General features: G+C 58.9%; 54 protein-coding genes and 4 pseudogenes (1 of these 58 running past the window's edge). 32 read left to right on the plus strand and 26 right to left on the minus strand.

Going from position 1 to position 56145, the window contains the following annotated elements:
• Positions 1–756: 756 nt before the first annotated feature.
• Positions 757–2007 carry a saccharopine dehydrogenase NADP-binding domain-containing protein gene (locus tag Hrr1229_RS17635; RefSeq protein ID WP_123115000.1) on the minus strand — a complete coding sequence of 417 codons (1251 nt, stop codon included), beginning with the start codon at positions 2005–2007 and terminating at the stop codon, positions 757–759.
• Positions 2008–2156: 149 nt separating this feature from the next.
• Here Hrr1229_RS17635 and Hrr1229_RS17640 point away from each other — a divergent pair, with 149 nt between their 5' ends.
• Positions 2157–2585 carry a universal stress protein gene (locus tag Hrr1229_RS17640; RefSeq protein WP_123115001.1) on the plus strand — a complete coding sequence of 143 codons (429 nt, stop codon included), beginning with the start codon at positions 2157–2159 and terminating at the stop codon, positions 2583–2585.
• Positions 2586–2729: 144 nt separating this feature from the next.
• Here Hrr1229_RS17640 and Hrr1229_RS17645 read toward each other — a convergent pair whose 3' ends face one another.
• Genes Hrr1229_RS17645 through Hrr1229_RS17655 form a run of 3 tightly spaced genes read right to left on the minus strand, consistent with a single transcriptional unit; the run spans position 2730 to position 5952 of the window.
• Entirely contained in the window at positions 2730–4373 is a 1644-nt protein-coding gene (locus Hrr1229_RS17645) for a BCCT family transporter (protein WP_123115002.1), read from the minus strand.
• Complete coding sequence (locus Hrr1229_RS17650; protein ID WP_123115003.1) at positions 4370–4834, minus strand: Rieske (2Fe-2S) protein; 465 nt, start codon at positions 4832–4834, stop codon at positions 4370–4372. Before Hrr1229_RS17650 ends, Hrr1229_RS17645 begins: the two co-directional genes overlap by 4 nt.
• A gap of 5 nt (positions 4835–4839) precedes the next feature.
• The gene (locus Hrr1229_RS17655; RefSeq protein ID WP_123115004.1) at positions 4840–5952 is read right to left on the minus strand and encodes an amidohydrolase family protein; all 1113 of its coding nucleotides are present in this window, start codon (positions 5950–5952) and stop codon (positions 4840–4842) included.
• A 278-nt stretch (positions 5953–6230) separates the two neighbouring features.
• Here Hrr1229_RS17655 and Hrr1229_RS17660 point away from each other — a divergent pair, with 278 nt between their 5' ends.
• From Hrr1229_RS17660 to mobB, 7 genes and pseudogenes are all read left to right on the plus strand, one after another.
• Complete coding sequence (locus Hrr1229_RS17660) at positions 6231–7016, plus strand: IclR family transcriptional regulator (protein ID WP_158606094.1); 786 nt, start codon at positions 6231–6233, stop codon at positions 7014–7016.
• A 546-nt stretch (positions 7017–7562) separates the two neighbouring features.
• On the plus strand, positions 7563–8324 hold the full coding sequence (locus tag Hrr1229_RS17665; protein ID WP_123115006.1) for an IclR family transcriptional regulator: 762 nt from the start codon (positions 7563–7565) through the stop codon (positions 8322–8324).
• 607 nt (positions 8325–8931) lie between these two features.
• Positions 8932–10380: an aldehyde dehydrogenase family protein gene (locus Hrr1229_RS17670; RefSeq protein ID WP_123115007.1), complete on the plus strand. Its 1449-nt coding sequence runs from the start codon at positions 8932–8934 to the stop codon at positions 10378–10380.
• Between the two features lie 1076 nt (positions 10381–11456).
• A pseudogene (locus Hrr1229_RS17675) lies at positions 11457–11561 on the plus strand (NTP transferase domain-containing protein); the annotation flags it as partial.
• A 146-nt stretch (positions 11562–11707) separates the two neighbouring features.
• Complete coding sequence (locus Hrr1229_RS17680; RefSeq protein ID WP_123115209.1) at positions 11708–12982, plus strand: RNA-guided endonuclease TnpB family protein; 1275 nt, start codon at positions 11708–11710, stop codon at positions 12980–12982.
• A 25-nt stretch (positions 12983–13007) separates the two neighbouring features.
• Positions 13008–13583: a molybdenum cofactor guanylyltransferase gene (locus tag Hrr1229_RS17685; protein ID WP_158606095.1), complete on the plus strand. Its 576-nt coding sequence runs from the start codon at positions 13008–13010 to the stop codon at positions 13581–13583.
• 239 nt (positions 13584–13822) lie between these two features.
• Positions 13823–14554: a molybdopterin-guanine dinucleotide biosynthesis protein B gene (mobB, locus tag Hrr1229_RS17690; RefSeq protein WP_123115010.1), complete on the plus strand. Its 732-nt coding sequence runs from the start codon at positions 13823–13825 to the stop codon at positions 14552–14554.
• A gap of 175 nt (positions 14555–14729) precedes the next feature.
• On the opposite strand, the gene Hrr1229_RS17695 is transcribed toward mobB, so the two are convergent.
• The 8 genes from Hrr1229_RS17695 to Hrr1229_RS17730 form a co-directional block, all read right to left on the minus strand.
• Positions 14730–15314, minus strand: a complete 585-nt coding sequence (locus Hrr1229_RS17695; RefSeq protein ID WP_176329451.1) for a molecular chaperone TorD family protein — start codon at positions 15312–15314, stop codon at positions 14730–14732.
• On the minus strand, positions 15311–16615 hold the full coding sequence (gene nrfD / locus Hrr1229_RS17700) for an NrfD/PsrC family molybdoenzyme membrane anchor subunit (protein WP_123115011.1): 1305 nt from the start codon (positions 16613–16615) through the stop codon (positions 15311–15313). The genes Hrr1229_RS17695 and nrfD overlap by 4 nt, the downstream gene beginning before the upstream one ends.
• Positions 16615–17445 carry a sulfate reduction electron transfer complex DsrMKJOP subunit DsrO gene (gene dsrO, locus Hrr1229_RS17705; RefSeq protein WP_123115012.1) on the minus strand — a complete coding sequence of 277 codons (831 nt, stop codon included), beginning with the start codon at positions 17443–17445 and terminating at the stop codon, positions 16615–16617. The genes nrfD and dsrO overlap by 1 nt, the downstream gene beginning before the upstream one ends.
• Positions 17446–17447: 2 nt before the next feature.
• Positions 17448–19931, minus strand: a complete 2484-nt coding sequence (locus Hrr1229_RS17710) for a molybdopterin-dependent oxidoreductase (protein ID WP_176329452.1) — start codon at positions 19929–19931, stop codon at positions 17448–17450.
• Positions 19924–20166 (minus strand): 4Fe-4S ferredoxin N-terminal domain-containing protein, encoded by a 243-nt coding sequence (locus Hrr1229_RS17715; RefSeq protein WP_123115014.1) that lies wholly within the window; start codon positions 20164–20166, stop codon positions 19924–19926. The genes Hrr1229_RS17710 and Hrr1229_RS17715 overlap by 8 nt, the downstream gene beginning before the upstream one ends.
• A 179-nt stretch (positions 20167–20345) precedes the next feature.
• On the minus strand, positions 20346–20996 hold the full coding sequence (locus Hrr1229_RS17720) for a helix-turn-helix domain-containing protein (RefSeq protein WP_255212608.1): 651 nt from the start codon (positions 20994–20996) through the stop codon (positions 20346–20348).
• Positions 20997–21093: 97 nt separating this feature from the next.
• The gene (locus tag Hrr1229_RS17725; RefSeq protein WP_123115016.1) at positions 21094–21429 is read right to left on the minus strand and encodes a carboxymuconolactone decarboxylase family protein; all 336 of its coding nucleotides are present in this window, start codon (positions 21427–21429) and stop codon (positions 21094–21096) included.
• Positions 21430–21521: 92 nt separating this feature from the next.
• On the minus strand, positions 21522–21920 hold the full coding sequence (locus Hrr1229_RS17730) for a helix-turn-helix domain-containing protein (RefSeq protein ID WP_123115017.1): 399 nt from the start codon (positions 21918–21920) through the stop codon (positions 21522–21524).
• 252 nt (positions 21921–22172) lie between these two features.
• On the opposite strand from Hrr1229_RS17730, the gene Hrr1229_RS17735 reads away from it, so the two are divergent.
• The 8 genes from Hrr1229_RS17735 to Hrr1229_RS17770 all read left to right on the plus strand — a co-directional run bounded on the left by Hrr1229_RS17735 (position 22173) and on the right by Hrr1229_RS17770 (position 28968).
• Positions 22173–22340: a hypothetical protein gene (locus tag Hrr1229_RS17735; protein ID WP_158606096.1), complete on the plus strand. Its 168-nt coding sequence runs from the start codon at positions 22173–22175 to the stop codon at positions 22338–22340.
• A gap of 2 nt (positions 22341–22342) precedes the next feature.
• Positions 22343–23401, plus strand: a complete 1059-nt coding sequence (locus Hrr1229_RS17740) for an Mrp/NBP35 family ATP-binding protein (RefSeq protein WP_176329453.1) — start codon at positions 22343–22345, stop codon at positions 23399–23401.
• A 175-nt stretch (positions 23402–23576) separates the two neighbouring features.
• Complete coding sequence (locus tag Hrr1229_RS17745; RefSeq protein WP_123115018.1) at positions 23577–24497, plus strand: extracellular solute-binding protein; 921 nt, start codon at positions 23577–23579, stop codon at positions 24495–24497.
• Complete coding sequence (locus Hrr1229_RS17750) at positions 24494–25315, plus strand: ABC transporter permease (protein WP_123115019.1); 822 nt, start codon at positions 24494–24496, stop codon at positions 25313–25315. The genes Hrr1229_RS17745 and Hrr1229_RS17750 overlap by 4 nt, the downstream gene beginning before the upstream one ends.
• On the plus strand, positions 25312–26463 hold the full coding sequence (locus Hrr1229_RS17755) for an ABC transporter ATP-binding protein (RefSeq protein WP_123115020.1): 1152 nt from the start codon (positions 25312–25314) through the stop codon (positions 26461–26463). The genes Hrr1229_RS17750 and Hrr1229_RS17755 overlap by 4 nt, the downstream gene beginning before the upstream one ends.
• Positions 26464–26996: 533 nt before the next feature.
• A complete protein-coding gene (locus Hrr1229_RS17760) occupies positions 26997–27278 on the plus strand; it encodes a helix-turn-helix transcriptional regulator (protein WP_123115021.1) in 282 nt (93 codons plus the stop codon).
• Positions 27279–27763: 485 nt separating this feature from the next.
• Complete coding sequence (locus tag Hrr1229_RS17765) at positions 27764–28582, plus strand: ParA family protein (protein ID WP_123115022.1); 819 nt, start codon at positions 27764–27766, stop codon at positions 28580–28582.
• Complete coding sequence (locus Hrr1229_RS17770; protein WP_123115023.1) at positions 28579–28968, plus strand: hypothetical protein; 390 nt, start codon at positions 28579–28581, stop codon at positions 28966–28968. The genes Hrr1229_RS17765 and Hrr1229_RS17770 overlap by 4 nt, the downstream gene beginning before the upstream one ends.
• Positions 28969–29040: 72 nt before the next feature.
• On the opposite strand, the gene Hrr1229_RS17775 is transcribed toward Hrr1229_RS17770, so the two are convergent.
• Positions 29041–30441 (minus strand): FAD-dependent oxidoreductase, encoded by a 1401-nt coding sequence (locus tag Hrr1229_RS17775; RefSeq protein WP_176329454.1) that lies wholly within the window; start codon positions 30439–30441, stop codon positions 29041–29043.
• Positions 30442–30949: 508 nt separating this feature from the next.
• Here Hrr1229_RS17775 and Hrr1229_RS17780 point away from each other — a divergent pair.
• The 3 genes and pseudogenes from Hrr1229_RS17780 to Hrr1229_RS17790 form a co-directional block, all read left to right on the plus strand.
• Complete coding sequence (locus Hrr1229_RS17780) at positions 30950–31321, plus strand: helix-turn-helix domain-containing protein (RefSeq protein WP_123115024.1); 372 nt, start codon at positions 30950–30952, stop codon at positions 31319–31321.
• Positions 31318–31668 (plus strand): type II toxin-antitoxin system PemK/MazF family toxin, encoded by a 351-nt coding sequence (locus tag Hrr1229_RS17785; protein WP_123115025.1) that lies wholly within the window; start codon positions 31318–31320, stop codon positions 31666–31668. The genes Hrr1229_RS17780 and Hrr1229_RS17785 overlap by 4 nt, the downstream gene beginning before the upstream one ends.
• A gap of 18 nt (positions 31669–31686) precedes the next feature.
• A pseudogene (locus Hrr1229_RS17790) lies at positions 31687–31968 on the plus strand (transposase); the annotation flags it as partial.
• Positions 31969–32347: 379 nt separating this feature from the next.
• Here Hrr1229_RS17790 and Hrr1229_RS17795 read toward each other — a convergent pair.
• On the minus strand, positions 32348–33973 hold the full coding sequence (locus Hrr1229_RS17795; protein WP_255212609.1) for a transposase: 1626 nt from the start codon (positions 33971–33973) through the stop codon (positions 32348–32350).
• A gap of 315 nt (positions 33974–34288) precedes the next feature.
• Between Hrr1229_RS17795 and Hrr1229_RS17800 the strand changes: the two genes are divergently transcribed.
• The 3 genes from Hrr1229_RS17800 (at position 34289) to Hrr1229_RS18405 (ending at position 36165) form a co-directional block, all read left to right on the plus strand.
• Complete coding sequence (locus Hrr1229_RS17800) at positions 34289–34513, plus strand: DUF411 domain-containing protein (RefSeq protein WP_123115027.1); 225 nt, start codon at positions 34289–34291, stop codon at positions 34511–34513.
• A 61-nt stretch (positions 34514–34574) separates the two neighbouring features.
• Positions 34575–34946, plus strand: coding sequence for a hypothetical protein (locus Hrr1229_RS17805; RefSeq protein WP_123115028.1), 372 nt, complete (start codon positions 34575–34577; stop codon positions 34944–34946).
• 7 nt (positions 34947–34953) lie between these two features.
• A complete protein-coding gene (locus Hrr1229_RS18405) occupies positions 34954–36165 on the plus strand; it encodes a methyltransferase domain-containing protein (RefSeq protein ID WP_321169507.1) in 1212 nt (403 codons plus the stop codon).
• Here the strand turns inward: Hrr1229_RS18405 and Hrr1229_RS18410 are convergent.
• The 4 genes and pseudogenes from Hrr1229_RS18410 to Hrr1229_RS17830 form a co-directional block, all read right to left on the minus strand.
• Positions 36124–36501 (minus strand): annotated as a pseudogene (locus tag Hrr1229_RS18410) (class I SAM-dependent methyltransferase); the annotation flags it as partial. The gene Hrr1229_RS18405 and the pseudogene Hrr1229_RS18410 sit on opposite strands and share 42 nt — an antisense overlap.
• Entirely contained in the window at positions 36498–37640 is a 1143-nt protein-coding gene (locus Hrr1229_RS17820) for a succinylglutamate desuccinylase/aspartoacylase family protein (RefSeq protein ID WP_123115029.1), read from the minus strand. The pseudogene Hrr1229_RS18410 and the gene Hrr1229_RS17820, both read right to left, overlap by 4 nt.
• Positions 37637–38254 (minus strand): isoprenylcysteine carboxylmethyltransferase family protein, encoded by a 618-nt coding sequence (locus tag Hrr1229_RS17825; protein WP_123115030.1) that lies wholly within the window; start codon positions 38252–38254, stop codon positions 37637–37639. The genes Hrr1229_RS17820 and Hrr1229_RS17825 overlap by 4 nt, the downstream gene beginning before the upstream one ends.
• Positions 38255–38269: 15 nt before the next feature.
• Complete coding sequence (locus Hrr1229_RS17830) at positions 38270–40225, minus strand: copper-translocating P-type ATPase (protein ID WP_176329440.1); 1956 nt, start codon at positions 40223–40225, stop codon at positions 38270–38272.
• A gap of 33 nt (positions 40226–40258) precedes the next feature.
• Here Hrr1229_RS17830 and Hrr1229_RS17835 point away from each other — a divergent pair, with 33 nt between their 5' ends.
• Entirely contained in the window at positions 40259–40468 is a 210-nt protein-coding gene (locus Hrr1229_RS17835; RefSeq protein ID WP_176329441.1) for a hypothetical protein, read from the plus strand.
• Between the two features lie 276 nt (positions 40469–40744).
• On the opposite strand, the gene Hrr1229_RS17840 is transcribed toward Hrr1229_RS17835, so the two are convergent.
• Complete coding sequence (locus Hrr1229_RS17840) at positions 40745–40942, minus strand: cation transporter (RefSeq protein WP_123115032.1); 198 nt, start codon at positions 40940–40942, stop codon at positions 40745–40747.
• 134 nt (positions 40943–41076) lie between these two features.
• Between Hrr1229_RS17840 and Hrr1229_RS17845 the strand changes: the two are divergent.
• The 5 genes and pseudogenes from Hrr1229_RS17845 (at position 41077) to Hrr1229_RS17865 (ending at position 47032) form a co-directional block, all read left to right on the plus strand.
• Positions 41077–41665: pseudogene (locus Hrr1229_RS17845) on the plus strand (AsnC family transcriptional regulator).
• A gap of 93 nt (positions 41666–41758) precedes the next feature.
• The gene (locus Hrr1229_RS17850) at positions 41759–44407 is read left to right on the plus strand and encodes a copper-translocating P-type ATPase (protein ID WP_123115034.1); all 2649 of its coding nucleotides are present in this window, start codon (positions 41759–41761) and stop codon (positions 44405–44407) included.
• A gap of 22 nt (positions 44408–44429) precedes the next feature.
• Positions 44430–44654: a hypothetical protein gene (locus Hrr1229_RS17855; RefSeq protein WP_123115035.1), complete on the plus strand. Its 225-nt coding sequence runs from the start codon at positions 44430–44432 to the stop codon at positions 44652–44654.
• A complete protein-coding gene (locus Hrr1229_RS17860; RefSeq protein WP_123115036.1) occupies positions 44651–45652 on the plus strand; it encodes a DUF63 family protein in 1002 nt (333 codons plus the stop codon). The genes Hrr1229_RS17855 and Hrr1229_RS17860 overlap by 4 nt, the downstream gene beginning before the upstream one ends.
• 165 nt (positions 45653–45817) lie before the next feature.
• A complete protein-coding gene (locus Hrr1229_RS17865; protein ID WP_176329442.1) occupies positions 45818–47032 on the plus strand; it encodes an NAD(P)/FAD-dependent oxidoreductase in 1215 nt (404 codons plus the stop codon).
• Positions 47033–47122: 90 nt separating this feature from the next.
• Here Hrr1229_RS17865 and Hrr1229_RS17870 read toward each other — a convergent pair whose 3' ends face one another.
• From Hrr1229_RS17870 to Hrr1229_RS17890, 5 genes are all read right to left on the minus strand, one after another.
• Complete coding sequence (locus tag Hrr1229_RS17870; RefSeq protein WP_123115038.1) at positions 47123–47413, minus strand: hypothetical protein; 291 nt, start codon at positions 47411–47413, stop codon at positions 47123–47125.
• 390 nt (positions 47414–47803) lie between these two features.
• The gene (locus Hrr1229_RS17875; protein WP_255212610.1) at positions 47804–48502 is read right to left on the minus strand and encodes an isoprenylcysteine carboxylmethyltransferase family protein; all 699 of its coding nucleotides are present in this window, start codon (positions 48500–48502) and stop codon (positions 47804–47806) included.
• A 33-nt stretch (positions 48503–48535) separates the two neighbouring features.
• Positions 48536–49090 carry a DoxX family protein gene (locus tag Hrr1229_RS17880; protein ID WP_123115039.1) on the minus strand — a complete coding sequence of 185 codons (555 nt, stop codon included), beginning with the start codon at positions 49088–49090 and terminating at the stop codon, positions 48536–48538.
• Positions 49091–49250: 160 nt separating this feature from the next.
• The gene (gene acnA / locus Hrr1229_RS17885) at positions 49251–52028 is read right to left on the minus strand and encodes an aconitate hydratase AcnA (RefSeq protein WP_123115040.1); all 2778 of its coding nucleotides are present in this window, start codon (positions 52026–52028) and stop codon (positions 49251–49253) included.
• Between the two features lie 101 nt (positions 52029–52129).
• Complete coding sequence (locus Hrr1229_RS17890; protein ID WP_123115041.1) at positions 52130–52864, minus strand: hypothetical protein; 735 nt, start codon at positions 52862–52864, stop codon at positions 52130–52132.
• 120 nt (positions 52865–52984) lie between these two features.
• Between Hrr1229_RS17890 and Hrr1229_RS17895 the strand changes: the two genes are divergently transcribed.
• Positions 52985–53542 carry a hypothetical protein gene (locus Hrr1229_RS17895; RefSeq protein ID WP_255212611.1) on the plus strand — a complete coding sequence of 186 codons (558 nt, stop codon included), beginning with the start codon at positions 52985–52987 and terminating at the stop codon, positions 53540–53542.
• Positions 53543–53576: 34 nt separating this feature from the next.
• Here the strand turns inward: Hrr1229_RS17895 and Hrr1229_RS17900 are convergent, their stop codons facing one another.
• Complete coding sequence (locus Hrr1229_RS17900; protein ID WP_123115212.1) at positions 53577–54227, minus strand: plastocyanin/azurin family copper-binding protein; 651 nt, start codon at positions 54225–54227, stop codon at positions 53577–53579.
• Between the two features lie 116 nt (positions 54228–54343).
• Between Hrr1229_RS17900 and Hrr1229_RS17905 the strand changes: the two genes are divergently transcribed.
• The 3 genes from Hrr1229_RS17905 to Hrr1229_RS17915 are packed head-to-tail and all read left to right on the plus strand — an operon-like array spanning position 54344 to position 55262.
• Positions 54344–54694 (plus strand): helix-turn-helix domain-containing protein, encoded by a 351-nt coding sequence (locus tag Hrr1229_RS17905; protein ID WP_123115043.1) that lies wholly within the window; start codon positions 54344–54346, stop codon positions 54692–54694.
• Positions 54695–54696: 2 nt separating this feature from the next.
• On the plus strand, positions 54697–54984 hold the full coding sequence (locus Hrr1229_RS17910) for a hypothetical protein (RefSeq protein ID WP_123115044.1): 288 nt from the start codon (positions 54697–54699) through the stop codon (positions 54982–54984).
• Positions 54985–54986: 2 nt separating this feature from the next.
• The gene (locus Hrr1229_RS17915) at positions 54987–55262 is read left to right on the plus strand and encodes a hypothetical protein (protein ID WP_123115045.1); all 276 of its coding nucleotides are present in this window, start codon (positions 54987–54989) and stop codon (positions 55260–55262) included.
• A 104-nt stretch (positions 55263–55366) separates the two neighbouring features.
• Here Hrr1229_RS17915 and Hrr1229_RS17920 read toward each other — a convergent pair whose 3' ends face one another.
• Positions 55367–56145, minus strand: the 3' portion of a protein-coding gene (locus tag Hrr1229_RS17920; protein ID WP_123115046.1) for a universal stress protein. The gene runs 127 nt beyond the window's last position; only the last 779 of its 906 coding nucleotides appear in the window; its start codon lies off the right edge, out of view; the stop codon is at positions 55367–55369.

Below are 56145 nucleotides of genomic sequence, written 5' to 3' on the forward strand. Positions count from 1 at the left end.
TAAATATATCGGCCAACGATCCGTCGTGTTACGTTAAGCAGGAGGCGGGACGAAAAAGCATCTGCTACTACAGCAGAATAACCATTTACGCATACAGTTATATTTCTTGATTAATTGGGAGTAAATCGGATCCGTGCGGCTGTTCATAACTGGTTACAGAAAACGGATTTACAGGTCGTTAGCGGTGGGATCTCGGAACGCGTTGCGGTCGATCAGAAACCCGAACCAACGGTGGGCCGTACTCGCTGTACGCTGCTGTCGATCCAGAAACCAAAACGGCCATCCATTAACGGCTGTTTTCAACGTATATAATCGATCATACGAGCGTTTCTTTCTAGATTAGCAGAGAACCACGGACGACGCGCTGTTTCTCGTCGATGGTGCCGACGATCTGATCGGTGGACTCCGCTAGGAGAACTACAGCTACCGCGTTGAACAACCGGATTCAGAAATGCTGCCAAACATATAACCAGAAAAATAGAATAGCAAAAGTATTTGTTTGCAAACTAATTATTCCGTCGACTCACCGACCACGGAAACGTGGTTATAAGCCCGCTCCGTCTGGTAATGTCGTAGCCAAGCTGACAAGACGTGAACAGGTTCGTCACGAAACTACGCGGCTACTTGCGACTCCGCTCAGAAGATGTGATGGTTGAGAAGGGTCTCAGAGCGCGAGCGGGTAGCGACGCGCGTCAGGCCGTTCTCGGTGCGACTACCGTTTGGAATCTCCACTTATCGGGTTCGAACTTCTATCAATTATCGGCTCTGTGCTGCAATCGACTTGCTGGGCGTTTCTTCAGTTACGAAGTCGAAGCCGCGCTCCTCCATCTCCTCGAGGTACCGTTCCGCGTCGAGACCACTGGTCTCGGTAATGAAGATGCCGTCCTCATCGATGGCACCGTCAGCCATGAGTTGGAGCGTGACGGACAGCGGGACGCCGACGTAGCAGCCGTACTCGCGCATCACGGTGATCTCGTCGACGTCGAAGAACGGAGACGGTTGCTCTAAGTGGAAGACGGCACGGTCGTCCTGGCCGTCTACGGTTCCGGTTACCTCCGCCGAAAGGATGGTCTGAGGCGTCCACTCCGTCTCGGGTGACAGGTCTTCGGGCGGCTTCCACTGCGTTTCGAGCTCCAGTCCCTGGTTCTTCACCTGCTGTTGCATGACCTCGATGGGGTCGACCTCCGCTCCGTCGACCTCGAGGCTGTCCGTCTCGAACGCGTTCGACGCGTGGAGGGTCCGCTCGTAGCGTTTCCATTCCTCGTGCCACGCACCGCGCGTAATGATACTGTCGACGTTCTTCGCTTGAGCGACCGGGGCCTTCGGGAAGGTGACCGGTTCGGGGTGGGAGATGACGTACGTATCCTCTTCGCCGATCGGGTCCGGGAACTCGAACGTCCGCTGTTCGCTGAACGCCGGGAGATCGTTGATAACCTCGCCGTCTTCCCACTTCGCTCGCTCGTCGACGTCGGGGTCGTGTTCGTAGGTGACCGTGTCCGTGAGTCCCGGCGTCGTCTGGGTGAGGAGGCGCCACATCCCCCAGTAGAAGTTGACGTCCTCGACGTCGTCGAACCGTTCACAGGCAGCCATTCCGAGCGCGATAGTGCTTACGAGGCCTCCGTTAGCGAACCAGAGGGAGTTCCCCGCCTCGGCGAACTCTTCGGACCGGTCGAGTACCTCCTCGAAGTCGAACGCGTTCAGATCGACGCCCGTGAGGTTGCCCACCTCTTGCATCGCATCGAGGACGTTCTCCTCGAACGGGTACGGCAAGCCGTTGACGACGTAGTCGGCGCCCTCGAGAACACGCACGATATCGTCCGTGTCGGTCGCGTCGACCGATTCGAACCGAAATCGATCGTCGTCGATGACCTCGAGGAGGCGACGCGCGTTTTCTTCGTCAGCGTCGGCCACGACGATTTCGTCGAAGTCGCTCGTCTGATGGAGGTCGTAGACGCAGCCCGCTGCCATCGCTCCTGAACCGCCTAGTACGACAGTTTTGCTACTCATATAGCAGTTTAGCATTTTGGCCGAACCGGCTTAAAACTAGGGGAAAATGCGGAATAATTCGGTCGTTACCCGCCGCGTTTCTGTGCAGCGGTTGCTCGCGACTGTCTTCCTCCCGGAATCTCTTTGTGGATCGAATCGAACATCGGAGTATGGTTATTGTGGCAGCCATTGACGATTCGGAGCGAGCAGCACCCGTTCTCCAAGAAGCACAGACGATAGCGACCAATTTCGACGAAGCGGTACACGCGGTTCACGTCCTCCAACGGTCCGAACTCGTCAAAGTCCTCGAGAAAGACATCGAAGGACAGGATCTGACCGATAATTATGAGGTACAACAAATCGGTGAGAACATCGTGTCCCGGGCGACGGGCGAGTCGACGCTGCCAGAACCCACTGTCTCGGTCCGCGTCGGCGACCCAGCAGCCGAGATCTCGGCGTACGCTGAGGAGCAGGATGCGCGCTACGTCGTTATCGGTGGACGGCAGCGGTCACCGACCGGGAAGGCGCTGTTCGGAAGCGTCACACAGGACGTGATGTTCGAATCGCCTACGCCGGTCGTTAACGTCGCTCTCGACTGATCCGTAACGTCGCTCTCGGCTCATTCTTACGGAACGGCTGGTGGTCCATGCACGATCGCCGGTGAGGTGGTCGTACTGAGGAAAGATACTGCCGACTTGTAGTCTCGAGAACGGACCGGGAGAAATCGTCGGGTGAACCGAACTTCAGTCGTCGGAACCACCCGCCCAGGCGGGACGGCGATCCGAGAGATAATCGACGACCGTCTGCTGATCCTCGCTCTCGCGGTCGGCTTTCTTGTGGCGTTCGGTCAACAAGACGGGACGAGTCCGCTCGAGTTCGATGGTGAGTCCGATGAAACACAGCCCGATGACGAACGCGATCGGGAACCCGAGCAGGACGACGAAGTTCTGGAGCGCCTCGAGTCCGCCGGTGATGAGCAGCAGCGAGGAGAGCAAGCCCACGAGTCCGCCCCAGAGGACGCGATTGATCGTCGACGGATGCTCGCTCCCGTCCGTGGTGAACATCGCGAGACTCAGCGTCGTCGAGTCGACGGTCGTGATGAGGAACGTGAGGACGAGAAGCAAGTAGGCGGCGGCGAAGATGCCGCCGAAGGGCATGAGCGTCTCGAACAGCGGGAACGCGGCGACTTCGCGTCCTTGCTCGAACACGATGGAGAGCAGATCGACGGTGCCCCTCGTTTGGACCCACAGCGACGACCCGCCCATGACGATGAACCAGGGGAACGAGGCTGCGGTGGTTCCGATGAGTCCCGCAAAGACGACTTGCCGGATCGTTCGACCGCGACAGATCCGCGTGATGAAGATACCAATCATCGGCGCGAACGAGAACCACCAGGCCCAGTAGAAGACGGTCCAGCTACCGACCCACTCGGCGCCGTTCGCCGAGTTCGAATAGAGACTCATGTCGACGAAGCTGTTGATGTACCCGCCGAGCGCCTCCGTTCCGGTGTTGAGCAGGAACGATGTCGGACCGAACACGAACGCGACCGCGAGGAGGAACAGGAATAGATACATGTTGAACGTCGAGACGCGACGGATGCCGCGTTTGACACCCAGAGCTGCGGAAATGGTGAACCCGACGGTCAGGCCGACGGTCACCAGTATTGTTCCGAGATTTCCGACCTCGACGCCGTAGTTGTAGGAGATCCCGCCGAGGAACTGAGTGACGACGAACCCGAGCGAGACGGCGACGCCGCCAACTGAGACGATGACCATCAAGAGGTCGAGCGGCTTCACCCATTTCTTGTCGAGATTCTCGACGCCGATGAAGGGGGCGAACACGGTTGACGGTTTGATCGGAGCGCCCTTACGGTGGACGTAGTAGGCAATCGTCACACCGACGATCAGGTACGCTGACCACGGGGAGATACCCCAGTGGAGCATCGTATACTGGATCGCGTCGGGGACAGCAGCGGCGCTCTCGGCTTCGGCACCGAAATACGGCGGCCCCGAAGAGTAGTGGAACAGCGCTTCGGCCGGGCCGTAGAAGACCAGCCCGGTCGAGAGGCCCGCGGAGAACAGCATCGCGAGGAACGAGGTGTACGAGAATTCCGGTTCCTCGTCGGGTCCGCCGAGCTTGATTTTCCCCCACGGTCCGACCAGCAGCCACAGGCAGAACGCGACGGCGAGGAACATCGCCCAGAGGAACACCCATCCGAGTTCGCTCCAGAGGAACGTATTCGCGTTCGTGAGGAACTCCCCCGCTGCACCCGGACGGGCGGCGATGTAGCCGATCGCGATGATGGTCGCGATCGCTCCGCCGAGAAAGACGAACGGGTCAATCTCGTCGCGGAGGGCAGCGATGGCGCTCTCCGAATCTGCGCTCATAGGTAGACCACAACCGTTCCCTGTTCGACTTCCACGTCGTACGTCTCGACCGGCGGTTCGTCCCCCTCCAAGTCGGCACCACACCCTTCACAGCCGCCGTCGGCGACGGTGTCCTCACATTCGGACGGTTCGACCCGCGTCTCGAACGTTTTGGCTTTCACCTTGTGCGGGTTGAAAACCGACTCGCCCGTCGTGACGTCGAACTCCCACCCGTGCCACGGGCAGCGAACGACCTGTCCCGGCCGAACCCACTCGTACTCGCCGGGGCTGTCCGATTCCGTGGTGCCGCCGAGTTTCCCCTCACAGAGCGGTGCGCGCTGGTGCGGGCAGTCGTTTTTCATCGCGTGGTACTCCCCGTCGACGTTGAAAACGCCGACCGAGAATCCGTCGAGGTCGACGATGAGCCGCTCGCCGGCGTCGAATTCGGCAGCCGGACAGATCTCGAATCGTTTTTTCGTCATTGGAATCACTTCAGTTTGCTTCCGTCCGTCGGGAGATCCCACAACTCGGCCGCGTTCTCGTGTTTGATCGCTTGCTCCATGTCGTCGTCCATTGGCGGCAGCCCCCACGTAGGATCGTCACCGTCCCAGTGTGGATAGTCCGACGCGTAGATGAGCATCTCGTCCGCGTGCATCATCTCGAGGATGTAGTCGTGGAACTCCGGCTGCTCGGGCTCCTCGACGGGCTGGCTGGCGAACCAGACGTTGTTTCGGATGTAGTGGCTCGGCTTCTCCTCCAACCACGGGACCTGCGAGCGGAGCCCCTTCCAGTTCTTATCAAGCCGCCACATGAAGTGGGGGACCCACCCGTAACCGCCCTCGATGAACGCCCACCGCAGGTCGGGATACTCGACGAGGACGCCCTCGGTGACGATCGAGGCGAGCTGTCCCATGTAGTACGAGCCGAGGAGCGTGTGCCACTCGATGTAATTGTTCGGATGGCCGGCACCGGTCGGCGGGTTGCTCGTTCCGTGCCCTTCCGAGAACGGGTGGACCGCCATGGCGAGGTTCTGTTCTTCGGCGGCCTCGTACATCGGCCAGTACTGGGGCCGACCGTACGGCACTTCGGCTCCGCCGGGCAGCATCACCTGACGGATCTGTGGGTGGTCGCCGTATTCGCGGATGAGCTCCGCGGCTTTCTCTGGCGCCTTCGGTGCGACGTACATCGATCCGATAAACCGGTCGTCGACCGGAAGAACGTCGTTCACCAACCACTCGTTGTGCGCCCGAGCGAGCTCGTGCGCGTAATCGCGGTGAGGCAGTGCCGCGAGGTTGAACCACGAGTTCCCGGTCAACATCGCGTAGTCGATGTCGTGCTTATCTAGGTGATCGTCGCAGATCTTTTGAAGATCGGTTCCCGGTTTGTTCCCGTCCTCCGTCTTCTCGTCTTGCCGGAGGAACTCCCCGGGGTTTCGGTACAGCAGCTCTGGGAGCACTAGCCCATCGTCTCTGTAGCGGTCCGGAAGGTATTGGGCGATCGCTTCGTCGTCCGCCCACCGCTGGTGGACATCCGCGTCGACTAGCGTTAGTTCCGACTCCGATCGACGGTCTTGTCTCGTCCCCTGGGTATCTTGTGCCATGCTCTACACAGACATACACTGACTCCCCCTAATAACTCTTTCCTCATCTTGAATAGCGAAAGTAGCCATAGAGCGCTTCTAGAGTGGCTATTCGCCAGAAGAGCGGAACCTTCATGATTTAAAAAACGGGCGCTAAATTCGGTATTATCGAATGAACCAGCACGAACATGATCAATAGTTATGGATATATCTTCGCTTCCTCGATTTGGGCCGCTTGCTCCGATCACTATATTCGACAATTCCGAATGTATATGTGCGATGGCCCTGATAGCAAGGGTATGGATGACGAAGCTAACCGTCCGATCAAGGCGTTACTGACGATGGACGATATCGTGGCGGCACTCCAGAAAGACGGTGAGCGTGGTGTGACCTCGATCGCAGAGACGATCGACAGACCGGCGAGCATTGTTCACGACTACCTGAGCACGCTTCAGCAATTGGGGTACGTGGTACAGAACGAGGACAACGGTGCGTACGAACTCAGCTTCCGGTATTTGGAACTCGGGGGATCCGTTCGCGACGACGTCACGCTTTACAACGTAGCGAAGCCGGAAGTGAATGCCCTCGCCGAAAAAACCAGCAGCGAATTCGTCACGCTGTCCGTCGAACAGAACGGAATGTGCGTCGCGCTCGATGTCGTTCAGAACGATCTCAGCATCTCGTACGACTTTACCGACGGGACGCACTTTCACATGCACGCCTCTGCCGTCGGCAAAGCGTTCCTCGCACAGTACTCCGACAACCGCGTAACCGAGATACTCGACCGACACGGAATGCCCGCACACACGGAAAACACGGTCACGGAGCGTGACGAACTCGAAGAACGGTTCGAACGGATCCGCGAGAGCGGCATCTCCTTCGACCACGAAGAATACAGGATGGGGATGGCGTCGGTCTCGACGGTGATCAAGGATTCAACCGGTGGCGTTCTCGGCGGCCTCAGTATCACCGGCCCTGCGCACCGCTTGCGAGAACCCGATGTCGAAGAGGAGTTTCGAAAGGAGCTCCTCTCGGCCAGAAATATAATCGAACTAAACTACAGTTCGAGTGATGCGACCAGCTAAATCGAGTCGCCCCCGCGGAAATACTCTCGGAGATCGACCCGCTGATCGGTCGTTCTGTCATCTCAAACGACCTTCAGAGCCACTGATAGGGCGATTCAGGTTCTCTTCGGTCGAATCAGTATCGAGTCGGGTGTTCGTCACCGAACCTGATTCGATTGAGCGGCACAGTAATAGATAGTGTGCTGGTTACATCCTTCAGTGTTCTGTCTACCAGAACAAAGAATTGTCGGTCGCTCTGGGCACCGTCGGTATTACAGTCGTACTACTGTAATCCCTTTCCCAAATTCCGCACGGCAAATCGCTTGGTCAGGAGAGAATACGCACGAAAGGAACGCTCAGAGAAACGTTCCTGTCCCACAGAACGGAACGGTCAGATAGTACTGCCCTCCACACGAACGCATGAGCAATCGTCACGGAACTCGAATTAAACCGGAGAAGGGAGTACTGACAGCACTACGGTAGCAGAAACAAAAATAATGCAAGCGTTCTGTCGTACAAAACAGTTTTGAGCTAATTACAAGTGCACCCGGTGAGTACGCTTCGTCCATGGACCGCACAAATGCCCCTGTCGAATCGATTACCACCCTCTTATCAGTGGTAGAATACCTAGAGCAGGCGGATAAGGCCGGTGTGACCGAAATTTCCGATTCGGTCGGTGTTTCGAAAAGCACCGTGCACAACCATCTGACAACGCTTCGCGAACGCGGGTATGTCGTAAATGAGGACGGTCGATATCGACTCGGGCTCCGTTTCCTTCGCATCGGCGAGACGACACGGATGCAGACGGACCTGTTCGAGATAGCGCGACCGCAAATCGAATCCCTCGTCGAAGGGCTGGACGTAGTTGGTAATCTGAGTGCCGAAGAGCATGGTGAAGGAGTCTACCTGTACCGATCTCGCGGAAGCGACGACGTTCGCTTTTCGACGCGGGCCGGCGAGAGACATGACTTACACTGTACGGCTACCGGTAAATCGATTCTCGCTCACGCTTCGTCAGATCGGCTCGAGACATTACTCGAATCGATGGACCTAGTCGGCTACACTGAGAACACTATCACCGAACGCGAAAAGCTACTGGACGAACTCAAACGGGTTCGTGATCGCGGCGTCGCGTTCGACGAAGAGGAGTATGGTCCCGGGCTCCGATGCGTCGGAGTACCGGTGTTCGGTTCCGACGACGCAGTAATCGGCGCGATTAGTCTCTCGGGGCCCGCAGCCGACATGAAAGGAGAATGGTATCGTGAAACCCTTCGGGACCGATTACTCGTGACGAAGAACCGAATCGAAGTGAATCTTCGAGATTACTAACACTCATAGTACCGTTTTTAATGAGGATACCTACAAAATATATATATGTAGGATCGATCAAAAGACGTCTGATGGCACCATTCCATTACGAGTGTACGAACTGCGGCACAGAGATGGATTACAGGACAACAAAGCATAATGGCTGTCCGAGTTGCGGATTCATACCGCTCCATAGCGCAGACTGAAGCGACTGAGAGGTGGCGACGAGCCGCGGCAGGAGGCCGTTGTGAATCGTCGTGGGATATGCAGCCAGGTCGTCGCAGTTAGCGAGACACAGCAAGACATTTTTACAGCCTCCCAGCTTCGCGCACGGCGACCCCGAGCGTGTACTTGAGCGGTAAAACGGCGGTCACAGACAGCTTCGGGACGGTACCGTCGGCTCAGTACTTTTCACCGAGATTGCGACCGGAGAGTTGGCAGCCCGGCTAGGTGTACTGACTGTCCTGGAGCGGACGGTGATCGACGGACACACTCGCGTCACTGTATCGGCGGTGCCGACCGTTTTAATGCCCGAAAGCGGCAGTCTAGCGATTCGCCGGAGCCAGAAGGGGCGAATACCCGTGACACCGCAACTAATCTATACCAGCAGAGAGGGTAATTGAATGGAATGGCGACAGCTCACGAGAACTATATCGACGGGGAGTGGATTGAATCGGAAAGCGGCGACACGTTCGAGGTCCACAACCCCGCAGCTCCCGATGAGACGATAGCGAGCTACCAGCAGTCCAGCGCGGCGGACGCCGTCGAGGCGGTCGACGCGGCGGTCGACGCGCAGGACGAGTGGGCGGCTACGCCCGGCCCGGAGCGCGGTCGCATCCTCCGGCAGGCGGGGATGATCCTCGCTGATCGGAAAGACGAGCTCACCACGATGCTCGTCGAAGAGGAGGGGAAGGCCCGTCCCGAGGCGGCCGGCGAGGTACAGCGCGCGATCGACATCTTCCACTACTTCGCCGGGAAGGCGTCGGACCTCGGCGGGACGATGAAGGCCTCCAGCAGCCGTGACACGACCCTCTACACGCGCAAGGAGCCGGTCGGCGTCGCGGCGCTGATCACGCCGTGGAACTACCCTATCGCGATTCCGGCCTGGAAGCTTGCCCCTGCGCTCGCAGCGGGGAATTCCGTCGTCATCAACCCCGCGAGCGCCGCCCCGGGGGTCGTCCTCGCGGTCACAGAGGCGCTGGACAAGGCCGGGCTCCCCGCCGGCGTGCTCAACGTCGTGACCGGCCCCGGAAGCGAAGTCGGCAACGAGTTCATCACCAGCGAGGGCACCGACGCCGTCTCCTTCACCGGCAGCGGACAGGTCGGTGAGCTGGTTTACGATCAGGCCACGGACGCCGGCAAGCGGGTCCAGACCGAGATGGGCGGGAAGAACCCCACGCTGGTCACCGACTCAGCCGACCCTGCGGAGGCCGCCGAGATCGTCGCGACCGGCGGCTTCGGGACGACCGGCCAGTCGTGTACTGCGTGTTCCCGCGCGGTCGTTCACGAGGACGTGTACGACGAGTTCGTCGACGAACTCGTCGACGCGGCCGAGGCCATCGACATCGGTCCGGGGGTCGACCACGAGATGGGGCCGCAGGTCAGCGCCGACGAACTGGAGTCGACGCTGGAGTATATTGACATCGCTCGCGATGAGGGGGCGACGGTTGCCGCGGGGGGCGGCCAGCCGACCGGTGAGGCGGTTGAGACCGGCCACTTCGTCGAACCGACCGTCCTGACCGATGTTGAAAACGACGACACGATCGCGTGCGAGGAGGTCTTCGGCCCGGTCGTCGCCGTCATCAAGGTCAGCGACTTCGACGAGGGGGTCCACGTCGCCAACGACGTCGAGTACGGACTCTCGGCCAGCGTCGTCACCGACGACCACACCGAGGCCAAGCAGTTCATCGACAAGGCCGAGGCCGGTGTCGTGAAGGTCAACGAGAAGACGACCGGATTGGAGCTTCACGTTCCATTTGGCGGGTTCAAGCGGTCCTCCTCGGAAACGTGGCGCGAGCAAGGCGACGAGGGCTTGGAGTTCTACACGATCGAGAAAACCGTCTACGACAACCACTAACGGCAGTTGCATGGCGGTTCACATGAGGTCAAAGTGAGGCTCGGCGTTTTCTAATAGCGGAGGCCGCTCATCAGACCGGTTGTGTTACGTTTAGCATCGGTTCCAGCAGACGGTGACAGCTCGGGGCCATGATTCTTCTGTCGTCGGCTCCGCATTTTGAATGTATATAGGAACAAATAAGTATATTTTTCTACCTCTAAAAATATGTGTCTCACCGCATTCCGATTACTATGGTGAGCGAGTTAAAATCTGAGTGAGATCCGCACGAGTGTAGCTGCGGGATCTTGACCATCAGCAACGAAGACGCGTTCATCGTTAACGTGTTGATAATCACCAAACTTCGAGAGAAACAACAGCGGGAGTCGTTGATTTTGGGTCAAAAATACGTCAACGTGGAGGATTTATTTGTACGGGGGTCGACAGTAGTGTACAGCCAGCATCTGTTGGTGCCGATCTGAATCGCAGTCTTATCGACCGGAACGTGACTCGACTCGCACCGTCAGTTAGCTGTCGATCGGCTTCTGAACTAAGTTGTGAATTGCTGTCCTGGGTCGTCTGACACCCAATATATCAAGATAGTATTTTATATTAAAAATCGATAGTTCAACGAGGTACAGTTGAATACCGGGTTCAATAATCTCGTGGGGTCTCAGCTCTACGAACTCCAAACCGATCTACTCAGTACCGTCGGTGAGACGGGCGCAGTCGCCGATCGCTTTGGAGCAAGAAGATCGGAGCAGCCGGTGCTCAGCCGCCCTGTATTCCTAAGACATCTCTCAACTGCGCCGAGAAGGTAGTGCTATACACAAAACCGCAGTAACCCCACTTGGTTAATGTAGCGGCGTGTACTCGAAAATACGAGTGAGAGCGGACCCGCGACCGTGGCGATCTACGCCAAGGTCTCGACGTCGGACCGGGACGTGTCCCGGTAGCTCGAGGAGGTAGGAGGAGTGAACACCTAGAGCGTCTCGGTGTCAGAGACGTTGAGGTGTATTCGGGGGGCAGTCAGCAAGACGTGGATCAAACAAGATTAAGAGTATATCGCGACATGCTCACGGAAGCGTAGGTGATCTAGAATGAGTTCCCAGAAACGGGTAGGCGTTGTGCTTGCAGGCGGATACTCTACCAGGTTCGGCGAGCAAGAAAAGGCGCTAGCAGAACTAAATAAACGTCCCCTTATAGAGAATCAAGGAGAATACCTGCGCCTTTAGGCGCAGGATGAATCCGACAACACCTGCACAACCCACCGTCGATAGCAAGGCCGGATATTCTACGCCAGCCGACACTATTAATAAAACAGCATCCATAACCAGTTATGAAGCCAGAAATGAGTCGAACCATCCGAACCTTCGAGGCTACTATCACGAATCAGCAACAGGTTCGTGACGACCTTGACCAACTCGGATGGGCCGCCTCAAAACTCTGGAACGTCGGTCGCTACTACGCACAAGAACAGTGGGACGAAACGGGCGAGATCCCCGATGACGGGGAACTCAAAGCCGAACTCAAACGCCATGAACGCTACACGGACTTACATTCTCAGTCCAGTCAGCGCGTTCTCGAAGAACTCGCTGAAGCGTTCAACGGCTGGTTCGGCAAGCGTCGGAACGGCGACGACCGTGCCAGACCGCCCGGCTACCGCAAGAACGGAGACTCCCACCCACGTTCAACCGTGTCGTTCAAAGCGGCTGGCTTCAAGCACGACGCACAGTTCACCCGTGTCCGCCTCTCGAAAGGCCTCAACCTCAAAGAACACCGTTCAGACTTCATCCTGTGTGAGTACCAGACTCGCCCGGATGTTGACCTGACCGAGTGGGACATTCAGCAGGTTCGCGCGATCTACAAGCGCGACGAGTGGCGACTACAATTCGTCTGTCGCACCACTATCGACCCGGACCCACCGGGCGACGAAGTGGCCGGTGTTGACCTCGGGATGTGCAACTTCGCCGCCGTCTCGTTCGGCGGTGAATCGATGTTGTATCCCGGTGGCGCACTCAAAGAGGACGAATACTACTTCACGAAAAAGAAGGCTAAGTGCGACGATTCCTCGTCTCGTGTGGCCACCCGTCTTGACCGGACGCGGAGGGGTCGTCGGACACACTTCTTGCACGCACTCTCGAAAGCGATTGTCGAGGAGTGCGTCGAACGAGATGTCGGGACTCTTGTCGTTGGCGACCTCGGCGGGATCCGAGAGGACGACGAGAACGGCGAGTCTCGGAATTGGGGCGACCACGGCAATCTTGACTTGCACGGGTGGGCGTTCGACCGCTTCACGGCGCTACTTGACTACAAGGCGGAAGCCGAAGGCATCGACGTGGAGTTGGTGTCGGAACGCGATACGTCGAAGTCGTGTTCAGCATGTGGTCACACGGATGACAATCAGCGTGTGGAACGTGGGTTGTACGTCTGTGAGGCGTGCGATACGGTTGCGAACGCGGACGTGAACGGTGCGGAGAACATTCGACAAAAGGTACTCCCGAGTCTCGCCACGGATGGCGGCGATAGGGATAACGGCTGGTTGGCACAGCCAGCGGTTCACCTGTTCGACCGCAGCGAGGGCCGTTTCGCCCCACGAGAACAGGTCGTGAACCGCGAACCATAATATCCCAACTCAGCGGTGCGGTGCCGTGGGATTCCCGCGTCTTCAGGCGCGGGAGGATGTCAATACCCACGTCGTCACGAGAGTGGACCCGACAGTCGATCGAATACTCATTAATTGTCGACGAGACCAACAGGCAGACTTCAAGAGCGCGCTTGATTCGACAACGGCAGACGTCGAGTTCGTCTGTGACCCGGTGCCGGATTCGGGACCCGCAGCTGGACTGCGGACCGCACTCGAAACCGTCTCCGAACCAGTGGTTGCCGTGGTCGCCTGTGATATGCCGTTCCTGGACTCATCGTTCTTAGACTGGTTGTTCGAAAAAATGGACGGCGCAGACGGAACTGTTCCATACGTCGACGGAACACCCCAGCCGACTCACGCGGTCTTCACAACGGAGCCTACTCGACGAGCTGCGGACGACGCAGTTAGGACCGCGTCCGGGAGTCTGCGGGATATCCTCGATCGACTTGACCTCGGTGAAATCCTAGAGTCCCGAGTGCTGGAACAGACTAACAAAACGACTTTCGTAGACATCAACACCCCGGCAGATCTGGTAGCGTGGACTGACACCGATTCGGCTCCGTTGAGACGCATGGACTAGCTGCTCCGAGACGGCCCGCCGACAGCACCATCCGCAGCACAGACTTGGGCGTACCCGACGCTATTCTCCTCAGTGTTTGCTTCGTTGTACCTTGACGACGCAGCGGTCGGAATCGCTGAGCCGCTCAGTCGAACGCGGCGAAACCGGCGAGCACGCGTTTCACGTCGGGTTAGACAGACCTGCGGCGTGTTGACGCACTTTATCAGATTCTATTTATCAGCCTATAACCGAGAATTTGTATGAAGGTACTCGGTGTCGCCGGACCGTCTGACTCCGGAAAGACGACCGTCGTTGAAGGGCTTGCTGCCCGACTCAGCCAGTGCGGGACGGTCGGGACTGTGAAACGGCTTACTCACGAGCCGGACATCGACACCGACGGGAAGGATACTGCGAGACACCGAGACGCCGGATCAGCGCACACAGTCGGGGTCACCGACGGTGGCGAATGGTTCGGTACCGGAGACGGTTGGACGCTTCCTGGTGTATTGGACGACTTTGCGCCAGAGTGCGACTACGTGATCGTCGAGGGGTTCAGTGGAAGCCACCTTCCGAAGGTGTCACTCGGCGATAGATCGACAGCGTCCCCGGTCGTGGCTACGGCCGCTGATGCCGACGCTCTGGACCTCGACGAGGTGGCGGCTATTGTCAAAGACCTCGCGTCCTACGAGACGCCGGCATCTCTCGTAGTAACGCTCCGGGACTCGCTTCGACCGAAACATTACGAAACTACCGCGACAAGCACTATCCCAGCAGCAGTAGTAGCCTCCGACGACGGGGTGGCAGCAGAGATCGAAGCGGCCAATCGCCGCCTCCGTTCTGTAGACGGTGTTTGTGCGGCATGCGTTCATCACCAGCGGTCGCTCTTCGACGGCCGTGACGACGTCGTTCATCTGGCAGTACTGGCAGAGGGCACTGTCAGAGCAAACGAGGCGATCGGTGGCGAAATCGAACGACTCGTCAACACTGGCTGACTACCTGCGCATACGCAAGTGGTTCAAGATCGTCGTCAGGATCGTCGATATTGGGCAGTACTTGAAAGGCGTGGAGGTGAATTACCAGAATTGGCGAGAGAATGCCTTTTCGTCAAAGAACGGCCGGCATCAGCCGTGAGCGAGTAGGGTGGTGTAGTTCACTCGTGGGGAGATATCACCCTAACACCTCTCGAGTCGTCGCTGCCAACGATTTATAGTACTGTTCACACGTTTCTTCTTCGACAAGCCCCAAGAATTCTTTAGTCCAAGTATTGAGGTGTTCGTCACAGAACTGGTCGAGGCGCTCATCGAACCCTTCTTCTGCTAGGTACGCGGCGAACTCTAACTCCGTCGCGATATGGTCTGGAAGGTCCGAATGGTCCTTGGCGGGCTGGACGCCAAACTCTTGATACCAGCGCATGACCGCTATTGTGGCTGGTCCCTTGACTGGACCGAGTTCGTCAGGGTCGTCGCGGTCGCGGTAGACACTCTCGTACGGCGGACATGGCGGTCCTGCCGGGCCGATAAACAGCCGCGTGTGTTCGGTTCGAAGGTCCTTGAGGTCTACCGAACCGAGGTCGCCGAACACCGGTTCTAACTCACCCGCTTCAACGGCCGTGACGAGCCGGTGGCTGGGCTCCCGCCAACACTCGGCGAGGACTGCGTACATCGCCGCTACGTCTGACTGGAGCGCATCGCTTTCGGCGGTTCGTTCGGCCGATCGCTCGCGTTCAGTCAGTGCGTCGGTTTGGTCGGTCATTGGTCGTGTTTTCCGCCGTCGGCTGCGTACGAGGGCTCTGTGTCGACTCGCTGAATTGGCACGTACTTCAGACCGAGTGTGACAATAAGCGCCCCGAAGGCGATGATGCCGAGGGTAACAGCGATCTCAACGAGGGTCGGGGTGTAGGCCCCTGCTGTCGCCCAGATATCGGTCGTAATACCGGTGTACTCGCCGCCGAGCGAGATGCCGGGCGCAGAGTCGATGTTGGCGACCTCGTACCCCGTGAACACGAGGCGAATCCCCTCGAACATCGTCCCGATGACCGCGAGCACGCTCGCGGTAAAGATAACTGACACGCGCTTTCGGAGAGGCGGGAGTGCCAGCAGAGCGAGTGGGACCGCGCCACCGACGACGGTCCACAGCCAGAAGTACACCGAGTCTCCGATCAGGAAGTTACTCATGATGGCCCAGAACTCGAAGTGATCCGCCCAAGCGTGTGGTAGTCGCTCGGCCGCTAAGAGGTACACCACGTGGAAGGCGAGGAAGATCCCGAGGATCTTCCCGAGGCTCGTGAGCTCCTCTCGGTCGACTTCGAAGTTCGTGTACCGGTCCGCGAGGACCGACACGATCAACAGCAGGCCGAGCCCGGAGACGAGTGCTTTCGCGATGAACACCGGGGCGACGAGCGGGCTGAACCAGTCACCGCGACCGACCTGCGTCGCGAATATCCAGCCCGTCACCGAGTGGAGCGCGACCGCGGTCGGAAGCGCGACTGCCGCCGTCCAGAACATAAGCGTTCGATCGCGCTCACGGCCCGCCTCGGTGTCTTTGAAGCCGAGCGCGAGGGATGACCCACGTGCGGCTAGGTCACGACGGGTCAAGAGCCACAGGTACCAGAGGTTTAACAGTCCGTACAGCAGGACGATACCGAAGTCCCACACCATCGGTGACCGGAAGTCCGGTGAGGTGAAAAATTGGTATATCCGCCCCGGACGACCGATGTCCGGCAAAATGAGCAGTCCCGCAACGATGATACACGCGAGGCTGACCAGCACTCCGAGCCGGGCGAACCCCTCGTAGCGGTGCGAATGGAAGAACTTCGGCGCGCTACTGATGATGAGTCCGCCTGCCGACAGCCCCACGAACAGGACGAACATCATGATGTACAGCCCCCACGAGAAGACGTTGCGCATGCCTGTGGCGATCAGCCCTGTCGTGAGCTGATACCCCCACGCAGCGATTCCAGCAGCCATGAGCGCGACGAGCAGGCCGATCCAAAGCTTGCCCTTTCCGCCGAAAGAGGGGATCGCGACCCGCGACGACTCGGTATTCGCTGCCATCAGTCGTCACCTCCCGATTTCGCAGGTGTAGCGTACGGAATCTCGCCACCCTCGACCGAGTGGCTGCTACTGCTCGACTCGCCACCAACACTATCGGCTTCCTTCGACGGAACATCGTCGTCACCGTCGGACCACGGCGAGACGTCGTCGAGTTCGCTCTCCATCTTGTCCGACGTCTGCGGGCGTCCGGGGCTCATCTCACCGCTGATGTAGTGCGTCTTCGGCTTCGTCCCGCGGTCTTCGAGTAACTGATCCGTCTCGTACTCGTTGATATACTTCGAGACCGTGCTGGTCTCGTCGTCAAGGTCCCCGAAGATACGCGCGTCTGCCGGGCAATTGACGACGCAGGCTGGATCGAGGCCGTCCTCAACGCGATGGCTACAGAACGTACACTTCTCGACGACGCCCTGCGGTCGCGCCTCGACGTCCCCCGTCCCTTCTTCCGGCATGTGTTTGGGTTCGTCCCAGTTGAACACCCGTGCGTTGTACGGACACGCCGCCATACAGTAGCGACAGCCGATACATTTGTCGTAGTCGATCTCGACGATGCCGTCGTCACGGGTGTACGTCGCGTTGACCGGACAGACCTTCACACACGGCGCGTTCTCACAGTGTTGACACGCCGTCGGCTGGTACTGCATGTCCAGCGATCCACTCCCTCCGTCTTCGGGATAGCCACCCGACGGGGTATCCATCTTCTCGCCGCCCTCAGTGAGAACGCGGTTCCAGAACTGTCCCATTGGAACGTTGTTCTCCTGTTTACACGACACTGCGCACGCTTGACAACCGATACACCGCTCTTGGTCGATTACGAGCCCGTAGTTTGTCATTGTTAGTCACCTCCGGTGGGGGCAGCTTCAGCACCAGCTCCGAGCGGGTTACCGGATTCGTATTTGTCAGTATCGACGTCGTCGGGAGCGGGTTCGACCGCCACACGGACGTCGTAGAACGCCATCGTCTGGCCGACCTCGCTGACCTCGTTGTGCGTGAGGTCTTGGAGGTGACCCTCGACGAAGTCGCGACTCCACCACCCCTGGTCGGTGTTGACCAGGCCGGGCTGGAAGGCATCGTTGTATTTCGCCTTCACGACCATCTCGCCGCGGTCGTTGTACACTCGGACGTACTCGCCATCCCCGATACCGCGGGCCTTCGCGTCCTTCGGGTGGATGTCCAGCTGCGGTTCGGGGTTGATCTCACGCACCCAGTTCAACATCTCGTACTGCGAGTGGATGCGGAACCGACTGTGCTTCTGCATGAACATCAGCGGGTACTCGTCGGCCTGCTCGTAGTCGTCGGCAGTCCGATCTTCGAGCGGTCGCGGAACATCGAACGTCACGCCCTCCTCGCTTGGGGCGTCGTCGTCGTACATCTTGATGCGCCCCGTTTCGGTGGGGAACTCGTCGGTGTACTTGACTATCGGAACGCTCTCTTTCTTTTGCGTCCCCTGCTCGAACAGCGTGTCGAAGTCGATGTCGTCGTCTCGGCCGGCGAGCTTCCGGAGCATGTCACGTTTCGTCTCCGGGAAGCGATCGCCGTACCCGAACCGCTCCGCGAGTCCGCGGATGGCATAGTAGTCGTCTTTGGTCTCCCACATCGGTTCCTGCACCTTGTGGCGGTAGCCGAGATGCGGATGGGACCCCCAGCCGGAGCTGATATCTTCCTGCTCGAACCAGTGGGGGACCGGGAAGATAATGTCGGCGTGCTGGACCGTGTCCGTGTGGTGCATGTCTGCGACCACGTACATCTCGAGGCTTCTGATGGCCTCCCTGAACCGCTGTCGGTCCGGGAACTGGTTCCCCATCATGTTCGACTCGATAGAGTAGACGGCTCTGATCTGGTGCGGGTCGCCGTCGATCATCGCGTCGGGGTAGTTGGGGAAAGTCAACGATGGGCCGGGGTCGGCATCCTCTGGACTAGCCCAGTTGCCGGCGGCGAGCGTCGCACCGCCAGAGTGGTGGGCGTGAATGTTGCCGTGCCGACCGTAGTCGCCAGTCATCCCCATCAACATGGCGTACGCCTGTCCGAAGATGTGGCCGTGCTTGTACCGCCCGAGTGCGTAACTCGGAGCGATACCGCCGGGACCACGGGTCGCCAGCCACCGGATCGCAGTCCGGATGTTCTCGGCGTCGACACCGGTCGTCTCTGCGACCTTCTCGGGCGCATAGTCTGCCACGTGGTCTCGGAGCCGAGTTAGTGCCGTCTCGCACTCGACGCCGTCGACGGTGAACTCTCCGAAGAGCGCGTACGCGCCGCCGGTTTCGGGTTCCAGTGCGACTGGGCCGCCGCTACCCCGTTCGACGGCGACGACCTGTTGTTCGCCGCCGTCTTTGAAGACGTCGCTCGCCTTGAGCAACTCCCCGGTGTCCTTGCGGATCAGCGCCGGTGCGGTCGTCCGTTTTCGGAGGAAGTCCTCGTCGTACGTCTCGTCCTCGAAGACGGTGTGCATCATCGCGAGCGCGAGGTGTACGTCTTTGCCGGGCTCAACGGGGAGCCACAGGTCCGCTTTCGACGCCGTCGTCGTGTACACCGGATCGACGACGACGAGTTTCGCCCCGTTCTCGATCGCGTCGAGGATCTTCGAGGCGTCCATCTGGAACTGACTGGAGAAGATATCCGATCCCCAGACGATGATCGTGTTCGCGTTCTCCCAGTCTTCGGCCTCGTTCGTCGGTGGGAGGAAGGCACCGACACCAGTGACGCGGTTGAACCCGCGACCGACGTTGGTGTCGATACCCCAAGCGGACTGGGTCGCGCCGAAGAGCGAGGCGAGCCGCTTGAACGATTTCCCCGACTGCCCGTAGTTCCCCGATCCCTCGTGGAAGAGGACGCTCTCGGCGCCGTGGTCGGCTTTTAATGACTGCATCTTGTCGGCGACGAGGTCGAGCGCCTCGTCCCACGAGACGCGCTCGAACTCCGCGTCCGGACCGCGTCCCTGGGGATTGGGCTCGTCAGGCGACCAGTCCGCCCGCTTCATCGGGTACTTCAGTCGCGTCGGGTCGTACACGCGTTGGGTGTGCGACAGCCCGAGCACGCAGGCTCGCTTGTACTGTTCGTCTTCCGGTGGATGTGGTTCGATCTTCTTCACCTGACCGTCGCGAACGTGAACGTCGATCGGACACTTCCCCCTACAGTTGGGCGAACAGACGGTCTGGACGACGTCGTTTTGACCGACAAAGCTCTCGATCCCGGAGGTCGACGGCTGGTCTTTTTCTTTCTCGACGAGGGTCTGGAGAAACCCGCCACCCCCAACTCCGAGGGCGGCAGCGGCTCCACCGGCCTTCAGTACGTCCCGTCTGTACGCTTTCCCGTCAGTCATCCTCGAACCCCTCCGGCTTCGTCGGGCGTGCGTCCTCGCCGAACTCTTCCAGTACCGCTTCGTGGTACTTTTCGTGGAACTCGGCGTCAGTCAGCTCTCCATTCGAGACCCGAATCGCATCACGAGCCATCTGGACACCGAGATCAGTGTCATATTCGACATCATCTAGCATCGCTTCAGCTTCATCTTCCCACTCATCGATCGGCGTCAGTCTCGGCTGCTGTGGGTCATCCATGGCTCTATCTGTATATTGTGAGTAGACTGCGATACGACTCGCGCTGTATACTACAGCATCTTATATACACCGCGGGTTATCGGTGAACAATTATTATATTATGACACAGATAGAATACTATCTTGGTATTTCTCACGCTTATCGCCGCACATCGATGACCGTCCCGAGAGTCGGACAGCTTACCTGAAGGCGGCGAGCGCGAGTTTCGACTCCACCGAGCTCAGCCGCTGCGACATCGCCGACTTCGTGATGTCTAGGTCTGCAGCGAGTTCACCGACGCTCGTCTTCCTCGGCGTCTCGTAGTAGCCCGACGAGACCGCCATCGCGGCCGTCTCCCGTTCGGTCTCGGTCAGCGTGGAGAGGTCGAGGGTGACGCGGTTCGACCGGTCGCCGTCGACGGAGTCGACCCGCGTGAGACGGCGCAGCGAGAGGTCGTCCGTCGCCTCTCTGAGATCGTCTATCAGCGCGGAGAGGTGGTCGCGGTCCGGGAGGAACGCCTGAATGACAACGGCCTCGTCGGTGACCTCCGTGATCTTCGGAATGCAATCGTAATCAAAGAAAATTGGGCAGAAACACTCAGATGTGATCTCGGTTTTCGAGTGACGGATCTCGGTGTCAGTCGAGCTTCCCTCCGTTTCGTCGTCGTGAGCCCGCGCTGTTTCCGTGTGACACTCTCCGTCGGAAGACTGTCGGTCGATCCGGTCAGCGTCTCGGCCGTAGACCTCGACGGGACAGGCGACCGCGCCAGACGCAGACAGCTCGAACTCGACGTAAAGGCGACGGGTCTCTTCCGTGTCCCCACTCTCTCCGTTCGACGATCGCTCTGTCATTTCCACAGTCGGCGTGTTTGATAAACGATCATAAGACGTTGTCTCAGGTTATCGGCCTTTAGAACGGCCGAGAAGACAAGACAGGTCAACTTGTTGATCACTCTGCATCGACAATATCGTCGATCCACGTTAGCACTGCCACCGCCTTCGGAAACCCGATCGTTGGCACGGCCAGCAGGGCGACGTGTCGCAACGCCTCGGGATCGGCACCCTCCTCAAGCGCTCTCCGGACGTGGGAGTGGACGGCTCCCTCCGACCCAGAGCCGGCCGCCAGCGCCAGCTTGACGAGGCGTTTCTCTTCGCCTTCGATCGGGCCGGCTTCCGAACAAGCCTTTCCCAAAGCGGCGTACTCGTCCCACACCTCGGGGAATTCGGCCGCGAGATCGCCAGCCTTTGCCGGGAGTTCGTCGGTGTCTTCGACAGCATCAGACATACACATACTTCCGGAGAGCAGAGGTAAAAACCGAACCGAACGTTTCCACGACGTGACGATACCTCCCCGATCGGTTCAGCCGGGTCGACCGATCACTCCCTCCGGCCAAACGCAATCGTCGAATCCAGTAGCTCTTCGCGGGCCATCTCCTGCACTACCCGCCGAACAATAGTCGCCTCGGCGCCATGGAGACGTTGTGAAACCGCGGACTTGGAAACGTCGAACTCGTCCGCGAGATCCGTGAGCGTCACCTCCCGCGGATCGGCGTAGTACCCGGCCTCCACCGCCCGAAGTAACGTCCGGCGCTGTACCGCGGTCAGTTCCCCGGGATCGACCGAGACCGTCGACTGACCCTCGTCACGGATGTCACGGATCCGTACCCCTTCGATGTCGAGATCCGCAATAGTACCTAACACGGCCGCGACGTCGACACACGGATCGATCTCTATCACGACCGTGTGTCCGTCGTCGCCCGCGTCGTTCGTGACCATCGGTAGATCTATGCCATTATGGTGTACTGAAAAGAACAAACCAGATCTGGTGAATTATGTGGGTCATTAAATATCTCTCTCAGATCTTACGGGTCATCGCTTCCCTGAACATGACGTTCACGCGGCGCGGCGCCTGTTCGCAGGATTCACTCTGGTCGGTGCGGCTGTGTAGGGTCGGAATTTGCCGATAGATTTTAAACCCCTGTAATATACAGGCGTATGTCTTGGGTCGTCGGGTTATAATTGATAGATATGCATCGACACCGTGGCGGCTGCCGGGCGTCGACAGATTCGAAGTTCGGCTTCTGGTTCGAGACGCACCACGACTGGGCGGCGTTCGTCGAAAGCGGCGCCAACGAGACCGTAGTCGACGGGGGCGAACCGCAACTATCCGCCTCTCAATTTAATTCGGGGATCTAATAATGACCTCTACCCTTCGTAACGCGCTCGCCCGAGTCGAGGATCCGATCCTCGACGACGACATCGTCTCGCTCGGACTCGTCGGCGACGTCGAAGTCGACGGCGATACCGCTCATGTCCCGCTCGCTCTCGGCGCCCCACACTCGCCGGTTGAGACACGGATCACCGAGGACGTTCGAGCCGTCGTTCGAGACGAAGGATACGAACCCGTTCTCTCGGTCGAGATCGACGATACGACACCTGCCGGCCAGATGGACGGCGCACCGAATGTGATCGCCGTCTCCTCCGGTAAGGGCGGCGTCGGCAAAAGCACCGTCTCGGTAAATCTCGCAACGGCGATGGCCGAGCGGGGGGCCAACGTCGGACTGTTCGACGCCGACGTGTACGGCCCTAACATCCCGCGGATGCTCGGCGTACAAAGTGAACCGGGGAAGGCGGAGGACGACGAGACAATCAGACCGGTCGAGAGCCACGGACTCAAACTGATGAGCATCGGTTTCCTCGTCGGTGACGCCGATCCGGTCATCTGGCGGGGCGCCATGGTCAATAAGGTACTCACAGAGCTACTACACGACACCAACTGGGGAGATCTCGACTACTTCGTCGTCGACTTGCCTCCGGGAACGGGAGACGTACAGCTGACCTTGCTCCAGCAGATAGGGGTCTTGGGTGCGCTCGCCGTGACGACGCCGCAGGACATCTCGCTGGACAACGCCCGAAAGAGTGTCAGGATGTTTGACAAACATGACACGTCAGTACTCGGCGTTGTCGAGAATATGAGCGGGTTCCTCTGCGACGAGTGCGGGACTCAACACGACGTGTTTGCGACCGGTGGAGGTCGACGACTCGCTGACGAGTTCGATCATCCGCTCCTCGCAAAGATCCCCCTCGATCCCTCGATCCAAGAGAGTTGTGAAGTCGGTGAACCTGTCGTCACCGATGGTGACTCGGAACCGGCGAAGGCATTCCGCGATCTCGCTGAGCAGACGATGGATCAAGTCGGTCGAGAGCGGCGACGTTCGCACGCCGATGGTGCCGCCGACCTCCAACCGGAACCGTAGTCACACAACCCGGTCACCGGAGAGCGAACAACAGCAATCGCCACCAAATTGGGTGTCGAAACTGAAATCGGTCGCACGTGACGTGGAGTCGGCGATGAAGTAATTATAGATGGTAACTTCTCACGAAATAGTAACGGGAGTCGATTATATGCCGCCAGTAACTGAAGTATTCACCATGCAATCGCGTTCCCGGCGGTCGGTCCTCACGGCACTCGCCGGTGGGGGTGGGCTCGGGATCGCCGGCTGTCTCGGTGGCAAAGACTCTGTTGCCGTCCTCGCCGCCGGCAGCCTCGCAATCCTCGTCGATGACCACCTTGGGGAGCGGTATGAGTCTGAGACAGGAGTCGCTTGTCATGGGGAGTATTACGGCACGAACGCGGTGATGAGAATGGTAACCGGCGGCCGGAAGTATCCAGATGTCGTCGTGAGCGCGGACGCCGAGTTATTGCGCGACCGACTCTACGACACCCATACCGCGTGGGATATCTCGTTCGCGTCGAACGCTATCGGGATCGCTTATGCCCCAGACACGCGGTTTGGGGAACGGCTAGAGGCGGGCGATCCCTGGTATGAAATCGCACGCGACGCGGACGACGGCGACCTTGCGATAAGCGATCCCAATCTCGATCCCCTCGGATACCGTGCCGTCCACGCGTTCCAACTAGCCGAGCAGGAACACGAATTCGATAGCTTTGCCGAGGACGTCATGAACGCAGCGTACCAGGAGCCAGAGGAACCGCAACTACTCGCCGGCGTTGAGACTGGGAACCGCGCTGCCGCGGTTGTCTACCGGAACATGGCCGCTGACCACGGGTTGCCGTTTCACCCGTTCCCAGAGACGTACAACTTCTCGAACCCAGAGTACGCCGATCACTACGCAGAGGCCTCGTACACGACGGATGAGGGGTACACAGCGACCGGGAGACCGATCGTGTACAATGCGACGGTGCTCGAAAGCGCGGACTCACCAGAGGCCGGACACGAGTTTGTCCGATTGCTCGCGAACGCTGATGACACCTTGCGCGAGAACGGATTTGAGACAGACGGGTTTCCGAGCACGCACGGCGACGTTCCTGCCGAGGTGACGGACGGATGAGCCTCGTCGACGCGACCCGGTCAGTTATAAACTCCCGGCGGCTGCCGCCGCTGCTGGTCTTCGGACTCCTCGGCGGGATACTGCTTGTCTACTTTGCGCTTCCCTTCGTAGTGTTTCTCGGCCGAACCGGATCGGTTCCTGTCGTCGAGACACTGCTGGAGACATCGAGCACCACGGCGGTCCGGAACTCGCTTCTCACCGCGCCGGCTGCAACCGCGGTCGCGACTGCGTTCGGTGTTCCGCTTGCGTACGTCCTTGCGCGCAAAACGTTCCCAGGAAAACGGCTTATCGAGGCGCTCGTTGTGCTCCCGCTCGTTGTCCCGCCGGTTGTTGGTGGGGCGATGCTGCTCAGCGTGGTGGGGCGGTTTACACCGATCGGCGCCGCCGCAGCACGCGCGGGGGTACCGCTGACGGGCAGCCTGCTTGGCGTCGTCCTCGCTCAGATGTTTGTCGCCGCGCCGTTCGTAGTGATTACTGCACGCGCCGGGTTTGGCGCCGTCGACGAACGGCTCGAACAGGCGTCTCGGTCACTCGGATATGGGCCGATAGCCACGTTCAGACACGTGTCGCTTCCGCTCGCGAGCCGAGCGATCGTCGCCGGGATTGTGCTCACGTTCGCGCGGGCGATGGGCGAGTTTGGCGCCACGATGATGGTCGCGTACAACCCTCGGACGATGCCGACGCGTATCTGGGTTGACTTTATTTCCGGCGGGATCGACGCGATCGTCCCACTCGCGCTCGCTCTGTTGGCGGTCACGCTTGTCGTAGTTGTTACAGTACAACAATTCGCTGGCGTTCCAACAGTGGTGGAACGATGACCCTCAAACTTGACGGGCTAAGCCATCGATACGAGAGCGGACGTGCCCTCAACGATGTGTCGCTTGCCCTCGACGACGGAGAACTCGTTGCGCTGCTCGGACCGAGTGGCTGCGGGAAGACGACCGTCGTCCAGGCGATCGCCGGACACCTCAACCCAACGGCTGGACGAGTGTCACTCCGCGAAATCGACGTCACCAGCGCCCCGCCGGAGAACCGCAACGTTGGACTCGTTTTTCAGCAGCCGACGCTGTATCCGCATATGACTGTCAGCGAGAACGTCGCGTACGGCCTGAAAAGCGATGATCTCTCAGCCGAACAGGTGAGTAACCGCGTCGATCGGTACCTCGAACTGGTCGAACTCGCTGACCGACACGACGCGTCTCCGGAATCGCTGAGCGGAGGGGAGAGCCGCCGGATCGAACTCGCTCGTGCACTCGCTCCCGAACCGGATGTTCTCCTACTCGATGAACCGCTGTCGGCACTCGATAAGGGACTGCGTGCGCGGCTCCGCGACGAGATCATCCGAGTCCAGCAGGAAACTGGCGTGACGACGCTGTTCGTCACCCACGATCAGGAAGACGCGATGTCGGTTGCGGACCGACTCGTCGTACTCCGCGACGGGGAGGTTGTCGCGTCTGGACCGCCCAGAGAACTCTACGACTCGCCGCCGACCCGGTTCGTCGCGTCGTTTCTCGGACGCTCGAACGAACTCTCAGCAAGGGTCGAGAGCGGCGAGTCGTCACTGGTGACAATCGGCGGGACCGACTTCGCGGTCGACGCTTTGACGGACAGGCTCACTGATGCACCCCGAGCAGCTATTCACGTGCGCCCCAGTGACCTGACTGTGAGATCTATGACACGGTCTGGAAAGTCGTCAAGTGAGATCGAGAGCATGTCGGACCGGTCAGGCGTATCGGTCGATGGTGGGGCACCCAACGAGCGACTGGGAACGATCAGGATGCCTGGGACAGTAGCACACGTACGCGACGTGGGGCGCCGCTACGACGTGTGCGTCGAGGTCGACTCCGGCGAGTCGGTGACCGTCGAGCGGCATCGTAGCGGACTCCACGAAAATGAACGCGTGACCGTTACCGCCGCAGTGAGCGACCTCACCGCATTTCCCGTCTCAGAACGAACCTCTGACTGATTCTAACACATCCAGAGACAAAGACTCAAATAGTCAATTAGAGTATAATTCAACATCATGCTCCCAGACGATCTCCCAGTTGATCGCCAGAAATTGCTGACGTAGGAAACAGACTGCTGGCAGTGTAGCGAACAAACGCCTGTGGTCTGGCCCCGAGGGGGACCATCTTGATACGCCTCTCGGAGATATATTGGCGAATTACGAAACTCCTGTTAAACGGGTTTACAGCAATACTCTCGGCAAGAAAGTCTGGGGGAACGTCTGTCAGCACTGTGAGTCTTACCAAGGGAATCATTTCATCCAGCAAAAGGCACTGGAGATTGACCCTCCACTGGTAGACTGTCCATATTGTGGAGATGAACACGAATGGAGCCTGGACCAAGGGATGGGTGGGTCATTCGGACAGGGATGGGTCTCATGTCCAGAATAAGGTGAAATACCGGTTGGTGACCCAAGGGGAGAGTGATGAATCAATTAGCTCCATACGGGGCCAGATCAGTAGTGTTTCAAAACCCGAATGAGTAAATTGCGACATGTACGATCTCACTGGCTTTCAGCGCGATCTGCTGTACGTAGTTGCCGGACTTGATGACCCCCACGGACTCGCGATCAAAGACGAGCTCGAGGACTACTACGAAAAGGAAATCCATCATGGTCGGCTCTATCCGAATCTCGACACACTCGTTGAGAAGGGACTTGTCGAGAAAAGTCAGCGAGACCGTCGAACCAACGAGTACACTACCACTCGTCGGGGCAACAGAGAAATTGAGGCGCGAGCAGAATGGGAAGCTGAGTACATCGACCACGACGGCTGAACCGTCGCGATCGAGAACAGCCTAGCTTTGCCGCTTCACACTCTCGATGGCAATGATAGTCTGTGCCGCCGTGTCGTCGAGCACCTCATACATCTGGTAGTTACCAATACTCCGGTAACAGTTAATAATTCTCACTCGACTGGCCGTAAAGCACGATCTCCCCCACTTATTCTGAAGATAGTCCAGCTCCCCGCTGAAAACACGCGGAACGACTATAATGAATTCATCGAGCAAAACGAACGGAACGAGAAAAACGAATGTGTTGAACGCTACTCGATGAACATAACGAGAGAAACGAACAAAACGCATAGAAACGAGTTCGTAGATAGCAACGAGTGTGTTTGCTTCAACGAGTGAAACGAACACTCAGTTTTAATAGCGTAGTAATCCTTTCACCGAGTGAAATACCCTCACCGAACGCACCGAACTAAACGACCAAAATGATAAAAACGAACGAAACGAACATAACGAGAGAAACGAAGATAATGACCGACACCAATACTGCACGAATCACGGTGGCGAATCAGAAGGGCGGCGCGGGGAAGACGACTGACGTCATACACACAGGCGGCGCACTCGCCGCCCGAGGCCACGACGTCCTCCTGGTCGATATCGACTATCACGGGGGGCTCACCTGCTCGCTTGGCTACAACGAACTGTACTACGATACCGACCGTACGACGCTGTTCGACGTCCTCGACTTCGATCAGATGGAGTCGGTGAACGACATCATCGTCGAGCACGAGGAATTCGACATCCTCCCCGCCAGCGAGAAGCTCGCGAACAACAAGAACATCCAGACGTTGCTTGAAGCGCCGAAGAGTCGCGAGCGCCTGGAGATGACGCTCGACGAACTCGAGAAGGACTACGACTACATCATCGTCGACACGCCGCCATCCCTGAACGTCCTTACCGACAACGCCCTGGTCGCGACCGGCAACGTCGTCATCCCCGTCATTCCCGAGAAGCTCAACGCCAACAGCCTCCAGATTTTCGCGAAGCAGCTGAGCTCCCTCGAACCGGCATACGGTGACATCAATCGGCTCGCGATTGTCTGTAACCGTGTCGAGCAGAACAGCGAGCACCGCGATACCATCGCGGAGATCAAGTCGGCGTACTCCCTCCCAGTGTTCGAGATCCCGAAGCGGACCGACCTCTCCCAATCGATTGGCGAAGGGGTGTCCGTCTTCGGCTTCGGCAAGGAGAACCAGCGCGTCGAGGATGCACGCGACTTGTTCAACGAAATCGCCGACCTGTTCGACGAGACGTTTGAGAAGCCCGCGCCTGAGGAGGTGACAGCATGAGCGACGGTTGGGGTGATGCCTCTGGCATCGAGGGGAACTACGACGAGGAGGACGCTGAGACCGAGTCCAGTGAAACGGTGGAACCCGGCTCATCAGTAGAAACGACCGAATCGACCGCAACGAGCGAAACGAACAAAACGAACAAAACGAAGATAAACATCAAGGACGAGTGGAACGGACGGACGATCTACATCCCTGATGATGTTCTCGACGAGATGGAAGATACCTATCTCGAGTCCCAATTGAAACTCCGACAGGCGGGTCAAAACGAGTTCAAGAAGAATCGCCACTTCTACCCGTTACTCGTCCAGTTCGGTGCGGAGGCGCTCTCTGAGGCCGATGCTGAGGACATACAGGCGCGGCTTTCGGAACTTAACAACGACTGACTCCAGAAAATGAGCCGGTTTCCCTTGACGAGTCCGTTCAGCTCTCGTCCTCGACGGCTGTGAGCGCACCGCTTAGTTGAGTTTGCTCTCCAGGACCTTCGCTACGGTGAGCACCGGGTCCCACACCGGGCTGAACGGGGGTGCGTACGCGAGATCGAGGGAGGCGAGCTGGTGGGCCGTGAGCTCAGTGTGCAGCGCCGTGGCGACGGTGTCGATACGCTTGGCGACACCCTCACGGCCGACCATACTCGCCCCGAGGACGCGGCCGCTCTCGCGATCTCCGAGCATCGTGATCTCGATTTTGGACCCGCCGGGGTAGTAGTGGGCGCGCGAGGGCGCCGTAATCGTCACAGACACGGGATCAAAGCCGGCCGCACGGCCCCGCTCCTCGTCGACCAGCCCAGTACGGGCGACTTCAAGATCGAAGGCTTTCACCGCAGCCGTGCCGGCGATGTCGCCGACAGGCGTTGGGGCGCCGGCGAGCGTCTGACCGATGGCGCGTCCGGAGCGGTTGGCAGTCAGCGCGAGGGGGACGTGATCGGGCTTGCCGGTTACAACGTGGGTCGCTTCGGCGCAGTCACCGGCGGCGTAGATATGGTCGTCGTTGGTCCGCCCGTACTCGTCGGTCGCGATCGCTCCCGTATCCCCGAGCTCGATACCCGCATCCGCGGCGAGTTCCGTGTTCGGTGCGACGCCGACACCGACGAGGGCCAGATCAACGGGAACAGCCGCGTCGCCGGCGGTGATAGCGGAGACGCGCTCGTCGCCACGGATCCCATCGATCGCTGTGTCCAGGTGCAGGTTGACCCCCTTCTCACGGAGGTGATTTTCGACCGTGGCGGCCGTCTCAGCCCCAAACGGCTGGAGGGTGTGAGGCAACATTTCGAAGAGATGGACGTCGAGCCCGTGCTCGGCGAAGGCTTCGGCCATCTCGATACCGACGTAGCCGCCACCGATGATTCCAACCGACTCGGGGGACTTGGCGTCGGCATACTCCGTCGCTGCCTTGCGAGAGTCTACTGCGGGGGTCTCGACACCGAGGGCTTGTCGGATGTCGGCTCCCGCACCCATGCTGTGGAGGGTGAACACGCCCTTTGTGTCCATTCCGTCCAACGGGGGCTCGACCGCGCGGGCCCCTGTCGCGACCAGTAGGTCGCTGTACGACTGCTCGAACTCACCGTCGGGGCCGTCGACGGTCACTGTCCGGGCCTCGCGATCGATGGCTGTCACCTCGTGGTTCGTCCGGAGGTCGATCCCACGCTCTTCGATGAACTCCTCCGGCGTCACTGCGACGAGATCCTCCAGCGTCTCGACCGCGCCCTTCACGTAGTAGGGGAGGCCACACGCGCCGTACGACACCCACTCACCCCGCTCGAACACGATGACCTCCCGATCGGGCGCATCGCGGTTGAGTTTGCTCGCAGCACTCATCCCTGCCGCGTCACCGCCGACCACGACTACTGGTGCTGTCATACAGAAACCTACAATTGTATCGCTATTAAAGTATTGTAAGTATTCTACAATATCGGTGGCGATATCCTTAGAGTAATCCGAGATAAACGCGTCTGAACTTCATTTAGAGTGAGATCCGTATTCTCTCTCGATAGTCTAGGATACTTTATTGTGTATTTAGAACAATATCGACTGTGTGAACATCATCAGAGACTGGGTCGACAATACCGAGATACACCGACGCCAGACAGACCGGTATTTGGAGGGGGACCCGTCGTCAACGCTCATCCTTGAGTGCCCGTGTGGGCTCAACGGGCCGACGTATGCCCTGATCGACCCGGTGCCAGTTCAAGACGGAAGTTGACGACCGCTGACATCCCGGTGGCTCACAGTAGTAGAGGCTGGCCGTCTCAGTATATCCGATTCTCGAACTGCTTCGACGATGCTATGGCTGATGTCTCTCCTTCAGTATTTTCGTCGCTTTCACACCTAACTCTCTTTACGATTGACCCCGTATTTTTGCTCAACGATGTCCATCGACCGAGATACCTTCGAGCAAACGAGCGAGGACGAACTCGAAGAACTTTCCGTCCCGGATCAGGTCCTCGGATTTCTCGCTGCCAACGATGATCGCGCGTTTAAGGCCCGCGAAATCGCCTCTCAGACCGGTCTCGATGAGGGCGCGGTCAGCACCGCGCTCTCGAGACTGAAGGACCGCGATCTCGTCGAACACAAAGCGACGTACTGGGCGATAACCGACGACACGGAGCGACTCAACGGATACAGCGGGTACGAACGAGCGAGCGCTCTGTTCAACCGGCGACTCGGTACAGAGGACAAGGAGTCTTGGCGTGAACACGCACCCGAGGAACCGCATCCGAGCGTCGAGGACGAACAGTGACCGAGAAAGAGCGACCGATTTTCGAGCGTGGCGACGTCGTTTACGGGGATGATCCGTTCAAAGGCGAGGAAGATGCTCGTCCCTGGCTCATTCTCTCGAGTCATGACGGCCGTCCGTTCCACGGCGAACAGTATATCGCGCTCACGTTGACGTCGAAATCCTGGATGGACGGCCTGATCGACATTCCTCGTGAGAGTTGGCTTCGTGGTGGGACCCCGGATGAGAGTCGGATTGTCCCGTGGGGAGTCCAATCGATCGACCACGAGGATATCGATTTCTGGCAAGGTCGTCTTGACAGCGATCTCGTCGACGAGGCGGTTGTTGGGCTCGTCAAAGAACTACACTAGCGGAGGCCCGTTGAAATTCTATTTATAATGAATCGGGGACGCGGCCACCTTACTGAGTACGGCTACCGCTGGGAGATCGAGAGCGGATACAAGTCGATCAAACGCTTCATGCCTGCTACCACGTCGAAGAATTTCGGGCTTCGATTCTTCTACTTCGCGTTCGCGTGTCTGCTGTATTCGATCTGGCGAGCGGTCGATCTGCTCGTCCAGGTCAAGTTGACCGGCGAGTATGAGCACTCGCCGATCGTGACGGCCGGTAACACACTGACGCTGCTGAAGAAGGAAACGGGAATCGGGTAGTGACGGAACTCTCCCCGTGGTCGCGCGGCGTCTGAGTGACAACGCTGCCGAAAGTCGACTAAATTCGCGTATATAGTTGTATTTCCAATAAGAATCGCCGTTTGGAGAGCAATCTGAGCCAGTTCCCGGTCACTGAACCAGCCGAAACCACGCATTACAGCCCCGCTCAACCCTCTGTAGTCTCAACTTCCACAGTTTCGGAGGATAGGCTAGTTTTGGATCGAATCGCCATCAAGTCGTGGTGATTCTCAGCAGTCGGGGATCGATTTTGAATCCTTACTCTCGAACTACCGGACGAGCGTACGAAATTGCGTGGATTTTGGCGCTGCTGAATACGGTTGTCACTCTTGAGCGGCGGACCCAGCGAGAGCTCAGCCGATTAGTCGTGCGGGATCAACGCCGAGGCAACGAGCTCAACACACTCACCCGCAGTAATCACAGGCGCGTAGTCCATTTCCCCGTCGACACCTGCTTTCAGCAGGAAGTCGGTCAGCCGCCAGATATTGTACAAGAGGACCGCGAACACGAAGTAGAATAGGCGAACACGGTAATCTTTCGAGGAGGTCTTCGCGAGAAAATCACCTTTGATCGATTTGTACTCACTCTCGATCTGCCACCGGCGGCTGTAGCGCTGACAGAACGTCTCGGCTTCCTCGGGACCGACTCGGAGATTTGTCGCGAAGACGGCCGTTCCCTCCCCACTCGTCGACGGCACGTACAGGAGTCGCATTGGATGCGATCCAGATTCCACATGGATAGAAGCCGACTCAACAGCCACCTCTTGGTCGTCTTCCTCCATTTGTTCAAGTACATCCCGTTCGGAGCTGGAGACCCGCTTCGGAATGAGGTAGTTCACATCGAGATTTGAGAGCGTCTGGAACACTTGTATCGAGTCAAACTCTCGGTCACAGAGTACTGTCTCGATTGGAACGTGTTCTTTCGCTCGTCGAACGAGCCGTCGCACAGTACGATGGATCTGATTCGACGGGTTCTCATCCCACTCAGAACTCTCTCGCACTGGTTCGACCGCGAGAACGAGCGGAATGTTCTGCCCGATGATCGAGAGCGTCGCAAATTTGAACGCTCGACCGTCTCTATCCTTCGTCCCGCTGACCATCGGCATGTCCTCAACGTCCCCATAATAGGGGATAGTCGTGATATCGATCGCAGCGGTAACCGGCCGACGGAACGATGTTTCAGAGGCGATCACGGAGAGTAAGCGATCCATCGTCTCATTGTACCCGTTCATAAGCCCTTCAGGATTGAACTGTTTGACAGCGCGGAGATGGGTGTCGCCGTGGGGTCCATACTCTTCACCACGACGGTACTGGAAGCGAGTCGCTCCCTGTGCGGTGCCACAGTGAACCATCCCCATGAACGTCTGTAGCTCAAAAAATTGTGTGTCCTCGTACGAGGCGTTCGACGCCCGACCAGAGTCGAAGTGTCCAAATGCGTGATCACGCGCGAGGCGCGTTGTCTGAACAATCTCTTCCTGTGAGAAGGATTCGTCTTCTACTGAGTCTGCGGCTTCCTCAGTATCGTTGAGGATCTCTGCCTTTGGCCGAACCTCGGGCGCTGAAATGTCGCGATCGTGGACTTCCTTGATGACGAAGTGGGCGGCAGCGTGGATGTATTCGTGAACGGCGTTGTCGAATCGATTCCGCCACGCCCGCGAGAATGCTGATTCGTCAGGAACACGGCCGAATCCGAAGATTGTGGTGGCTTCGGGTTGTCGCGTCAATCGACGTGTGAAGGCTGCGTAGGAGTCGCCTGTGATCTCCATGAAAATGAACGAGAGCACCATCGCGCGAAAGGAAAGCGGGGCAGGATGCCACGCTGGATACTCGTCTTCGATGGCATCGATTGATTGATCGAGACGCTCGAACGCGGTGACGAGGTCAGTTTCAGGGAGATTATTTCGGATAGCTATCCCAATCTGATACGCTTCGCACAGATAGCGCACTCGTGGACTCTCACGAGGATGCGAACCGCCAGAACCACTCATGCGAGGTATTGGGAAAGATTACAAAATCAACGCTTCGGAGCTTGGTAAGGGTTTGTGGATAGTCTATAATTCAGCTGCTGAGGTCTATAACTAAACCTTCGTGTCCGTGTTCGTGCTGTACAACGTTTGGCGGCTCGTGGACTTGTTGGTCAAACTCGTCATTAATGGCGAGAACTCGACATAGGCACCGCGTGTGGACGCGAACCAAGTCTTGACAGTGGCAAAAAGTACTACAGTCTCGACTCGCCGGACTAACGACAGATGTCGTTGCGTGTCTACTGCCTGCTGAGCGGCGGCACTGTTTGTTGACCGCTTCTGAATCAGAGTTATCACACCCTCGTTCTCGACGAGTACGTCGTCGAAGGACACGTCCCTGACGAGGTCATCGCGGCAATGCTCAACGAAAACCCGGCGATCGACGGCATCTCGTTGCCCGGGATGTCGGCCGGGTCGCCGGGGATGGGCGGGACGAAGTCCGGCTCGTTCACCGCCTACGCACTCGGTGGCGGGAAGACAGGTGAGGTGTACGCCGAAATATAGGTGCCTGATCGAGTGAGCACCTGGTCAAGATACTTTGGGACGGCGGACGACGGTCTGAACGATGATTAGACGACTCCTCCACGACATCGGATATGTGATCGCATATGTTCTCTTTGTCGGCGCGAATACACAGGAATCGGTCGTCAAGCGTCTCCGCGTGGCGTACCGAATCGTCGGCGTCCGGATCGTCGAGACGCCGCAAGTCGATTCAGTTGAGCGGACGATCTTCCTGTGTCCATACCGGAATTTGGCTGCCAACTGGTTTGGTGAGAAGTGGATTTGTCACGACATTCTCGACCGCGTTGACGACGGATACGTGACGTATCTCCGCCGGCACAAAGGAATCGACTACCAGCGCCCCCGCGGGTGTACCGACCTCGCATACTGCGACGAATCCGAGTACTGTTACTCGGAGGTTTCCGAACTCGAGTAGGTTACCGATGGACCAGTCCCCTCTCCGCGAGCGAATCACCGACCAGTTCTCGTATCCAGGCGAGCGAGCCGACATCTGGCGAGCGTTCGACCTGCTGCTCGAGACTGACGCGTTCCTCAACCTCGGCTACTCCGAGTGGTACCAGCCGCACGTCGTCGGATCGAGTCAGCGCCGCCTCGTCACGGAAGTCGGAGCGAGGCTCGCGTCGTACCTACCCGCCACGGATGGCGTTCGCCTCCTCGATGTTGGCTGTGGCCGGGGCGGTCCGGCGATCCATCTTGCCGATCAGTTCGGTTTCCGCGTTACCGGACTGGACCTCGTTCCGTACAACATCACGCGAGCAACCGAGAACGCACGCAGGAAGCACGTCAAGCCCGAGTTCGTCGTCGGCGATTCGACACAGCTCCCGTTCACGACAGATTCGTTCACCGCGTGTACAGCCATCGACGCGCTCGTCTATCTCCCCGACCGGAACAGTGTCTTCGCCGCGGTCGCGGATGTTCTCGAACTAGCAGGGGTTTTCGTCCTCTCTGACCTCATGATGCAGTCCGACATGAGCGAGACGGAACGAGCGTTCGTTGATTCGTTTGCAGCGACGTGGGATATGCCGTCAGTCGGCACTGTCGAGCAATACAACGCCGCGCTCGACGATGCGGGATTCGAACTCGAAGCGGTCGAAGACATCACGCGACACAGTGTCGGGCAGTTCCGGAAGTGGACGACGCTGTACCTCCAACTCCTCAGGACTCCGGTTCGCTCGCTTCTCGTACGACTGTTGCGAGCGTACGACCTCGATCCATCGGCCATCACCGAGCAGGTACGGGCTGCCCATCACGCGCTGCCGTTCCTCCAGCACGTCATCATCGTTGCAAAGACGCGATTTCGTCGCCACTTACACAAGCTGAGAGAGTATCGAGGCCTCGCGTCGGCGTTTGAGCGTTCCACGGACGATTGGAACGACCTGCGGGATGGTCTCCAGTCGCGTGTAATCGACGAGTTCGAATCGCTCGTCGTCCCGGAATATCTCGTGGGTGTTGCGATTCAGGTGACAACCGCCAGCGACAGTGTGCCATGCAGGCGCGAGTACGTCGTGGGCGATACCCACGGGGCCCTCCCCGCGGACGTGCTCGAGGAACCGGAACTCGCCACCTGGCTTCAGTACCCGTGCAACCTCGGAGAGCGCAGTATCGAAACCGGGGATGGTGCAGAACACGAGTGATGCGATGACGACATCGAACGAGTCGTCCGCGAACGGGAGTGTTTCCGCCCCGGCACTCTCTATCTCGATATCGAGTCCCAGTTCGCGAGCTCGTTCGACTGCTTGCCGGCGCATGTGGGGGTCTGGCTCAATCGCGAACAGCGTGAGATCGTCACCACCAGTAGCGGCTTCTGCGAAGTACGGAAACATCGCGCCCGTCCCCGTCCCGAGATCCAGAACATGCCCGGACAAGTCGTCCACGAGGTAGCGTCGATGGTCGGCAAGTACGATTCGCTCCGCTGGTTTCATCACCGGATCGTACAGTCGTGCGAACATCGGATGAGACGGGTCAGTCATCTGTTTTCCTCCCGTTCAGTTTCTGAGATATTTCTTGCATGTTTTGACTTAGTGCCATGTCCATGTGTTGCGTACCACTGCGACTCGGGCCACTGGAAACCGCCTTCACGGTAGACATCGAAAACGCCCCGCTCGATGTCGTCTCGTATGATGTCAGCGGTCGTCTCGTCGACGCTCACGAAGTGACACAGCGGGTGGCCCGGATATGCGACTGCATTTTCAAGGATCCCCACGACGAGGCCAGTCGACGGCGCACGAACGACTTCGACTTCGTCTTTGAAGTGATCAGAAATCGTGAACAGCGGTTCGCCATCTTCAACGAGGGGGTGTGGGCCCCACTTCATCTCGACGAGCCCACCAGTGTCGGCGCGGAGCCACGTCTTCTCACCATCACGGGCGATGACGCGTGTCCAGCCGGGCCAGGAAACCGGTTGGTTGGGAAGCACCTCGTGTTCGGCGAGGACGCTCGCGACGCAGTGGAGCGCTCGGTCGAGGTGCGCGGTCTGGAATCGATGGGCGCGCCCCATCTCGACCGTGACCGTGGGGATACCGTCCTGACAGGCCACGCGTCGGAGTGTCCCTCCTGAACCCTCGCCGTCGAGGATGACGCTCGTGCCGAACGCGCGGGCGAGTCGTTCGACAGCGGGGTCGTTCATGTCGGCGCGGACGTGATACATTGTCGTTCGGTTGCGCGTCGACGTGTGGAAGTCGAGACCGAAGTCACACTTCGAAACGAATTCCTCGTAGATGGCGTTGGCGAGTCGTTTTGCGGTCGTACTCCGTGAGTTGCCGGGGAACGAGCGATTGAGATCTTCGTCGTAGATGGGGATATAGCGCTGTTGGGCGAGAAAGCCTGGTACGTTCAACACGTGCAGGCAGACGAGCGCTCCGTGAATGTCCTCGGGAGCGTAGTGGCCCGCGACCTCCTGGATTATTTTGATGCCGTTGAGTTCGTCGCCGTGAACTGCTGCAGTCAGAAAGCCTGTGGGTCCAGATCGTGTGCCGTTGATGACCGTGACCGGAATCTCAATCGGATCGTCGTTAAATGTCGTTCCGACGGCGTACCGGAACTGAACCTTCCTGCCTGAAGGGACCACGCGGTCCCCCACTTCGAGCGACTGGTGGCTGTCGACAGTCATGGATCATCTCTCCGTGAGGTGTTGGTGCGTTCCTGTGGTTTTTGTTGCTGGTTCGGACGACCGATGAATCTGGGAACTGACTCACGGTACGTTTCGTACGCTTCTCCGTACTGTTCGCTGAGCCACGGTTCCTCTGCGAGCGGTGCAAGCAGGAACCAAGCGATACCGATTAGGGCGAGTACCGCCGTCATCCAGGACCCAGCGAGAATCGCCCCGCCGACGAGCATCGCGATGTAGCTGACGTACTGTGGATTCCGAGAATACTGATATGGTCCAGCGGTGTTCAACTGCCCTTCGAGACCGGCACTCTCGTGGAATCCGAGCCGCCACACAGCCCAGAGCGAGACGGTGGCACCGACCAAGAGCAACAGGAGACTGGCCATCTGAATCAGTATCGATGGCCGGTACCAACTCCACAAGTCGAGATACGCAACACCGAACAGACTGCCGCCGTAGACGACCCAGGCAGTCCAGCTGAGCCAGAACGTCCAGTTGCGTGTGCCATGGGGCCAGAACCGGTGAGACTGGCTCTGGATACTCACGAGAAGCCCACAGAGAAGTATTCCTCCGGACAGGAGGCCCAGACCGAACAGCGATGTCGTGATGACGGGCATGGTTGTAATAGTAGGCTACGCAGCCACCGAGAGATCGACGTTCCGCAGTCTGCGCGCATTAATCGCGACGATGATCGTCGACAGCGACATGAACACGGCACCGATCGCCGGTGAGAGGAGGATGCCGATGGGCGCAAGTATCCCCGCTGCCAGGGGAAGCGCGAATACGTTGTACCCGGTCGCCCAGACGAGGTTCTCCTGCATCTTCCGGTAGCTCGCCTTCGACAGCCGGATGAGGCGGACGACATCCAGGGGGTTGTTGTCGACGAGGATGATGTCGCCTGACTCGATGGCCACGTCCGTCCCCGAGCCGATGGCGATGCCGACGTCGGCGCGGGTGAGCGCGGGGGCGTCGTTGACTCCGTCACCGACCATCGCGACCAGCTTCCCCTCTGATTGGAGTTGTTCGACCTTCGTGTCCTTCTCCTCGGGGAGGACCTCCGCGAAGTACTGGTCGATGCCGAGTTCCTCCGAGACAGCCCGTGCGACGTCCTCGGAGTCACCAGTCAACATCGCCACCTCGATGTCCATCGCGTGTAGCGCCTCGATAGCCTGCCGGCTCTCTTCGCGGATGACGTCCGCGAGGGCGAATGCTGCGACAACTTCGGATTCGTCGTGAACCAGGTAGATAACCGTCTCTGCGTTCGAGCCAGCTTCCTCCGCGAAGGCAGCGATGCTGTCGGACCGTTCGATACCGAATTTCTCAATCAGGTTCGGTCCACCGATATGAACCGTCTCTCCGTCCACGGTGGCTCTGACGCCGAGACCGCGGAAATTCTCGAAGTTCGAAACGCTCGCTCGCTGGATGTCCCGTTCCTGGGCGGCGTCCCGGATGGCGCGAGCGATCATGTGCTCGGAGTCACCCTCGACACCAGCGGCGACTTCGAACGCTCTCTCTTCACTCCAGTCACTTGCCGTCTCGACACCGACGACGCCCTGTTCGCCCTTCGTGAGTGTCCCGGTCTTGTCGAACATCACCGTGTCCAGATTACGGGATTCCTCCATGGCAATGCGGTCGCGGATGAGCATCCCGTTCTGCGCAGCTGTGGAGGTGTTGATCGCGACGACGAGGGGAACAGCGAGCCCGAGCGCATGGGGGCATGCGATGACGAGGACCGTCACGACGCGTTCGAGGACTGCAATGTTGAATCCGACCGCGACGACCCACGCGACGGCCGTGATAGCAGCGACAGCGAGTGCAACGTAGAACAGCCAGCCTGCGGCCCGGTCGGCCAAGAGTTGCGTCCGTGATTTCGACTGTTGGGCTTCCTCGACCAACCGCATGATACCCGCTAGCGCTGTTTCGTCGCCGGTCTTCGTGATGCGGACCCGGAGGCTCCCGTCCTGATTGACCGTGCCAGCGACGACTTCAGATTCGGGTTCCTTGCCCACAGGGCGGGACTCGCCAGTGATCATCGACTCGTCGACCGAGGACTCGCCCTCGACGACCTCACCGTCTGCAGGAACTGACGCACCCGGCCGAACGAGAACAACGTCGCCTTCGCCAAGTGTGGAGACGGGGACCTCTTCCGTATCCCCGCTTTCAGTGACGAGTTCTGCAGTATCGGGCATAAGCCTCGCGAGCTCGTCGAGCGCGCCGGAGGCTGCCCGGACCGACCGCATCTCCACCCAGTGGCCCAACAGCATGATGTCAATCAGCGTCACGAGTTCCCAGAAGAACGGCGTCGTCCCCTCGAGGAACAGACTCGCAACCGAATAGACGAACGCGACGGTAATCGCCAGCGAGATGAGCATCATCATCCCTGGCTCGCGAGTCTTCAGTTCGGTACGTGCCATCGAGAGGAACGGCACGCCACCGTACGCGAAGACGATCACCGCGAGAACCGGCGTGATCCAGACGCTGCCGGGGAACGACGGCGCAGTGTACCCGAAGACATCCTGGATGAACTCGCTGAAGAAGATGACTGGTAGTGAGAGTACGAGCGACACCCAGAACCGCCGGCGAAACATCTGCTCGTGACCAGTGTGATCCGTGTGTCCGCTATGATCGTCGTGTCCGTCCTCGTCGACGTCTGCACCGTGATCGTGCCCGTCGTGAATAGGCTCTGTCTCTGCAGAAGGTGGCGATTCAGTGTCGGCGTGATGGTGACCGTGTTCGGTGTCGTGATCGTGCTGTGCGTGTTCCTCCGTGGAGTCGGATTCAGTACGAGCCTCGTCCCCTGTCGCGTGAGCATCGTGTTCTGGGGAATGTGAGTGCTGCTCGGATGTCGCACGAGCCGTTGGACGCGCTTCTTCGTCTGCGTGTAACTGGCAGACTCGGCAGCAGTAGACGGGGCCGTCGGTCTGGGGAGATGTCTGAGAATCCGATACATCCGCATCGGATTTCTCGTGATTTGGATTGTTGCTCATTTATTGTGTATTGGTGCCGTCCCCCATGATTTAGTCCTGCCCCCGACATCGCGAAGGAGGTCAAGAAGATCCGGAGTCGAAGGAACGGCTGGGCCTCCGGTGACGACGGTTCGGTGGTTCTCAGACGTCTGCCGTATATCCAGCGTCTTCGATGGCCTGGACGAGTGCCGTGACGTCAGCGTCGCCGTCAACGTCCGCCTGCCCGGACTCGTGATCGGCGCTCGCATCAGTTACGCCGCTAACCTCCCGAAGCGCATCTTCGACAGTCTGTTCACAGTGCCCACAACTCATCCCTTCGACGGTGATGGTCTGACTCATATCCAATAATGAATAGGGGCTGTTGTTCTATGTGGTTTTCTGCTTAGAATCCAAAGTTTGTTAGGCCGTAGATCGGTGGTGTCGAAGGCATTTCGTGAGCAACAATAATGTATTCTGCGAGCCGAGGCATCGGTATGCGCAACTTGGATGAAACCGACCTGGAAATTCTCTCGTTACTGGCTGACAATGCTCGCCGCCATTCAGCGATATTGGTGAGAAGGTCGGTCTTTCGGGGCCTGCCGTTTCCGATCGAGTCAAACGATTACAGGAGGCGGATGTCATCAACAACTTCACGATCGATGTCAATCGAGCCCATCTCCGGGCCGGTGTTCCAGTGTTTATCCAAGCCGAGATCGGCCCGGGAGTACTGGAGGCAGCCCGTACCCGGGTTCGCGAGTCAGACGGCGTCGAACACGTCTTTACGACATCCGAGGGAGACCTTTGGTTCTACGCTCGCGTCGAAGCACAGAACATTCGTCGGTGGGTGAATGGACTCTTCGACGAGATCGAGATGACGGAGTATACAGTCACACTCGTCGACGACATCGAATGGACACCATCTGTCGATGGCGTCGAATTCGCGCTCACGTGTGCTGAGTGTGACAATACCGTCGATAATGAGGGGGAGACGACGCGAATCGACGGCGAGATCTACCACTTCTGCTGTCCATCCTGTCTTGCACGGTTCGAGACCGATACCAGCGATTAGAAGAAGGCGCATAACGGGCCTTTGGAATCCTAATTTTGTTGGGGCTCATACCCGGGCTCTCGTAACAACAAATCGTCTAAACATGGACCCCGTATAGTAAAACCAGCATGACAAGCCGAACAACCCATCTCGATATCACAGGGATGACCTGTGCCAACTGCTCGGCGACAGTTGGCGACGCGCTAGAGTCCCTCGACGGCGTCGTCGAGGCGAACGCGAACTTCGCCACCGACGAGGGCTCCGTCGAGTACGATCCTGACGAGGTAACGCTCGAAGAGATATACGAGGCGATCGAAGATGCCGGGTACGGGGCGGTGTCTGACACGGTGACTATCGGCATCTCCGATATGACCTGTGCCAACTGTGTACAGACCAATGAGACTGCCCTTGAGAACACGCCAGGTGTCATCGCAGCCGAGGCGAATTTCGCCACCGACGAAGCCCAAGTCCGGTACAATCCCGCGGACACGTCGCTGGATGCGCTCTACGATGCCATCGAGAGCGCGGGTTACTCGCCCGTCCGAGAGGACGGCGACTCCGGTGAGGACGCGCGCGACGCCGCACGACAGGCCGAGATTCGAAAACAGCTCCGACTGACGCTGTTCGGGGCAGTCCTCTCTGCACCGTTGCTGTTCTTCCTCATCGACAGCTATCTTCTCGGCGGCGCCTTCGTCCCCGAGACCGTCTTTGGCGTGGAACTCGGATGGGTCGAGTTCCTGCTCGCGACACCGGTGCAGGCGCTTCTCGGCTGGCCGTTCTACAAGAACTCGTACAATGCGTTGGTGAACAACAAGCGTGCCAACATGGACGTGCTGATCGCGCTAGGATCGACCACTGCCTACCTCTACTCCGTAGCAGTGCTACTCGAGGTGATCGCCGGCGGCCTGTACTTCGACACGGCGGCGCTCATCCTCGTGTTCATTACGTTGGGCAACTACCTGGAAGCCCGTTCGAAGGGGCAGGCCGGTGAAGCACTTCGCAAGCTGCTGGAAATGGAGGCGGAGACGGCTACCGTCGTCGACGAGAACGGCAACGAAGAAGAGATTCCGCTCGAAGACGTCAAGGTCGGCGACCGGATGAAAGTCCGGCCCGGCGAACAGATTCCGACCGACGGTGTCGTCGTCGACGGGCAGTCTGCCGTCGACGAATCGATGGTGACGGGCGAGTCCGTCCCCGTCGAGAAGGGCGAGGGCGACGAGGTCGTCGGGTCGACGATCAACGAGAACGGCGTGCTCGTCGTCGAGGCCACGAAGGTCGGTGAAGACACCGCCCTTCAGCAGATCGTCCAAACGGTCAAAGAGGCCCAGTCCCGCCAGCCTGACATCCAGAACCTCGCCGACCGCATCAGCGCGTACTTCGTGCCGGCAGTCATTGTGAACGCCGTGCTGTGGAGCGTGGTCTGGTTCCTGTTCCCGGAGGCACTGGCAGGCTTCGTCGACTGGCTCCCGCTGTGGGGGCAAGTCGCCGGGGGGCCGGCTGTTGCGGGCGGAACCGTCACGGTGTTCGAGTTCGCTATAATCGTGTTCGCCTCGGCAGTACTCATCGCGTGTCCCTGCGCGCTGGGGCTGGCGACGCCCGCCGCGACGATGGTCGGGACCACCATCGGTGCCCAGAACGGCGTCCTGTTCAAGGGTGGCGACATTCTCGAGCGCGCCAAGGACGTCGACACCGTCGTCTTCGACAAGACCGGCACGCTCACCGAGGGTGAGATGGAGCTGACTGATGTCGTCGTCTTCGACGGAGATGGCCAGCCTGTCACCGACGGTGGAGACCCTGCTACCGATGGCGATCCCGCGAGCGGTGCGAGCGGGACCTCGTCGGATCGGCGATCCGACGGCGGCCAACTGACAGCTCGTGACCGACTCAGTAAGGACGACGTGTTGCGGCTCGCGGCCAGCGCCGAAAGCGGCAGCGAACACCCGCTCGCCCGAGCCATCGTCGAGGGAGCCGAAGAGCGCGGGTTAGACGTCACCGGCCCGGAGGATTTCGAAAACGTCCCCGGTCACGGGATCCGTGCGACGGTCGGCGGGAGCGAGGTGTTGGTCGGCAACCGCAAACTCCTCCGCGACAATGATATCGACCCCGCGCCCGCGGAGGAGACCATGGAGCGCCTCGAGAACGAGGGCAAGACCGCGATGCTGGTCGCGGTCGATGGTGAGCTGGTGGGCGTCGTCGCAGACGCCGACACGGTCAAAGAAACCGCGAAGGACGCGGTTAGCGCGCTCCAGGAGCGCAATGTCGACGTGATGATGATCACGGGCGACAACGAACGGACCGCTCGTGCGGTCGCGAAGCAGGTCGGTATCGACCCGACCAACGTGCGTGCGGAGGTGCTCCCAGAGGACAAATCCGATGCCGTCGAGTCCATTCAGGCCGAGGGGCGGCAGGCGATGATGGTCGGTGACGGCGTCAACGACGCCCCCGCACTCGCCGTCGCACACGTGGGTACGGCGATCGGGAGCGGGACGGACGTCGCCATCGAGGCGGCTGACGTGACGCTGATGCGGGACGATCCGCTGGACGTGGTGAAGGCGATCCGCATCTCCGACGCGACGCTGCAGAAGATCAAGCAGAACCTCGTCTGGGCACTGGGCTACAACACCTCGATGATCCCGCTGGCATCCCTCGGACTGCTCCAACCAGTTCTGGCTGCGGCGGCGATGGCGTTCTCCAGCATCTCGGTGCTGTCGAACAGCCTGCTGTTCCGTCGGTACACGCCCGACCACGATTACGAACTGTTGGGGAAGCTCCGGTAATCACGCGTCGTTCCAGTCCATCATGTCCAATATTTCCCGTCGTGCGGTGTACGCGTACCTCGTCGAAACGGCCGATACTGAGCCCACCTACCTCCGAGCGCGTGACATCGCCAGCGACCTCGACGGGTCGCCGAAAGCCGTCGCACAGTATCTGAGCCAGCTTCAGGACGACCTCGCCGACGTCTCGCTCGAACAGTGGGGTCGGTCGAAGAGCACAACGTGGCGAGTCGAGGTGGACGAGTCGTGAGCACTGTCACACAGCGCGTCGAAACCGTCCTCCCCGACACGGGGACTCGCGAGTGGTGGGCGCTGTATCTGCTTGCCCCGGTCGTCCTCATCGGCGCAGCCCTCCTCGCATTTCCAACGCTCGTCTACGATCGGTTCGTCTGGCAGTATCTCTGGGGGCCGGTCGTCGCCGACGCCGCCAGCCAGCCGGTCACGCACGAGGGGATACGGGCCGTCCGGGGGTATAATGCCGTGAACACGGTGACCTATCTCGGTGCAGTCGTGTACAGTCTTCCCGGCCTCCGAGCGTATCTCAACCACCTCGGTGTCACGCTCGACGCGCGACTCGCATACGGGTTCGCGCCGATAATCGTCGCCGGCGGGGCGATGCGTGCACTCGAGGACATCGGACTGCTCGGTGACTACGCGGTGTGGTTCATCACCCCGTCGATCTATTTCGTCGTCACAGGCGTCACAGTCTTCGCGCTCGGCCTTGGCACACTCGTGCGCGACAGAGGCATCGGATCCATCCCGGCGACGGTCGGCGTCGTAGGGACAGTCTGGGGCGTCAGCGCCGTCGGATTGGCACTCTGGTACGGACTCTCGACGGCGACCCCGCTTCGCCTGTGGGTCCCCGTCGCGACGACGGGAATCGCCCTCACCGTGACTGCTCTCTACTACTGGGGGACGAGCTTCGTCGACGTCGTACACCTCCGGCATCCACTCTTCCTGCTGGCCGTCTTCGGACAGACGTGGGACGCCGCACAGAACCTCATCGGCGTCACGTTCCTCGGCTACTCGCCGAAGCTGGTCATCACGAACTTCGTGTATCAAGCGACTGGCTTCTCCGGATCGACGTTCGTCCTCAAACTCCTCGTGACCGGCGGAATCGTCTGGTACCTTGCGGACGCGAAAGACGAGATGAACCACACCTGGTGGTGGCTCATGACGTTCTTCATCGGGGCGATCGGGATCCCGATGGGCGTCCGTGGGTCGCTCCGGATGATGCTCGGAGTCTAATACCTGAACGATAGGGAAACGGATGATTCCAAACCAATACACCACGGTAGTCGCCTCCGTCACAGAGCAGTGCCCAGCCGTCGCTAAGATCGCTGATAGTGCACCTCTGGGACAATGCAATAGCTGGTCCCTCGATCACCGGACGTTCCTACCATTACCGATACGATGAATCAGACACCGACAGTTGCGATACTGGGTGGGGCAATGGCTGGGTTAGCGGCTGCAGAAGGATTTCAGAGGGCTGGCTGTGACGTCGAGCTCTACGAACGCCAGACGTACAACGAGAAACGCGTCAACTGTGGCGAAGCGATGACCGCCGCCTCTGCAATCCCCCTCGAGAAGACCGCAGAAAACGGGTTCATTAATCCGCTCCCAGAGATGGAAGTCGAGGTGTACGATGGCGTCCAGCCGGGTCGTCAGTGTACTGGACGCGGGAAGTTCACTGCACCGGACGCCTACATCACCGATCGTAACGTCGTCGAACAATCGTGGGCAGACCGCCTGACACAGAGAGGGGTAGACGTCAACGAGAATCAGTCGATCACACCGGCTGAGTTATTCGAGTTCGCAGACGGATACAATGTCATCGTCGACGCCACTGGCCAGCCCTCGCTCACCAGCAAGGCACTACAATCGACCGGCGAATACTCCGGATACCTCGTCGCACTCAACGCCGATGTCGTGGGGGACTTCAGCGACGTATACCCCAACAGCCAGATTATACTCGAAAATTACACTGGATACACGTGGGCGTTCACGAAAACACCGAATCGCGCCAACGTTGGAATCGGATGGGCTGTCAGTGACCGCCCGGACGACTACATGGCAGCGTTCAAACGTGCCTGTGAGCGCAATGGATGGCCCACGCCGACACAGGAACGGACAAACGTCGCGATTATCCCGGAAGGCCCAAGCCTCGATCCCCAGCGAACCTATCACCCCGACCACTCTATCGTGCGTGTAGGTGATGCTGCCGGGATTGCAAACCGGCTTACGGGAAAAGGAATCTCACAGGCCATTCAATCGTCGTATCTCGCAGCGGAACTGGCGGCTGAGGATCGATTGGAAGCATATCCGGAACAGCTGTATCGGGAAATGAAACCTGAATACCTGCTGGCAACGGTTATTCGATACTTCACCGAGACACGGCAGCCACAGATCCTCGGTAAAGCAATTCAAGCCGGCTCTGGAATGGACATCGAAGCTGTCGATCGCTCGCCGCGGGACGTATTGATACAGCTCGCACGACACCCACGGTTATTTGTTCAAATCTTCGGGAAACGGAAGGTACTCCAGCGGGTCTATCAAGCAGCGACCGATCAGTGGGAGTACACTTCGATACCGAACGGTGAGAGTCCGATCTCCGATTCCTCTTTCTAGTATGATGAGAGTTGTATCGGTGATGCAGCTTCTCACTCATCGTCTTCTGCATCGACAGAGTACGACAGTGGGAGTTACGTGAATCAACGGTCAGGGGCGGAAGAGCGAGTAAAACCACGCTTCGGTCTCTGGATGGAGGCCATCGCATACTGCATGAACCGCCATAGCTACTGATACTGCAAAGACGGCGTGGAATAGATGCGCCGGGACTGACTCGGTTAACAATGCACTCACACCAATTACCGCAGAGATAGAGGCGCCGACGCCGACTCTGAAAAAGAAGGCACGCTGAATTACTAGAACTGTGTCCTGATAGAGAAGCACGTAACAAAGAACTGTGAGACCACTAGTGATGAGTGTCGGGATCAGCAGGAGCAGCATCGAACTCATTGCAAGTCACTTCCCGAATATCCCAGCCGAGGGTGGATGTACCCTAACCCAGCAATCAGAGCCGTTACACCGAGTATAGCACCTGTTTCGACAGTTACGAGAAGATCGTGTGGAAGCGGTGTAAGTGTTCCAAGATGGGCGAGCCCGAACAGTAAACTTACGAGCGGGACTCCAACAAGTAATCGACCGTACGTTCCCTCATACTGGTGCCAGATTCCGAGCGTTTTCGCGGCTGTGTATCCGGTACTCACGAGGATGATACCGGTCAGAAGGACGTTTGGAACAATTGGAACCATGGGGAGTCTACGTCACCCAACAAGAAGTCCGTTATCCACGTGCAGAGACGCACCCATCAGTCCGAGCTTGTTTGAGCAACTCTCATTACGGACTGTCAGAGTCATCGTGGTTACGGGACTCGGCCACAACTTCTCGCCATTTACCCCGATCCGGAAGGAACATCGGGACATTCTGCTGATACAGTTGGTAGTCCTCGCCGAACTTGTCGACCATGTCGCGTTCTTCCTTCCGAGCAAGCCACGCGAAGACCACGATGACAAACGGAAACAAACCGACAGAGAACACTGTTGGCCAGTGAATGATTCCTTCGCCGAACAAAGCGATGAACAAACCGGTGTACTGCGGATGACGTACGTAGCCGTATAGCCCGTCCGTGACAAGTCGATCATTCTGCCGAGCTCGATAGACCTGCCGCCATCCTTGAGCAAACAGTCCGATGCCGACGAGAGCCACGGCATAGCCGAGTAGCATCGAAACCAGCATTCCAGTCTCGCCGAAGCCGACGAGTGTCGACCAGAGATTCGTGCTGGCGGACTCGCGATCGAACCCGAAAAATCTGACTAGCAGATAGATCGTGAGCGGAAATCCGTACATCTCTGCATACAACGCGATGATAAACGCCTGCACCACACCTGCCCCGACCCACTCGCGCCAGCTATCTGGAGCAAAATACCGATAGAAGAACCAGGAAACCACGACGATAACGATTAGTGCGAGTCCCCAGGCTGCGGGGTTAGTAACGGAAAAATCGATTGCTGAAACCATCAAGACGTTCAGAGACATTCTATGGGTCGATTCTCTACCAGAGTAAATAACTCATCCTAGAATGTATCGGGCCCAGGGATACCGTTCCACGAGTGGTACACCATCAACCTTGTACTGTTCAATATACGCATCAAGACCGAGGATACGTCCTGCGCCGAAAGCGGCGACAGAGAGGAAAACGAGCATGTACGCGAAGTCCCCGTTGATGTAGCCGTGTGCGGTGTCCCAGTTCCCGAAGTAGAACAGTAGCATCAGGAACGCGCCCCAGAACGCGGCCAGTCGGGTGAGGAAACCCACGATCAGGCCGAGGCCGATGAGAACCTCGCCCCACGGGACGGCGATGTTGACGAAGTCGACGAACCACCCCGTCTGGCCCATCGAGACGAAGAGATCGGCGAGCGGACTGCCGTTCGCGGGCGGCGCATTCTGGAGGTAGCCGGCCGCGTTGAAACTGCCGGAAAGGACCTTATCTACACCGCTCTGGAAGAACGCGATCCCCATCATCAGTCGTAGTGCAAGGATGAACCAGACGCTCAGGGTGTGAAGCTTCCCGCTCGCCGTAAATCCGCCAATTGAGCTTTGTAGTTGGACTTCTTGTGATGACATACCGTAGACTGATTCGTGGGAATTATATAAAGATGCGTCTCCCCTCCGATTCACGTGAGGAGGTGCCACTGTTTTTCGAGAAGGAGCCGGCTCCGTAGTGTATCACATCCGGCAATCTTCAAGCTGTCTCGAGTTCGAGCGGAGAAACGGGGAAGTGTCCCTATTTTTGGGAGAGTAGCCGTCGGAGGACGAGATGAAGGATGCCTCCGTTTTCGACGTATCGAACGGCTGCAGGCGTACCGACCTGGGCAGTAACCGGGAATTCGACGGTCGATCCATCAGCCCGTTCTGCGAGGACGGTCAGCTCGTCGTTCACGTCTAACCCGTCATCAAGGCCACGGATCGCGACGATCTCCGAGCCGTCGAGGCCGAGCGACTCCCACGAGTCTCCCTCTTGGAACTGCAGCGGGAGGACACCCATACCGACGAGATTGTCACGGAAGATTCGTTCGTAGCTTTCGGCGATGGTAGCACGGACTCCCAACAGATCCGTCCCCTTCGCAGCCCAGTCACGACTCGATCCCGTTCCGAGTTCCTCGCCAGCGAACACGACAAGCGACGTGTCGTTCTCGCGGTAGCGACGACTGGCCTCGAAGACCGTCGTCTGTTCGTCCGTGGGGTTGTGAATCGTGTAGCCACCTTCGACGTCGTCGAGCATCTGATTCTCGATGCGGACGTTCGCAAACGTCCCGCGCATCATCACCTCGTGATTCCCTCGCCGAGCACCGTACGTGTTGAACTCGTGCGGTTCGACACCGCGCTCCACGAGCCATTCCCCAGCCGGTTGCTCGCGACTGAACGGTCCGGCGGGACTGATGTGGTCCGTGGTGACCGTGTCCCCGAGCAACAGGAGTGTGCGGGCGTCTTCAACGTCCGCCACGCCGGGTTTCTCCAGCGGGAAGTCCTTGAAAAACGGCGGCTCTCGGATATACGTCGAAGACTCGTCCCACTCGTAGACGTCACCGCTCGGCGCATCGAGCGCATCCCAGTGTTCGTCCCCCTCGAACACCTCGGCGTACTTCTCCTCGAACATCGCCGAGTCGACGCTATCGTGAACCGCCGTATGAATCTCGTCGGGGTCGGGCCAGATGTCTGCGAGGTAGACTGGGTCGCCCTCAGCGTCCGTTCCGAGCGAGTCGTGTTCGAGGTCGATGTCCATGCGGCCGGCGAGGCCGTAGGCGACCACGAGTGGCGGACTGGCGAGGTAGTTCGCCCGGATCTTCGGATGGATGCGTGCCTCGAAGTTGCGATTGCCCGAGAGGACACTCGTCGTCCAGAGGTCTTCGGCGTCGATCGCGCGTTCGATCGGCTCGGGCAGTGGTCCGGCATTCCCGATACAGGTCGTACAGCCGTAGCCGACCACGTTGTAGCCGAGGTCTTCGAGATACGGAAGGAGGCCCGATTCCTCGAGATATTGGGTGACAACACGACTTCCCGGAGCGAGACTCGTCTTGACGTACGCGGGGACGTCAAGCCCACGCTCGACAGCGTTGCGAGCGAGGAGTCCTGCCGCGAGCATCACCGAAGGGTTCGACGTGTTCGTACAGCTGGTGATGGCGCTAACTACGACGCTCCCGTGGCCGATTTCAGTCGTTTCGCCGTGTACGTCGACTTCGACCCGTTTGTCGAGGTCGCCGACGTCCGGCTCCGGAAGATCGGGGTCCGGTCGGTCATCGGCAGCGCTGCTTTCGCCAAGCCATCGGGTGAGCGCGTCCTCGTCGATTTCGTCCACTTCGTCTTCGAATTCACCGTGGACCAATCCACGGAAGTGCGTCTTCATGTCGTCCATCGGGACGCGGTCCTGAGGCCGCTTCGGCCCGGCGAGACTGGGTGTTATCGTCGAGAGATCGAGCTCGACTGTTTCGGTGTACTCGGGGTTCTGCTCGCCGAACAGCCCCTGGGCGTCGAGATATTCACGGACCAGTTCGATGTGCTCCTCGTCGCGTCCCGTAAGCTCGAGATAATCGAGAGTCGCCTCGTCCACCCCGAACATCGAGATGGTCGAACCCTGTTCGGGTGCCATGTTCGCGATGGTCGCCCGGTCCGGAACAGTGAGGTTCGACACGCCCGGTCCGAAGAACTCGACGAAGCGGTCGACAACCCCGACCTCGCGGAGTTGCTCGGTGACGTGGAGGACGAGGTCGGTCGCTGTCGCACCTTCGGGTAGTTCGCCGGTGAGTCGGACGCCGACGACCTCGGGGAGCTTCATCGTGATGGGCTGGCCAAGCATCGCGGCTTCCGCCTCGATGCCGCCAACGCCCCACCCGACGACGCCGATACCACCGATCATCGGCGTGTGGCTATCAGTTCCGACGAGGGTGTCGGGGAGCAGCCACTGCTCGCCATCACGCTCTCGGGCGTGGACGACCTGGCCGAGGTATTCAAGGTTCACCTGGTGGACGATCCCGGTTCCCGGCGGTACGACGCGGAAGTCGTCGAAGGCCTGTTGGGCCCACTTGAGCGCTCGATAGCGTTCGCCGTTGCGCTCATACTCCAGTTCGACGTTCTTCTCGTATGCGTCCTCAGAGCCGAAGTAGTCGACCTGAACGCTGTGGTCGATGACGAGATCGCACGGGATCTCCGGTTCGACGAGGGTTGGATCCTCGCCCTTGCGCTCAACCGCCGAGCGGAGTGCCGCGAGGTCGACGACGGCGGGAACACCGGTGAGGTCCTGGAGGACGACCCGCGACGGCGTGAACGGAAGTTCGACATCCGGCACGTCAGGCTGCCACGAAGCGACGTTCCGAACGTCCTCAGCCGTAATGGTGTCGCCGTCGACGTTCCGAAGGACGGATTCGAGGAGGACACGAATGCTAACCGGAAGGCGGTCCAGTTCGCAGAGGCCGGCCTCTTCGAGAGCGGTGAGATCCGCCATTTGATAGGCGTCCCCATCGAACTCGAATTCACGTATCGCATCGAAAGGATCAGTTTCGACCATGGAGTGAGCTACGCTTACCCAGCCCTTGAATTGTTGGCTCCGAACAGTCGGAAGACCCAGTCACTGCAGCACTTCATACAGCTGTCGCGAAGGGCCTTCGTTCACAGAATCCGGCTAAGCGCCTCCGTTATCGAGCGAACTCTGACGATACGGAGCCCCGATACAGCCACTTCTGTCGGTTCGTCCGCCGGAATGACCAAAGCCCGTGCATCAAGTCCTCGTGCTGCACGGGCTTTCGTCTCGATCTCCCCAACGGGAAGCAACGCTCCTTCGTCGTCGACGATTCCCGTGATGAGCGTCTCCGGTGTGAGTGACTGCTGGCGGAGGCTGGCGACGAGGGCGACCGTGAGTCCTGCTTCCCAGCTCTTCCCGCGAAGTGCGAGCACACTGTCCGTGGGAGAATCGAACGTGACGTGCGTCGCCGTTCCGGCCAGCGAGCTGTCGGTGAGCCGCGTGGCCGTCGCAATCGCTTCACGAAGCGCGAGCTGGAGGTCGTGGCGGACTTCGATTCCATTCAAATTCACGAACAACTCGCCCTCGCCGTCGGTGAACTCAAATGCCACCGGAACCATGAGGCCGCTATCGGAGCCGTCGACTGCTGGAAGATAGTACCGTGTTGTTGCGGGAAGTGTGGCCCCACCAGCGAGTGTCGCCAGCGACTGAAATCCCTCCCCCGCTCGCGTGAGACCGAAAACCGCACCGGCGCCCCCAAGGCTCCCCAGGCCGAGTCCGGCAAGAAACCCCCGACGCGACAGAGCCGTCTCTTCAATCCGGCCGATTACGTCGTGCTCCGTATCAGCCGACCGAGAGACGGAAGCGGGTTCGTCGGGTGGCATGGTAGTATGGTGACCGGCTACAGTTAGTATTCGTGTGAGTGAGTAACAGGCGGAGGGTAATAAAGGCTCTTCGCAGTGTGGACTTCGAACGGATACGCCTATTTTGACTGACTCTCACGTATGAAACGGTCGTTGTCACATATGCCGTCACAGTACCGGTCACTGGTCGGGTTGACTGTCGTAAGTAGCGTCGTGACCGGTATCGGCGTGTGGAGTGCCTATCAGTTCGAACTTGCCCTGCTTCAGGTGACGACCGCAAGCACGTGGACTCTTCTGGTTGGGCTCATCGAGGAGGCGTTCGTCCGTCTCATCCCTTTGATACTCGTTTTCTACGGCTGGAGCTACTGGCAAGGCGACCTCCTCTCGAAAACCGAGGGACTACTCGCAACCGTGGCCTCCGGTCTGACAGTCGCCTTCCTCGAACTGGTGCTCAAACTCGAATACCTGTCACGTCTCGAGGCGACAGCCCAGTTCGACTCGCTCGTGCTCCCGCTAGTATTCGTTCACCTACCGTTCGCACTCATTGCTGGGCGGTTCGCGTACGCGCTCGGCGAGCGGATTCATCATACCGACGAGGTAGGCTTACCGTCGCTGTCGCGACGAAATCTGGCGGTACTCGGTCTTGGATATCTCGGCCTCGCAGTACTCCATATCGGCTACAATCTACTTGTACGGTAGGAGGGGGAGCGCTGCTGAAACCGTCCGGGAGTGATTAGTGGTCGTCGCCGAGGGCGGTCGAAATCATTCCGTTCAGTTCTTCAAGCTTCTCGCGGACCCGATCGGGCTTGTCGGCCGGCGGATCCTCGAGGGCGACCGCCTCGTGGGGATCCGGTTCACCGACGATGACGCTCCCGATCATCCCGAGGCTCTCGTGGGGCGTGCAGTAGTAGTGGTAGACCCCCTCGGTCTCGAACGTGTGTTCGAACGTTGCGCCCTGTTCAGAGACGATGCCACTGTCCCAGGACGCCGCTCCCTCGGGAACGAGCTGGGGCTGGTCGTTGTCGGAGTGGTACGCGGTCGTTGAGTGACTCCCGCTCTCGTTGTGCCAGGTCACGGTGCCACCGACGTTCACCCGCACGACGTGTGGCTCGAAGTGGTAGCCCCCGTCCTCGGTAATCATGTTTACTTCGGCCGTATCGGACGGCGCTCCGACCGCTTCGTCGTGCCCCCCATCGTCGTCGTGACTGTCCTCGTCGTCGCTGTGGCTAGACTCCGTGCTGGCCTCGTCCTGGCCACTCTCAGTCGTTGATCCGGCCGCTGCCTCGCTGTCGTTGTCCTGAGTCCCCGTGCAACCGGCGAGGCCAATGACTGCTGCACCGCCAGTCAGCTGGAGCATCCGTCGACGCGTGAGTGAATCGGTCATATCATCGGTCACCTTGCAAGTGAACCTACACAGGCAGACAGTATAGTCCGGAACGCAGATTTGCTGGGTCAGCAAATCGGCGTTTCTTTATATACCCGCCCACAGAAATGTAGAATGTGAGTGAAGAGCGAGACATCTCGGGGGTCCTCGCCATCCTCGACGACGACTATGCACGAGCGATCCTCGAGGCGACTCGCCGAACACAGATGTCCGCCAAGGAACTCAGTAATGAGTGCGATATGTCCGTCTCGACGGTTTCCAGGCGAGTCAATACGTTGCTCGAGTACGACTTGCTCGTCGAACGAACGCACATGGATCCCGACGGTCATCATTACAGCGAATACGAAGCCCAGCTCGACCGGGTCGAGGTTCAACTTCTGGAGTCTGGGTTCGATGTCCGCATCGAACTTCGGGAAGACGCCCCCGACAGATTCTCTCGGTTGTGGGATACAATGAGGAACGACTAACCATGCACATCGGTCTCGTCATCGCAAAACTCGTCACCATGGCTCTCGGGTTCGTGATCGCATACCAAGCCTATCGAGGATACCGTCGATCCAACAGCCAATCGATGTTGTACCTCGCCGTCGGCTTCGCAATTATCAGCTTCGGCGCTATCATCGAAGGGGTCTTATTCGACGTTGTTGGCCTGACGTTCCATAACGCTGGAATAGTGGCGACAGTAATCGTCGCGCTCGGGATGCTCACGATCCTGTACGCCCTGTACGGACGCGACCCGCGGAAACTGGAGGAATAAGAATGGTGGACGCAACAACAGCGATTCTTGTAGTCGTTCGCTTGCTCGTTCTCGCACTCGGTATTCTGATCACGTACTACAGCTTCGAGGCGTATCGACGAACGGGCACGTACTATATGCGAAACGCCGCGATCGGATTCGGGATCATCACTCTCGGTGTCTTCATTGAAGGAGTGCTGTTCGAATTCGCGGGAGTTGACCTCGCTGTCGTCCACGTCATCGAATCAGTCGCCATTGGCCTCGGATTCGTGGTTCTTCTCATCTCGCTTCGCCGGTAGCTCCAGACACCTCTCTGGAAACGCAAGCCGAGTGTCTCAAGGCGAGACTAAACGCGATTTACACTGATGAGGTGAGTGCTCCGGAGCTTGCCCCCGATGGCGGTTCACGCTCCTCGAATGGTCAGAACTGGCCCATCAGCGTTCCGGAGAACTCGTTCAGTCACACTTCCGATGAGGTGTCGTGAAATACCGGATCGACCGTGCGTCCCCATAAGGATGAGGTCAACGCTATGCTGGTCACAGTACTCCGATATTTCCTGATGGGGGACGCCGTGGGTTATCTCAGCAGTGACTGCAACCCCGTCAGAAGTCGCTCGAGATCGGACATCTTCGAGGACCGTTTCTCCAGTCTGCTCTAGCACTTGCTGCAGTTCGTCCCATGTCCATCCCGGACGAGACGCGTAGTCACCCCTATCAACAACATAAAGAGCGTGAACTGCCGCATCGTACATCTTAGCCACTTCGAGTGCGTGATAAAAAGCCTCTCGTGCCGGAATACTGCCATCTGTCGGAAATAAGATGCGGTCGAATCCAGCTCGTATCTCGGCTTCAGAACTCGCTTCAGCCGGCTTCGAATTGATGCTAAGGACAGGGATGTTAACAGTGCGGATAATTCGGGTCGTTACACTCCCAAGCAGAAATCGGTCGAGGCCAGTGTGTCCTCGGGTTCGCATACAGACGAGATCGATTCCGGCGTCGGTGATGTAGGATCGGATTTCTCGCGCTGGAACGCCACGGCGGACCTCAGAAACTACGTCGAGATTGTGTTCTGCGGCTCGTGTCGCGATCTGTTGCGTGGCGGCATCCCCAGCGTCATACCATTGGTCTGGAAGCGGCTCCAAATCGGGAGTCAGCGCGGTCAGTTCGAGTTTCCGTTCGATCG

Origin of the sequence: Halorubrum sp. CBA1229, assembly GCF_003721435.2 — an archaeon.
Taxonomy (GTDB): domain Archaea; phylum Halobacteriota; class Halobacteria; order Halobacteriales; family Haloferacaceae; genus Halorubrum.

Coding starts and splice junctions, on each gene's coding strand:
- Hrr1229_RS17635 (WP_123115000.1), bottom strand. CDS start 2,007: ATGAGTAGCAAAACTGTCGTACTAGGCGGTTCAGGAGCGATGGCAGCG.
- Hrr1229_RS17640 (WP_123115001.1), top strand. CDS start 2,157: ATGGTTATTGTGGCAGCCATTGACGATTCGGAGCGAGCAGCACCCGTT.
- Hrr1229_RS17645 (WP_123115002.1), bottom strand. CDS start 4,373: ATGAGCGCAGATTCGGAGAGCGCCATCGCTGCCCTCCGCGACGAGATT.
- Hrr1229_RS17650 (WP_123115003.1), bottom strand. CDS start 4,834: ATGACGAAAAAACGATTCGAGATCTGTCCGGCTGCCGAATTCGACGCC.
- Hrr1229_RS17655 (WP_123115004.1), bottom strand. CDS start 5,952: ATGGCACAAGATACCCAGGGGACGAGACAAGACCGTCGATCGGAGTCG.
- Hrr1229_RS17660 (WP_158606094.1), top strand. CDS start 6,231: ATGGATGACGAAGCTAACCGTCCGATCAAGGCGTTACTGACGATGGAC.
- Hrr1229_RS17665 (WP_123115006.1), top strand. CDS start 7,563: ATGGACCGCACAAATGCCCCTGTCGAATCGATTACCACCCTCTTATCA.
- Hrr1229_RS17670 (WP_123115007.1), top strand. CDS start 8,932: ATGGCGACAGCTCACGAGAACTATATCGACGGGGAGTGGATTGAATCG.
- Hrr1229_RS17680 (WP_123115209.1), top strand. CDS start 11,708: ATGAGTCGAACCATCCGAACCTTCGAGGCTACTATCACGAATCAGCAA.
- mobB (WP_123115010.1), top strand. CDS start 13,823: ATGAAGGTACTCGGTGTCGCCGGACCGTCTGACTCCGGAAAGACGACC.
- Hrr1229_RS17695 (WP_176329451.1), bottom strand. CDS start 15,314: ATGACCGACCAAACCGACGCACTGACTGAACGCGAGCGATCGGCCGAA.
- nrfD (WP_123115011.1), bottom strand. CDS start 16,615: ATGGCAGCGAATACCGAGTCGTCGCGGGTCGCGATCCCCTCTTTCGGC.
- dsrO (WP_123115012.1), bottom strand. CDS start 17,445: ATGACAAACTACGGGCTCGTAATCGACCAAGAGCGGTGTATCGGTTGT.
- Hrr1229_RS17710 (WP_176329452.1), bottom strand. CDS start 19,931: ATGACTGACGGGAAAGCGTACAGACGGGACGTACTGAAGGCCGGTGGA.
- Hrr1229_RS17715 (WP_123115014.1), bottom strand. CDS start 20,166: ATGGATGACCCACAGCAGCCGAGACTGACGCCGATCGATGAGTGGGAA.
- Hrr1229_RS17720 (WP_255212608.1), bottom strand. CDS start 20,996: ATGACAGAGCGATCGTCGAACGGAGAGAGTGGGGACACGGAAGAGACC.
- Hrr1229_RS17725 (WP_123115016.1), bottom strand. CDS start 21,429: ATGTCTGATGCTGTCGAAGACACCGACGAACTCCCGGCAAAGGCTGGC.
- Hrr1229_RS17730 (WP_123115017.1), bottom strand. CDS start 21,920: ATGGTCACGAACGACGCGGGCGACGACGGACACACGGTCGTGATAGAG.
- Hrr1229_RS17735 (WP_158606096.1), top strand. CDS start 22,173: ATGCATCGACACCGTGGCGGCTGCCGGGCGTCGACAGATTCGAAGTTC.
- Hrr1229_RS17740 (WP_176329453.1), top strand. CDS start 22,343: ATGACCTCTACCCTTCGTAACGCGCTCGCCCGAGTCGAGGATCCGATC.
- Hrr1229_RS17745 (WP_123115018.1), top strand. CDS start 23,577: ATGCAATCGCGTTCCCGGCGGTCGGTCCTCACGGCACTCGCCGGTGGG.
- Hrr1229_RS17750 (WP_123115019.1), top strand. CDS start 24,494: ATGAGCCTCGTCGACGCGACCCGGTCAGTTATAAACTCCCGGCGGCTG.
- Hrr1229_RS17755 (WP_123115020.1), top strand. CDS start 25,312: ATGACCCTCAAACTTGACGGGCTAAGCCATCGATACGAGAGCGGACGT.
- Hrr1229_RS17760 (WP_123115021.1), top strand. CDS start 26,997: ATGTACGATCTCACTGGCTTTCAGCGCGATCTGCTGTACGTAGTTGCC.
- Hrr1229_RS17765 (WP_123115022.1), top strand. CDS start 27,764: ATGACCGACACCAATACTGCACGAATCACGGTGGCGAATCAGAAGGGC.
- Hrr1229_RS17770 (WP_123115023.1), top strand. CDS start 28,579: ATGAGCGACGGTTGGGGTGATGCCTCTGGCATCGAGGGGAACTACGAC.
- Hrr1229_RS17775 (WP_176329454.1), bottom strand. CDS start 30,441: ATGACAGCACCAGTAGTCGTGGTCGGCGGTGACGCGGCAGGGATGAGT.
- Hrr1229_RS17780 (WP_123115024.1), top strand. CDS start 30,950: ATGTCCATCGACCGAGATACCTTCGAGCAAACGAGCGAGGACGAACTC.
- Hrr1229_RS17795 (WP_255212609.1), bottom strand. CDS start 33,973: ATGAGTGGTTCTGGCGGTTCGCATCCTCGTGAGAGTCCACGAGTGCGC.
- Hrr1229_RS17805 (WP_123115028.1), top strand. CDS start 34,575: ATGATTAGACGACTCCTCCACGACATCGGATATGTGATCGCATATGTT.
- Hrr1229_RS18405 (WP_321169507.1), top strand. CDS start 34,954: ATGGACCAGTCCCCTCTCCGCGAGCGAATCACCGACCAGTTCTCGTAT.
- Hrr1229_RS17820 (WP_123115029.1), bottom strand. CDS start 37,640: ATGACTGTCGACAGCCACCAGTCGCTCGAAGTGGGGGACCGCGTGGTC.
- Hrr1229_RS17825 (WP_123115030.1), bottom strand. CDS start 38,254: ATGCCCGTCATCACGACATCGCTGTTCGGTCTGGGCCTCCTGTCCGGA.
- Hrr1229_RS17830 (WP_176329440.1), bottom strand. CDS start 40,225: ATGTTTCGCCGGCGGTTCTGGGTGTCGCTCGTACTCTCACTACCAGTC.
- Hrr1229_RS17835 (WP_176329441.1), top strand. CDS start 40,259: ATGATCGTCGTGTCCGTCCTCGTCGACGTCTGCACCGTGATCGTGCCC.
- Hrr1229_RS17840 (WP_123115032.1), bottom strand. CDS start 40,942: ATGAGTCAGACCATCACCGTCGAAGGGATGAGTTGTGGGCACTGTGAA.
- Hrr1229_RS17850 (WP_123115034.1), top strand. CDS start 41,759: ATGACAAGCCGAACAACCCATCTCGATATCACAGGGATGACCTGTGCC.
- Hrr1229_RS17855 (WP_123115035.1), top strand. CDS start 44,430: ATGTCCAATATTTCCCGTCGTGCGGTGTACGCGTACCTCGTCGAAACG.
- Hrr1229_RS17865 (WP_176329442.1), top strand. CDS start 45,818: ATGAATCAGACACCGACAGTTGCGATACTGGGTGGGGCAATGGCTGGG.
- Hrr1229_RS17870 (WP_123115038.1), bottom strand. CDS start 47,413: ATGCTGCTCCTGCTGATCCCGACACTCATCACTAGTGGTCTCACAGTT.
- Hrr1229_RS17875 (WP_255212610.1), bottom strand. CDS start 48,502: ATGTCTCTGAACGTCTTGATGGTTTCAGCAATCGATTTTTCCGTTACT.
- Hrr1229_RS17880 (WP_123115039.1), bottom strand. CDS start 49,090: ATGTCATCACAAGAAGTCCAACTACAAAGCTCAATTGGCGGATTTACG.
- acnA (WP_123115040.1), bottom strand. CDS start 52,028: ATGGTCGAAACTGATCCTTTCGATGCGATACGTGAATTCGAGTTCGAT.
- Hrr1229_RS17890 (WP_123115041.1), bottom strand. CDS start 52,864: ATGCCACCCGACGAACCCGCTTCCGTCTCTCGGTCGGCTGATACGGAG.
- Hrr1229_RS17895 (WP_255212611.1), top strand. CDS start 52,985: ATGAAACGGTCGTTGTCACATATGCCGTCACAGTACCGGTCACTGGTC.
- Hrr1229_RS17900 (WP_123115212.1), bottom strand. CDS start 54,227: ATGACCGATTCACTCACGCGTCGACGGATGCTCCAGCTGACTGGCGGT.
- Hrr1229_RS17910 (WP_123115044.1), top strand. CDS start 54,697: ATGCACATCGGTCTCGTCATCGCAAAACTCGTCACCATGGCTCTCGGG.
- Hrr1229_RS17915 (WP_123115045.1), top strand. CDS start 54,987: ATGGTGGACGCAACAACAGCGATTCTTGTAGTCGTTCGCTTGCTCGTT.